General features: G+C 64.4%; 49 protein-coding genes (1 of these 49 running past the window's edge). 21 read left to right on the forward strand and 28 right to left on the reverse strand.

What is annotated here, in order from left to right:
- The 3 genes from BDD18_RS08195 to BDD18_RS08205 all read right to left on the reverse strand — a co-directional run.
- Positions 1 to 1,311: diguanylate cyclase domain-containing protein (locus BDD18_RS08195; protein ID WP_142082605.1), on the reverse strand; the 1,311-nt coding region annotated here is incomplete at its 3' end.
- Positions 1,308 to 1,850 carry a YfiR family protein gene (locus tag BDD18_RS08200; RefSeq protein ID WP_142082608.1) on the reverse strand — a complete coding sequence of 181 codons (543 nt, stop codon included), beginning with the start codon at positions 1,848 to 1,850 and terminating at the stop codon, positions 1,308 to 1,310. The genes BDD18_RS08200 and BDD18_RS08195, both read right to left, overlap by 4 nt.
- 3 nt (positions 1,851 to 1,853) lie before the next feature.
- Positions 1,854 to 3,866 (reverse strand): TonB-dependent receptor plug domain-containing protein, encoded by a 2,013-nt coding sequence (locus tag BDD18_RS08205; RefSeq protein ID WP_244939042.1) that lies wholly within the window; start codon positions 3,864 to 3,866, stop codon positions 1,854 to 1,856.
- Positions 3,867 to 4,053: 187 nt separating this feature from the next.
- Here BDD18_RS08205 and tnpA point away from each other — a divergent pair, with 187 nt between their 5' ends.
- The gene (tnpA, locus tag BDD18_RS08210) at positions 4,054 to 4,485 is read left to right on the forward strand and encodes an IS200/IS605 family transposase (RefSeq protein WP_026437438.1); all 432 of its coding nucleotides are present in this window, start codon (positions 4,054 to 4,056) and stop codon (positions 4,483 to 4,485) included.
- 360 nt (positions 4,486 to 4,845) lie between these two features.
- Here the strand turns inward: tnpA and BDD18_RS08215 are convergent, their stop codons facing one another.
- The 5 genes from BDD18_RS08215 to dinG form a co-directional block, all read right to left on the reverse strand.
- Complete coding sequence (locus BDD18_RS08215) at positions 4,846 to 8,499, reverse strand: WG repeat-containing protein (protein ID WP_142082610.1); 3,654 nt, start codon at positions 8,497 to 8,499, stop codon at positions 4,846 to 4,848.
- A gap of 180 nt (positions 8,500 to 8,679) precedes the next feature.
- Complete coding sequence (locus BDD18_RS08220; protein WP_142082613.1) at positions 8,680 to 9,366, reverse strand: 3'-5' exonuclease; 687 nt, start codon at positions 9,364 to 9,366, stop codon at positions 8,680 to 8,682.
- A 111-nt stretch (positions 9,367 to 9,477) separates the two neighbouring features.
- Positions 9,478 to 9,981 carry a pyridoxamine 5'-phosphate oxidase family protein gene (locus tag BDD18_RS08225; protein ID WP_142082616.1) on the reverse strand — a complete coding sequence of 168 codons (504 nt, stop codon included), beginning with the start codon at positions 9,979 to 9,981 and terminating at the stop codon, positions 9,478 to 9,480.
- A 164-nt stretch (positions 9,982 to 10,145) separates the two neighbouring features.
- Entirely contained in the window at positions 10,146 to 10,514 is a 369-nt protein-coding gene (locus tag BDD18_RS08230; protein WP_142082618.1) for a zinc ribbon domain-containing protein YjdM, read from the reverse strand.
- A gap of 50 nt (positions 10,515 to 10,564) precedes the next feature.
- A complete protein-coding gene (gene dinG, locus BDD18_RS08235; protein WP_142082620.1) occupies positions 10,565 to 12,904 on the reverse strand; it encodes an ATP-dependent DNA helicase DinG in 2,340 nt (779 codons plus the stop codon).
- A 102-nt stretch (positions 12,905 to 13,006) separates the two neighbouring features.
- Between dinG and BDD18_RS08240 the strand changes: the two genes are divergently transcribed.
- The 4 genes from BDD18_RS08240 to BDD18_RS08255 all read left to right on the forward strand — a co-directional run bounded on the left by BDD18_RS08240 (position 13,007) and on the right by BDD18_RS08255 (position 16,592).
- Positions 13,007 to 14,008 carry an IS1595-like element ISCsp2 family transposase gene (locus tag BDD18_RS08240; RefSeq protein WP_142081377.1) on the forward strand — a complete coding sequence of 334 codons (1,002 nt, stop codon included), beginning with the start codon at positions 13,007 to 13,009 and terminating at the stop codon, positions 14,006 to 14,008.
- 269 nt (positions 14,009 to 14,277) lie between these two features.
- Entirely contained in the window at positions 14,278 to 14,562 is a 285-nt protein-coding gene (locus BDD18_RS08245) for a hypothetical protein (protein WP_142082622.1), read from the forward strand.
- Positions 14,563 to 14,709: 147 nt separating this feature from the next.
- Positions 14,710 to 16,029 (forward strand): sensor domain-containing diguanylate cyclase, encoded by a 1,320-nt coding sequence (locus BDD18_RS08250; RefSeq protein WP_142082626.1) that lies wholly within the window; start codon positions 14,710 to 14,712, stop codon positions 16,027 to 16,029.
- 212 nt (positions 16,030 to 16,241) lie between these two features.
- The gene (locus BDD18_RS08255) at positions 16,242 to 16,592 is read left to right on the forward strand and encodes a hypothetical protein (protein ID WP_244939043.1); all 351 of its coding nucleotides are present in this window, start codon (positions 16,242 to 16,244) and stop codon (positions 16,590 to 16,592) included.
- 136 nt (positions 16,593 to 16,728) lie between these two features.
- On the opposite strand, the gene BDD18_RS08260 is transcribed toward BDD18_RS08255, so the two are convergent.
- Both BDD18_RS08260 and BDD18_RS08265 read right to left on the reverse strand, forming a co-directional pair.
- On the reverse strand, positions 16,729 to 18,654 hold the full coding sequence (locus tag BDD18_RS08260) for a B12-binding domain-containing radical SAM protein (protein WP_211360725.1): 1,926 nt from the start codon (positions 18,652 to 18,654) through the stop codon (positions 16,729 to 16,731).
- 55 nt (positions 18,655 to 18,709) lie between these two features.
- Positions 18,710 to 19,297, reverse strand: a complete 588-nt coding sequence (locus BDD18_RS08265) for a gamma carbonic anhydrase family protein (RefSeq protein ID WP_142082630.1) — start codon at positions 19,295 to 19,297, stop codon at positions 18,710 to 18,712.
- Positions 19,298 to 19,418: 121 nt separating this feature from the next.
- Between BDD18_RS08265 and BDD18_RS08270 the strand changes: the two genes are divergently transcribed.
- Positions 19,419 to 20,276, forward strand: coding sequence for an SIR2 family NAD-dependent protein deacylase (locus BDD18_RS08270; RefSeq protein ID WP_142082633.1), 858 nt, complete (start codon positions 19,419 to 19,421; stop codon positions 20,274 to 20,276).
- 11 nt (positions 20,277 to 20,287) lie between these two features.
- Here BDD18_RS08270 and pdxR read toward each other — a convergent pair whose 3' ends face one another.
- Complete coding sequence (gene pdxR / locus BDD18_RS08275; protein WP_142082636.1) at positions 20,288 to 21,760, reverse strand: MocR-like pyridoxine biosynthesis transcription factor PdxR; 1,473 nt, start codon at positions 21,758 to 21,760, stop codon at positions 20,288 to 20,290.
- A 76-nt stretch (positions 21,761 to 21,836) separates the two neighbouring features.
- On the opposite strand from pdxR, the gene BDD18_RS08280 reads away from it, so the two are divergent.
- Both BDD18_RS08280 and BDD18_RS08285 read left to right on the forward strand, forming a co-directional pair.
- Entirely contained in the window at positions 21,837 to 22,319 is a 483-nt protein-coding gene (locus BDD18_RS08280) for an OsmC family protein (protein ID WP_142082638.1), read from the forward strand.
- Between the two features lies 1 nt (position 22,320).
- Positions 22,321 to 22,956, forward strand: coding sequence for an FMN-binding negative transcriptional regulator (locus tag BDD18_RS08285; protein ID WP_142082640.1), 636 nt, complete (start codon positions 22,321 to 22,323; stop codon positions 22,954 to 22,956).
- 114 nt (positions 22,957 to 23,070) lie between these two features.
- Here BDD18_RS08285 and BDD18_RS08290 read toward each other — a convergent pair whose 3' ends face one another.
- A complete protein-coding gene (locus BDD18_RS08290; protein ID WP_142082643.1) occupies positions 23,071 to 24,474 on the reverse strand; it encodes a homoserine dehydrogenase in 1,404 nt (467 codons plus the stop codon).
- 213 nt (positions 24,475 to 24,687) lie between these two features.
- Positions 24,688 to 24,816, reverse strand: coding sequence for a hypothetical protein (locus tag BDD18_RS22745; protein WP_276490502.1), 129 nt, complete (start codon positions 24,814 to 24,816; stop codon positions 24,688 to 24,690).
- A 170-nt stretch (positions 24,817 to 24,986) separates the two neighbouring features.
- On the opposite strand from BDD18_RS22745, the gene BDD18_RS08295 reads away from it, so the two are divergent.
- Entirely contained in the window at positions 24,987 to 26,066 is a 1,080-nt protein-coding gene (locus BDD18_RS08295) for an IS630 family transposase (RefSeq protein WP_142082646.1), read from the forward strand.
- 89 nt (positions 26,067 to 26,155) lie between these two features.
- Here BDD18_RS08295 and BDD18_RS08300 read toward each other — a convergent pair whose 3' ends face one another.
- The 7 genes from BDD18_RS08300 to BDD18_RS08330 form a co-directional block, all read right to left on the reverse strand.
- Positions 26,156 to 26,593, reverse strand: coding sequence for an OsmC family protein (locus BDD18_RS08300; protein ID WP_142082648.1), 438 nt, complete (start codon positions 26,591 to 26,593; stop codon positions 26,156 to 26,158).
- Between the two features lie 52 nt (positions 26,594 to 26,645).
- Positions 26,646 to 26,888, reverse strand: a complete 243-nt coding sequence (locus tag BDD18_RS08305; RefSeq protein WP_066693893.1) for an ATP-binding protein — start codon at positions 26,886 to 26,888, stop codon at positions 26,646 to 26,648.
- Positions 26,889 to 26,915: 27 nt separating this feature from the next.
- The gene (locus BDD18_RS08310; protein WP_142082650.1) at positions 26,916 to 27,317 is read right to left on the reverse strand and encodes a YkgJ family cysteine cluster protein; all 402 of its coding nucleotides are present in this window, start codon (positions 27,315 to 27,317) and stop codon (positions 26,916 to 26,918) included.
- Between the two features lie 93 nt (positions 27,318 to 27,410).
- A complete protein-coding gene (locus tag BDD18_RS08315; protein WP_066693905.1) occupies positions 27,411 to 28,604 on the reverse strand; it encodes a Wadjet anti-phage system protein JetD domain-containing protein in 1,194 nt (397 codons plus the stop codon).
- Positions 28,601 to 31,918 carry an ATP-binding protein gene (locus BDD18_RS08320; RefSeq protein WP_066693909.1) on the reverse strand — a complete coding sequence of 1,106 codons (3,318 nt, stop codon included), beginning with the start codon at positions 31,916 to 31,918 and terminating at the stop codon, positions 28,601 to 28,603. Before BDD18_RS08320 ends, BDD18_RS08315 begins: the two co-directional genes overlap by 4 nt.
- Positions 31,915 to 32,673 carry a DUF4194 domain-containing protein gene (locus tag BDD18_RS08325; RefSeq protein WP_211360727.1) on the reverse strand — a complete coding sequence of 253 codons (759 nt, stop codon included), beginning with the start codon at positions 32,671 to 32,673 and terminating at the stop codon, positions 31,915 to 31,917. Before BDD18_RS08325 ends, BDD18_RS08320 begins: the two co-directional genes overlap by 4 nt.
- Entirely contained in the window at positions 32,673 to 34,169 is a 1,497-nt protein-coding gene (locus BDD18_RS08330) for a DUF3375 domain-containing protein (protein ID WP_142082652.1), read from the reverse strand. Before BDD18_RS08330 ends, BDD18_RS08325 begins: the two co-directional genes overlap by 1 nt.
- Positions 34,170 to 34,240: 71 nt before the next feature.
- Here BDD18_RS08330 and BDD18_RS08335 point away from each other — a divergent pair, with 71 nt between their 5' ends.
- On the forward strand, positions 34,241 to 35,002 hold the full coding sequence (locus tag BDD18_RS08335; protein WP_142082655.1) for an NYN domain-containing protein: 762 nt from the start codon (positions 34,241 to 34,243) through the stop codon (positions 35,000 to 35,002).
- A gap of 62 nt (positions 35,003 to 35,064) precedes the next feature.
- Here the strand turns inward: BDD18_RS08335 and gyrB are convergent, their stop codons facing one another.
- The 3 genes from gyrB to dnaA form a co-directional block, all read right to left on the reverse strand.
- Entirely contained in the window at positions 35,065 to 37,680 is a 2,616-nt protein-coding gene (gene gyrB / locus BDD18_RS08340) for a DNA topoisomerase (ATP-hydrolyzing) subunit B (RefSeq protein WP_142082657.1), read from the reverse strand.
- Positions 37,681 to 37,856: 176 nt separating this feature from the next.
- Positions 37,857 to 38,975: a DNA polymerase III subunit beta gene (gene dnaN / locus BDD18_RS08345; RefSeq protein WP_142082659.1), complete on the reverse strand. Its 1,119-nt coding sequence runs from the start codon at positions 38,973 to 38,975 to the stop codon at positions 37,857 to 37,859.
- Positions 38,976 to 39,117: 142 nt separating this feature from the next.
- On the reverse strand, positions 39,118 to 40,593 hold the full coding sequence (gene dnaA / locus BDD18_RS08350; RefSeq protein WP_142082661.1) for a chromosomal replication initiator protein DnaA: 1,476 nt from the start codon (positions 40,591 to 40,593) through the stop codon (positions 39,118 to 39,120).
- Between the two features lie 420 nt (positions 40,594 to 41,013).
- Here dnaA and rpmH point away from each other — a divergent pair, with 420 nt between their 5' ends.
- From rpmH to BDD18_RS08390, 8 genes are all read left to right on the forward strand, one after another.
- Positions 41,014 to 41,148 carry a 50S ribosomal protein L34 gene (gene rpmH, locus BDD18_RS08355; RefSeq protein ID WP_005798102.1) on the forward strand — a complete coding sequence of 45 codons (135 nt, stop codon included), beginning with the start codon at positions 41,014 to 41,016 and terminating at the stop codon, positions 41,146 to 41,148.
- A gap of 63 nt (positions 41,149 to 41,211) precedes the next feature.
- The gene (locus BDD18_RS08360) at positions 41,212 to 41,700 is read left to right on the forward strand and encodes a ribonuclease P protein component (RefSeq protein ID WP_142082662.1); all 489 of its coding nucleotides are present in this window, start codon (positions 41,212 to 41,214) and stop codon (positions 41,698 to 41,700) included.
- Complete coding sequence (gene yidD / locus BDD18_RS08365; RefSeq protein WP_084601360.1) at positions 41,697 to 41,990, forward strand: membrane protein insertion efficiency factor YidD; 294 nt, start codon at positions 41,697 to 41,699, stop codon at positions 41,988 to 41,990. Before BDD18_RS08360 ends, yidD begins: the two co-directional genes overlap by 4 nt.
- Positions 41,987 to 43,690: a membrane protein insertase YidC gene (gene yidC, locus BDD18_RS08370; protein ID WP_142082664.1), complete on the forward strand. Its 1,704-nt coding sequence runs from the start codon at positions 41,987 to 41,989 to the stop codon at positions 43,688 to 43,690. Before yidD ends, yidC begins: the two co-directional genes overlap by 4 nt.
- A 122-nt stretch (positions 43,691 to 43,812) precedes the next feature.
- Entirely contained in the window at positions 43,813 to 45,240 is a 1,428-nt protein-coding gene (gene mnmE, locus BDD18_RS08375) for a tRNA uridine-5-carboxymethylaminomethyl(34) synthesis GTPase MnmE (RefSeq protein WP_142082665.1), read from the forward strand.
- 84 nt (positions 45,241 to 45,324) lie between these two features.
- Positions 45,325 to 45,816: a Crp/Fnr family transcriptional regulator gene (locus BDD18_RS08380; RefSeq protein ID WP_044399540.1), complete on the forward strand. Its 492-nt coding sequence runs from the start codon at positions 45,325 to 45,327 to the stop codon at positions 45,814 to 45,816.
- Between the two features lie 111 nt (positions 45,817 to 45,927).
- Positions 45,928 to 46,884 (forward strand): hypothetical protein, encoded by a 957-nt coding sequence (locus BDD18_RS08385; protein ID WP_142082667.1) that lies wholly within the window; start codon positions 45,928 to 45,930, stop codon positions 46,882 to 46,884.
- A 152-nt stretch (positions 46,885 to 47,036) separates the two neighbouring features.
- On the forward strand, positions 47,037 to 48,368 hold the full coding sequence (locus BDD18_RS08390) for an IS4 family transposase (protein WP_125958944.1): 1,332 nt from the start codon (positions 47,037 to 47,039) through the stop codon (positions 48,366 to 48,368).
- A gap of 54 nt (positions 48,369 to 48,422) precedes the next feature.
- On the opposite strand, the gene hpf is transcribed toward BDD18_RS08390, so the two are convergent.
- Complete coding sequence (gene hpf, locus BDD18_RS08395) at positions 48,423 to 48,758, reverse strand: ribosome hibernation-promoting factor, HPF/YfiA family (RefSeq protein ID WP_044399058.1); 336 nt, start codon at positions 48,756 to 48,758, stop codon at positions 48,423 to 48,425.
- Between the two features lie 412 nt (positions 48,759 to 49,170).
- Here hpf and BDD18_RS08400 point away from each other — a divergent pair, with 412 nt between their 5' ends.
- On the forward strand, positions 49,171 to 50,091 hold the full coding sequence (locus BDD18_RS08400; protein WP_044399082.1) for a phosphoribosylaminoimidazolesuccinocarboxamide synthase: 921 nt from the start codon (positions 49,171 to 49,173) through the stop codon (positions 50,089 to 50,091).
- A gap of 186 nt (positions 50,092 to 50,277) precedes the next feature.
- Here BDD18_RS08400 and trxA read toward each other — a convergent pair whose 3' ends face one another.
- From trxA to BDD18_RS08420, 4 genes are all read right to left on the reverse strand, one after another.
- Positions 50,278 to 51,234: a thioredoxin gene (trxA, locus tag BDD18_RS08405; protein ID WP_142080794.1), complete on the reverse strand. Its 957-nt coding sequence runs from the start codon at positions 51,232 to 51,234 to the stop codon at positions 50,278 to 50,280.
- Between the two features lie 32 nt (positions 51,235 to 51,266).
- Positions 51,267 to 52,598 (reverse strand): IS4 family transposase, encoded by a 1,332-nt coding sequence (locus BDD18_RS08410; RefSeq protein ID WP_125958944.1) that lies wholly within the window; start codon positions 52,596 to 52,598, stop codon positions 51,267 to 51,269.
- A 153-nt stretch (positions 52,599 to 52,751) separates the two neighbouring features.
- A complete protein-coding gene (locus BDD18_RS08415) occupies positions 52,752 to 53,054 on the reverse strand; it encodes a flagellar basal body protein (protein ID WP_044399549.1) in 303 nt (100 codons plus the stop codon).
- Positions 53,055 to 53,127: 73 nt separating this feature from the next.
- Positions 53,128 to 54,096, reverse strand: coding sequence for a LysR family transcriptional regulator (locus BDD18_RS08420; protein WP_211360729.1), 969 nt, complete (start codon positions 54,094 to 54,096; stop codon positions 53,128 to 53,130).
- Positions 54,097 to 54,217: 121 nt separating this feature from the next.
- Between BDD18_RS08420 and aptA the strand changes: the two genes are divergently transcribed.
- Positions 54,218 to 55,573, forward strand: a complete 1,356-nt coding sequence (aptA, locus tag BDD18_RS08425) for an omega-aminotransferase AptA (RefSeq protein ID WP_142082669.1) — start codon at positions 54,218 to 54,220, stop codon at positions 55,571 to 55,573.
- 68 nt (positions 55,574 to 55,641) lie between these two features.
- A protein-coding gene (locus BDD18_RS08430; RefSeq protein ID WP_066695376.1) for a CoA-acylating methylmalonate-semialdehyde dehydrogenase crosses the window boundary here: on the forward strand, positions 55,642 to 56,771 show its 5' portion. 388 nt of this gene lie beyond the right edge of the window; 1,130 of the gene's 1,518 nt are visible here — the first part of the coding sequence; it begins with the start codon at positions 55,642 to 55,644; its stop codon lies beyond the right edge, outside the window.

Consider the following 56,771-nt stretch of genomic DNA (forward strand, 5'->3'; position numbering starts at 1 on the left):
TGAAATCGCCTCCAGCGGGGGCACGTTGCCCAGGTCGGCGTGCGTCCACCGCAGCAGCGCTTCAGCGCCCACCAGCGCGTTGTCGCGCGCGCTAAACAGCGGCTGGTAATGCAGCGCCAGGCCGTGGCCGCCTTCCAGCTCGGCGCGCAGCGCTTGCTCGATCGCCTGGCGGCGCACCATGGCCTGGTTCATCGACGCGTCAAAGCGCACGCAGCGGTTCTTGCCCAGCTCCTTGGCGCGGTACATCGCCGTGTCTGCGTTGCTGACCAGGGCATCCATGTCCGGAGCGTCGTCGGGAAAGGACGCAATGCCGGCGCTGCACGTCACGTTCACCTGCTGACCGGCTTCGGTATAGGGGAGCTCAAAGACGCTGATGATCCGCTCGCCGTACTGACTCAGGGCCTCGTCATCCATGTTCTGGCGCAGGATCACGGCGAATTCATCGCCACCCATGCGCGAGATGCTGTCGCTGCGGCGCATCACCGACTGCAGGCGGCTGGCCACCTGGCGCAGCAGCCCGTCGCCCGCTGCGTGGCCGAAGGTGTCGTTGAGCGTCTTGAAGTTGTCCAGGTCGATGTAAATCAGGGCCACCTGCTGGCCTGTGCTGCGTGCCAGTTCCAGCTCGGCCGCCAGGCGTTCGTTGAAGGCGTGGCGGTTGCTCACATCGGTGACGGCATCGGTGTGCGCCAGCACTTGCAGGCGGTTTTCGGCCTCGCGCACCACTGCGCGGCTGCGCAGCACAATGGCCGTGGCCAATGCCATCACACAGGCGGCGATGAGCGAAGCGCTCAGAAAGCGAAAGCCCAGGCGCTTGTACACAGCCTCCATCGACTTGCGCACGTACAGGGTGCCCACTTCGGCATCCGCGCCGTGGATGGGGTGCGTGATCTCCAGCATGGTCCACCCGGCGCGCTCGGCAATGCGGTCCATGCCCGTGGCGCGCAAGGTGGTGGGGAATTGGGGGTCGCGCGAGCGGGCGTAGTGCGCAAACAGCACGCCGTCGCGGTCATACACACCGGCACTGAGCACCATGGACGATGAGCGCAGGGCCGACAGCATCTCGGTGGCGGTTTCGGTGTCGCGGAACACCACGGCGGCCGAGACGTTGTCGGCCACGATGGCGGCCTCCACGGCGCTGTCTTGCAGCATGGAGGCGCGTGCGCTCCAGTAATCCACCGCCGTGAGCGCCAGCACCACCGTGAGCAGTGCCAGCCCAGCCGTCCAGATGCCCGTGACGACCAGCTTGGACGACAGCAGCAGCGGCTGCAACTGCAGGGCCACGGTGGATGTGGGGGATGCCTTGCTTTTCATCGGGTGCCTTTGGCCAGGCGCAGCAGCCGGGAACTGATGGTGAGGCCGGCCTTGGTGGCCGCTTCGGCGTGGATGTGGAACACCACGCGCCCATCGGATTGCGCCAGCGCGATCACGATGTCGGGGTCCACGAAAGTCATGTCGTCGGCAATCGTCAATACGCCGTGGCCCTGCGGCGCGGCCCGCAGAGCGCGCAAGACATGTTCGGCATCAGGGTTGTGCACGATCAGGGCTTCGCACTCCCGCAGGGTGGCGACTTCCAGGTGCCGGATCTTGATGGTCTGGCCCCGGGTGGTCTGCTTGTTTTCCAGCGCCGTGAGCGAGCGCTTCAACGGGCTGAAGGGCGATACACAGACGGTGAATTCGTTGCCGCTTCCCTGCCTTTCGGGCCATTCGATGAACTGGATGAAGTTGAAGATGTAGGCGGCCTTCAGGTCCTGCTCTGCCACAGGCTCTGCGCTGTGCGCCGCAGTCCAGGCGCCGCACAGCAGGGCCAGCCACCACAGTGGCTTGCCGCAGGAGCGCAAGAAGCTGTGCATGGCTCAGAACGCGTAAGTGAGCTTCACGCGGAAGGTGCGCCCGTCCTGCCGCAGGGCGTCGTCCCGTATTTCCAGCGATGTGGCGCTGTAATGCCGCTGGTTGAACAGGTTGTAGATGCCCAGCGACACATCCACCTGCGAGATGCGCATGGAATAGTTCACATTGGTGAGGAGGTGCCCCGGCAGGTTGGTTCCGCGGGAGGTGCTGCGTGGCCCCACGCCAATGGCTTCGATGGCATAACGGCCCCGGCCCCAGGCGCTGGCGGGGGCTGCGCTCACCGTGTCAGACCACTGCACTTTGAGCAAATGGCGCGGCGAGTTGCTCAGCGTGCCATCCACGGACGAGTCGCGCGCTTTTTGCCAGCCATACACCAGGCGCAGGCGCTGCCCGGCTTGCCAGCGCTGCTCCAGCTCGGCCTCCACGCCGTGCACCTTGACCGAGCGCGTGTTGTCCAGCAGGAAGCGGTCGATGCTGGCTGCAGCGCTCATCGAAATGAGGTCTTTCACTTCAGAGCGGAAGGCCGTCAGCAGGTAGCGTGTGCCGCCGGAGGGGGCGTGCTCCAGCGCCAGTTCGGTGGTGCGCACACGCTCCGAGCGGACATGGTGCCTGTCCACAATGCCGCCGGGCAGGTCCACGCGGTAGTCGTGCTCGTATGCGTTGGGTGGTCGGTATGCGGTGCCGTGCAGCAGCTTGATGGCGGTGGCCGGGTTCCACCAGTACACCAGCCCCAGCCGCGGGTTCAGCGTGCCGGAGCTGCCCGTCTGCTTGCCCCAGCGCAGGCCGGTGTGCAGCGTCAGGTTGGGTTGCAGGGCGAACTCGTCCTGCACATACACGCCTGCCACGTCGCCTGTGCGCCGGGCGTTCAGGTACTCGGCGGGTGGGTCCAGGTCGGCGTTGGTCTGGGTGATGCGCGTGTCGCGCCGGTAGTCCAGGCCCCACACCAGCTTGTGGCGTGCCAGGGCTGTGCTCACCCACTGCAATTCGCCGCCCCACCATTGCCCGGTACCCACGTCGCGGTTGACGGTGAGCGGTGGGTAGTCGTACACATAGTCGCCCACGTACTGGTAGCGCGCTGCGTGGGCACGGCCGGTGAAGGCCAGCGTGGGCGAGACTTGCGCGGTGTACTCGGCCGCCAGGCGGGTGCTCTGGTCGGTGAACTGGGAGCGCGGGTCGTTGAACACCTGCGAGAACGCCGCCGTGGGCACGCCCTTGTGGCGCTCGGCATGCGCCAGGGTCAGCGCCAGGCCATCACGGCGCATGCGGGCAAACAGCTGGGTGCTGCGGTCAAAGTCCAGCCCCTGGGCCACGCCGTGGTTGCTGTTGGGGGCGTCGTAGCTTGGGAAGTAAAGGTCTGCCCCCCGGCGCGTGGCCCGGGTGGCTGCCACCAGCCAGTCGCCGCCGTAGGCATCCACGGTGCCCACCGACAGGCGCGCCTTGGCACTGCCCTGGCTGCCCGCTTCCACAGCCACCTGGGGCCCGGGCAATTGGCGCCCGTCGCGCGTGATGACGTTGACCACGCCAAAGAAGGCGTTGGCCCCGTACACGGCCGAGCCCGGGCCGGAGACAAACTCCACCCGCTCGATCAGGTCCAGATCAATCGGGAAGTCGGTGCCAATGCTGGCCTGGTCGTAGAGGTTGTCATTGAGCCGCACTCCGTTGACCAGCAACAGCACGCGCGTGTTGTAGTCGCCCGGCGTGGCAAAGCCCCGGGTGCCGAGGTAGTGGTAGGCGCGGTCGTAAGACACATACAGCCCGCGCATGCTGGCCAGCACCTCTGCCAGCGAGCGGTAGCCAAAAAGGCGGATGTCCTCGGCAGTGACCACGCTGACGGCCGCCGGAGCTTCCAGCGCGGTTTGCGCGTAGCGGCTGGCGGTGGTCACCTGCATCTGCATCAACTGTTCCAGTGGCAGATCGACCATGTCTGCCTGCGCATAGGCGCTGGTGATGCCCGCGAGCAGCCAGGAAATGACCAGGGGCCGCAGCGTGCGCTGGCGAGGGGGTGAGCCTCGTTTCATGGGCGTTGCACAGTCAGTGGCTGGCCGGTGGTCTGTCAAACAGGGTTAAACAGGGCGGCTGGCTAGCTACCAAAAGGAGGCCCCCCGGCTCTGCCGGGGAGGCAGTAGAAGTTTGACTTTTCAGGAGGTTGTCCACCGTAGAGACTTTCAATCGTGAGCCGCCAAGCAAACGAAAGGAAGAAACACGATGGACAAGTATGAAAGTTTGAGTCACACGGCCTGGGATTGCAAATATCACGTGGTCTTCATCCCCAAGTGTCGAAGGCGAACGCTGTACAAGCAGCTACGCGAACACCTGGGTGAGGTATTCAGAAAGTTGGCCGCGCAAAAGGAATGCAGGGTTGAAGAGGGGCATCTGATGCCCGATCACGTGCACATGATGCTGTCGATCCCACCGAAGTACTCGGTGTCGCAGGTGGTGGGCTTTATCAAAGGCAAGAGCGCAATCCACCTTGCGCGGGTGTACGGAGAGCGAAAGCGCAACTTCGTGGGTCAGCACTTCTGGGCGCGAGGGTACTTCGTCTCGACGGTGGGACGCGACGAAGCGGTGATACGGGAGTACATCCGAAACCAGGAGAAGGAAGACGAGAGGTTGGACCAACTCGGTCTATGGAGGTGAGTAGCCACCGATAGGTGGCCCCAAGAATGAGGGGCCGCGTTAGCGACCCCTTACAGCCGCTTTGAGCGGCTCACATCCCGAATGCCCCCGGCTTTGCCGGGGGATGGTTACTAGAAAAACATTTTTATCAGAATTGTCAATATTGTAGCAAATGACCTGTGCGTGCCTTGCTGCATACCCGTGTTGTAACGGAATGTGGGAGGTTTGCCGCGAATGCAGGCCTGAGCAGCCACACCGTATGGATGGCTGAGAGGAATGTGTTTTTAAGCCAAAAGTGGGTTTAGCGCCCGTGGATAAAGCGCCAGCAGCTATCAAAATGATACTGATTTGTGCCACCGGCCGCCGCAAAGCGGGGCGCAGTCAGCTGCTGGTTTGCCGGGGGTGGCCGAGCGCGCGCCCGGCCTTGCGGTACAGCGGGCACCACACCACCAGGTACAGCACCACGGCGCTGGCGGCCAGGGTCAGGCTGGGGCGGCTGGCCTCCCAGGCGAATTGCCAGGCCCAGTAGGCGTCGGCAAAGCCCACCAGCACAAAGGTGCCCAGCCCGGCTTCGGGCCCTTCGGCCAGCCACACGGCCACCGACACGGTGGTATGCAGCGCCACGGCCAGCAGGCTCAGCAGGGCATGCAGCGCAGACGCGGCCAGCGGCCGTTGTTCCAGCCAGTGCACCAGGCCCCGCGCGCTGGCGGGGTGGCCCACGGCGCTGCGCAGCACGGTGCCCAGCAGCCACCAGGCCCATGGCGTGGCCACGCGCGGGGTACCTGGGTATGGGTGGCGCGGGGCCTCTGCAGGGGGCTGCGCACGGCGCTCTGCTTGCAACGGGCGTGGTGCAGGCATGGCCGGTGCGCTGGCAGCGGGCTGTGCCTGGGTAGCCTGGTCCACGGCCATGACCATGGCGGGTGGAATGTCCTCACGCCGCTTCACGCCCACACGCAGCGCCACGGCGTAGTGGGTGGGCGTCATCAGCCGCTTGGGCACCCAGCGCACCGTGGCGGGGTCGGCTGCCAGGGCTGCGTCCACCATGGCGGGGGTGATGCGCGCACGCGGCATATCGGCCAGGGTTTGCGGGTGCAGCGCCAGCTGGCGGATGAGGCTGGCTTCGTCGGCATGGCCCAGGTGCCAGCGCGCCAGGGCGGTGAGCCAGCCCGTGTCTTCTGTGGGGGCCCATGCCGGCTGGTAGGGCGACTGCAGCGACAGCACGCTGCACGCGGCCAGCGCCGCCTGCGCGGTGTGGCCCAGCGCCTGGTAGGCGCGGGCCAGCACGTAGTGGGCGTGCTGGGGCGCTGGCACATGGGGCAGGCCGCGCAGGGCGTCGTCCACAGCCGCCTGGGGTTGGTTCACGGCCAGCTGCGCCCAGGCCCGCGCCACATGCCAGGCGCTGCCCTCGCGCGGTGCGCCCTGTTCGCGGGCGCGGCCCAGGTCGTTGTCGATCAGCGCGGTGGTCACTGCCACGGCCAGTTCGGTAGGCACCTGGGGGAACAGGTCGGGCTGGTCTTCCAGCGCGGCCACGCACACTTCCAGGCTGCGCAGTGGCGGTGGGATGTCTTGCAGCGTCCGCCCGTTGGCCTGGGCCGAGGCCAGGCACAACGCTGGCGTGAGCAGCTCTGCGGGCATATGCCGGATGAGGCGGCCGTTGGCGTGCAGCACGGCGCGCTGGGCCAGCGCGGGCGTGATCTGGCCCGGGGCCAGGTGCGCCAGGTTGGCGATATCAGCGTCCAGCGCCGCCTGCTCCAGGGCATTGGTGCGCAGCCAGTGGGGCACATCGCGCAAAGGCACACCGGCCCACACCGCTTGCAGGGCCTGTTCTGGCGTGAGCAGGCAGCCCCACACGGGCGCCGTTGGCTGTGCCGGGGGCTGGCTGCAGCGCTCGTCCCGCGCGTCCCAGGTGGGGTCGCCCGCGTACAGCTCGCGGGCCAGCAGCAGGGCGTCGCGGGTCATGCAGTGGGGCGGGATCTGCACCGCCACGTCCACACCCCGGCGCAGCAGGGCCTCCAGCCGCGCAGGGGTTTGCAAGGCAGCAGGCACCTGGGCCAGTGCGGCGGGGTGGGCTTGCAGGGCAGCATTGACCATGGCGTCGTCCAGCCACACGGCGGGCACCTGGCCCAGGGCTTGCGGCTGGTTCAGCACAGCGGCCAGCCACGCTGCGCGGGTGGTGGGCGCCTCGGTGTTTTCTGCCTCCTCGGCGGTGTTCAGCAAGGGGGCGGCGGTGTGCGCCAGCACCGCATCGCGCGCGTGCTGTGCGGCCAGCAGGGCGTCCACGCTGGGGGCGGCCATCAACCACAGCGACCACCAGGCGCCGTTTTCGTCGGCACCGGTCTGCGGGTAGAGGCTGATCCACAGCGCATTCGCTTCCGGCAGGTTCGCCCACTCGCCGCTCATGGGGCTGGGGGCCAAGGGGGTTTGCAAAGGCCGCCGCCATGCGGCCAGGGGCGTGCCCAGGCTCTGCGCGGGCGCTGCGTGTTCGGGGTCGGGGTCGGCCACGCCCCACTGCGCTTGCAGGTGCTGCACCAATGCCTGCCGGGCGTGGGCCAGTGCTTCGTGCAAGCTTGCTTCCATGAACGGGTAGGCCCTGCGCTGCGCCGGGCCCAGGTGGGTGTGCACCACGCGTTGCTGGGCCAGGGGCTGTGCTGCGTGTGGCTCCTGCGCCTGGGCCCATGCGTGCAGGCGGCTTTCGGCTTCGTGTGCCAGGGCCGTGGCTGCGGGGACGATGTGGTCCAGGCCTTCCAGGTGTTCCAGCCAGTCTGCCGCGTGGGGCCGGAAGAACGCGCGTAGCGCGCGGTGGCTGGCAGCGACCGCGCTGCGCCACAGAATCTGATCTTGCGCGTTGCAAAAAAGGACTTGTCCGCCCACGTAACGGGCGCGCCAAACCACCTGCCCTTCCCTGTCGATCCACACCACCTGCCCATCGCTGGCCAGAAAGGGCACCAGCGCGGTGTCGGGCTGGGTGGGCGGGATGGAGCCATCGCTCTCCGTGAGAGGCTCCCGCAGGCCTTGCGGTGCGGGCACCAACCGGCCGTCGGTGTGCAGCAAGCCCCAGGGGTTGGCATCGGGTGATGTTGTACTGGCAAGCCTTGCCACAGCGCATTCCAGCTCGGGCTGAAAGTCGGTGGCGTAGCTCAGCGCCGGGCCTGGCAGCGGGGTGCCGTGCAGGTCAAAAAAACGTGTTTCGTGGGTACGGTCTGCCACCAGCCCGCACGCCATCTGGTGCGACAGGCCCTGCCCGCCCCGCACCGCCACCTTGCCCCGCGTGTTCAGGTAGCCGCAGGGGCCTTCACCCGTGGCGGCGTCGGCGTAGTAGGCCAGCGCTTCGCTGTTGAAGGCATCCATGCGTGCGTGGCAGGGCTGCAGCACCCATTGCCCCTGCGCGTTGATGAGGCCCCAGGTCTTGCCGTTGGCCGACACCGCTGCCACGGCCTGTTCGTCGAAGCTGTGCGCCTGCGCAAAGCGCGGCGCCACCACCCACTGGCCCCGGTGGTCCACATAGCCCCACAGCGGCAGGTCGCGGTCGGGGTCCCAGGGCTGGGCCGGGGCCAGCCCCACCGCGCCAAAGTTGCCCAGGTCGGCAAACGTGGCGTTGCAGGTGAACTGGCCTTGCAGGTCGATGATGCGCCAGGCATGCGGCCCAATCTTGACGGCTGCCAGGCCGTTGCGTAGGGGGCGTGCGTCGTCAAACTGTGGCGCGATCACCTCCTGCCCCAGCAGGTTGAGGTAGCCCCAGCGGCCGGCCCTGCAAAAGCGGGCCACGCCGTCTTCGGTGAAGCCACGCGCGTTGTCCAGCGTGGGCGCCACCCGCCACTGGCCCTGTTCGTTGATGTAGCCCCAACCCCCATCGTGCGCCTGCGCCGCGCTGATGAAGCCGCCGTGCGGCGTGCTTTCAAACTCCACCACCTGGCGCAGCGCAGGCTGGGGCGCGATGGCGCGGTCGGCATGCACGATGAGCAGCGCGTACGCCTGGCAGTCCGCGTCCAGCGGGACCTTGGCCAGGCAGGGCGTTGCCGGGGCGGTCTGGGTCATCGGGTTGGGGTCCTCCGGGCGGCATCGTAGCCAGCGCCCGCCGCCGCCGTGGTAACCATTTGCACCCGTAGGCAAGAACCCGACACCTGGGAACCTCACCCCCAGTGCACCCCACGCTTCAGCCCCAGTGATTCCAATGAAAAAGGCCTCCAGCGCTTATGGGGTAAGCGCCAGCAGCTATCAATCAAATAGCAGCGACATTTGCGGTATGGCTGCCGTTGCACGGGGGCTTGCCTTCGCCGCGCTGGCGGCGTGGGCGTTGTGGGCCTGCCGGGCCAGCCATTGCGCCAGGGTTTTGCGCGTGCAGCGCTGCACGGCTTGCAGCTGCGCAAAGTCGGCGCTGGGCAGCTGCCACTGGGTGGTCAGGTCGTGCTGCATGCGGGCCAGCAGCGCGGCAGCCATCTCGGCATCGGCCAGCGCCCGGTGGGCGCGCTCGGCCCGCGGCAGGCCCAGGTGCTGCACCAGCGGCCCCAGCTTGTGCGTGGGAGCATCGGGGTACAGGCGACGCGACAGCAGCACCGTGCAGGCAAAAGGCTGCGGCGCCGGCACATCGGCGAGTTGCAGCTCGGCCTGCCAGAACTTGCTGTCAAACGATGCGTTGTGCGCCACCATGGGCGCCTTGCCCACAAAGCGCGCCGCATCGCGCATCACGGCGTCAGCACTGGGCGCATCCTGAAGCATGGCGTTGCTGATGCCCGTCAGCTCGGTGATGAAGGGCGGAATCCACGCCCCGGTTTTCATCAGGCTTTGAAAACGGTCCACCACCTGGCCGCCCTCCAGCAGCACGATGGCCACCTCGGTCGCCCGCGCACCCTGGCTGGGCGACATGCCGGTGGTTTCAAAGTCGATGACAGCAATGGGGGGCATGGGGGAAGGCAGGCAAACGCAAGGGGCTGGCCCCAAGGGTACAACGGCCGACCTTCCGCCCGGCGGGTGGGGTGCGCAGGGGCGCTGTCCGCCCCCTGTGGGCTCGTCGCCTCAGGGCATCGCCAGTTCCTTGTGCTCACCCAGGCTGCGCGGTGGCTCGCCGCTGACCACGGCCTTGGCCATCTTGAACAGCTGGGTGATCTTGGCTTCGTCCACATCCCAGTACTCGGCGTGGCGCACGCGCACCACCAGCAGGGCCAGGTCCGGGTCCGACACGCCGCCTGGGAACCAGGCCTGCGCAGCGGGCGACCACAGCGCTTCTTTCAGCGCCATGTCGTCTGAAAAACGTGCCTGGCCTGACAGCGAAACATAGCTGTCTGCGCTGGGGTCGGCATACGAGACATTGACCTCCCCGTCGGTGAGCAGGCGCTCGTACAGCTCGCCAGATTGGGGGATGAAGAAATACAGCTCGCCCTTCTCATCCACCTTGCGGTTCTGCGTGGTCAGCGGGTGCGCGTGCAGCATGCCCGATGACGTGCGGTGGGTGAGCATGGCGAAACGAATGTCTTTGATGAGCTTCCAGAGCGTTTCGTGGGCGGGGGAATCGTGTGTCATGGGCAGGTGCCTCCAGCGGTGTCAAAGGGATGGTGCGTGGCGATGGCCAGGCACTCCAATGCACTGTAGGAGGCAGCGCGGCGCGGCGGCGTCGGCAGCCCGCGCGCCTGCCTGTGGGGCGTTGTATGACACCTGCGCACACCCCGTGGCAGTGGCCTGCGCCGTCAGGCCTTCTTCAAAAAATCAGACTTCAGCAGCATGCTGCCCAGGTCCGTCTTGCAGTCCACGTTGTGGCCGTCGGCGCCATCGACCAGGCGGATGCTCTTGATCTTGGTGCCCTTCTTGAGCGTGGACGACGAGCCCTTGACCTTGAGGTCTTTCACCAGGATCACCGCGTCGCCATCGGCCAGCGGGTTGCCATTCGCATCACGTACGGCATCGCGCACGATGCCGTCGCCTGCGTCGGCGTCGGTGTCTGCCGTCTCGGCCACCTGGGGCCATTCAAAGGCGCAGTCGGGGCACACGTAGTTGCTGCCATCGGGGTAGGTGTTTTCCAGGCCGCATTGGGGGCAGGCAGGCACGGTATGGGGCATGGGGTTCTTTCTGGTTGTAGTGGTGAAACGGGGTGGCGACTTTACAGCGCTCACAGCGGCGCGCGTTGCTCCAGCGCAAACGGCGGCAGCCCTTTGAGCAGGCGCTGGCCGTAGCTGGTGCGCGTCAGGCGCTTGTCGTAGCAGTACACATGCGCCATGTCTTCTTCGGTGCGAATCGCGCGGCCCACCCATTGCGCCAGGCGGATGGCGGTGGCGGGCACCACGAGTTCGCTGAAGGGGTCGCGCCCCACGGCGCGCAGCCATTCGGCGCGGGCCTCGCCCACCGGGTCGTCGGGCGGGGCAAAGGGCAGCTTGGTGATGAACACCGATTCGCACAGCCGCCCCGGCAAATCCAGCCCCTCGCCAAACGACTGCATGCCAAAGATGACCGAGGGCTCGCCGTTGTCCACCCGCTCGCGGTGGCGGCGCAGCAGCTGCGTGCGCGGCAGCGCGTTCTGCACCAGCACCACGCTGCGCATGGCGGTGGGCAGCGCGTCCACGGCCTGGCGCATCTGCTCGCGCGAGGTGAACAGCACCAGCGCGCCGTATTCCACGCAGGCAATGTCGTGCAGCAGCGCTTCGACCATCTCGGTCGTGAACTGGGCTGCGTTCTTGGGGTCGGCGCGCGTCTCGGCGGCAATCAGCGTGCCCTGTGCGGCGTAGTTGAAGGGGCTGGGCACTTCGAGCGTAGTGGTGGCCTCGTCGCCATGCAGGCCCGCCTCGCGCAAGAAGAAATCAAAGTGCCCACAGCTGGTGAGCGTGGCCGATGTCAGCACCGCACCGCGCACCGCGCTCCACAGGTGGCTGCGCAGCGTGGTGCCGGGCAGGATGGGGCTGGCGTGCGCCTTGACCACGATGAAGTCGCCATCCACTTCCAGCGTGAACCATTTGGCGGCGGGAACAAACGTGTGATCAGCGCCCTCGGGCGCGTCCTGCAGCAGCAACTGGGCCGTGGCGTGCAGCTCTTCGAGGCGCGGGGCCAGCATGCCGATTTGCGCATACAGCGTGGACAGCCGCTTGGCCTCGTCGGGCTTGTCGCGCATCTCGGCGCGCAGGGCTTTGCTGATGGCGCGCAGCGCGTCGAGGAATCCCTCGGCACTCGCGGCCAGCAGGCCCAGCGGTGCGATGAGTTGCTCGGGCAATTCGCCGCGTGGCACACGCACGCGCGCCGGTCCCCAGGCGCTGGGCTGGCGCAGGGGATTCTCTGCACGAATCCTCGCGCCGTGGGCATCTGCGGGCTCGGGCGGTCTGCCGCGTTGCAAATGCTCGCCATAGCGCCCGCTATGGCTGTGCTTTGCGCCTTGCAGCCCATCCCGATCCGCAGCGCCCACTTGCCGCTCGATTCGCCCAGAGAATCCCTTGAGCTGCTCGCCGTACACATCCATCACGATGCGCGCCAGGTCCTGCAGCGTCTGCCGCAGCTGGGCCGAGTGCTTGGGGATGTCGGCAATCTCCTCCACCTCCAGCAGTGCCCCAATGCGCAGGCCCCGGCTGGCAAGGCGCTCGACCCAGGTGATGCGCGACAGGTCCATGCTGCACGCGAATTGATCCAAAGCGGTCGATGGGAGGTGGTGCGCCTCGTCCAGCACCAGGAGGCAGTTGTCCAACTCGGGCAGCACGCGCGCGCCCAGCGACGACAGCAGCAAATCATGGTTGGCCACGATCACTTGCGCACCCACCAGCTCCTTGCGTTTGTCGTAGTAGGTGCACTGGCTGAAGGCCGGGCAATGCTTGCCGGTGCACGACGCGCCCTCGGCCGCCACGGGGCTCCACACCTCGGGCTCGGGCGGCGTGTCCAGGCTGTCGCGGTCGCCATCCCACGCGCCTTTGGCCAGCGTCTGTGCCATCGTCGAATAGAACTGGATGCGCGCCTCGGTTTCATGCCGGGGGCGCTTGGCGCGGGCCGCGGCTTCTTCCTCGGCAAACAGGTCGTCTTCGCCCTCCTCCTCCGCCTCGCCATGGCCTGCGAGGCGGTCCAGCTTGAGCTTGCACACATAGCGCCCGCGCCCTTTGGCCAGCGCAAACTTGAAGGGCTGCGGCATCAGCGCGGCCAATGCAGGCAGGTCCTTGTTGACCAGTTGCTCCTGCAGCGCCACCGTGGCGGTAGAGATCAACACCCGCGTGCCCCGCGCCAGCGCCAGTGCAATGGCGGGTGCGCAATACGCCAGCGACTTGCCCACGCCCGTGCCCGCCTGGATGACGGCGATGGAGCGCGTGGGCGCGGGCTCGCCACTTTCTTCGTCCACCTTGCCCAGCGTGGCGCTGCTGAAGGTGCGCGCCACCTGCTCGGCCATCAGCCTCTGCCCGGCGCGGCTGCGGAAACCTTCGGTGGCGCTGACCACCGCATCAAACGACTGCAGGGCCGCCTGGGCCCATTCTGTAGAAGACATAACCACCTGCTTTGAGGGGTGAGAGTGTGGCACGGCCGGGGAATTTTTACTGTATGCATGCAAGGGGTATCTATTTAGCTCCAGTGGCATCAGAATAGCTGGATGGAAACCCAGATGCTAACGCCAACTCCTGGACGGGACTACCCCCGCACCTGGAACGAATTTCTTGACTGGTTTGCCACCGAAGAGGCTTGCCAGGCGTTCCTGGAGAAGCTTCGGTGGCCCCAAGGCTTCGTCTGCCCGCGTTGCGGCAACGCTGGCGATGTGTACCGCGCCAGCCGCACCCGCCTGATGTGCCGCTCATGCCAGTACCAAGGCACAGTGACATCTGGAACCATCTTTGACAAGACGCGCACACCGCTGCGTGTCTGGCTGGCTGCAGCTTGGTACCTGACCAATCAGAAACAAGGCGTGAGCGCCCTGGGGCTGCAGCGCGTATTGGGTTTGGGGAGCTACCAGACCGCCTGGACCATGCTGCACCGGTTTCGACGTGCCATGGTCCGCCCGGGTCGGGACAAGCTCAAGGGGCTTGTGGAGGTGGATGAAACGTACCTGTCCATCACGGATCGCAAGAATCCCGCCACCCCTGCAGGGCGCAAGAGCAGTACCACCAAAGTGTTGATGGTCATGGCGGTGGAGATCGTGGAGCCCAAGGGGTTTGGGCGCATCCGGTTACGCCGCATTGACCGAGACGCCGCCACCCACGTAATCCCCTTTGTGCAGGAGGTGGTCGAGCCTGGAGCCCAGGTACGCACGGATGGTTCGGCGGCATACCGCGCTCTGGGAGAACTGGGTTACACCCACCAGCGCACCGTCATGCTCGGCTCAGGCGTACCTGCCCATGTCTCCATGGCGGGAGTGCACCGGGTCGCCTCACTGGTACAGCGCTGGGTGCTGGGAACACATCATGGCTCTGTACAGCCAGACCACCTGGACGCCTATCTCGATGAATTCGTGTTCCGTTTCAACCGGCGCACATCCAACTCACGCGGGATGCTGTTTTACCGCTTGCTGCAGCAAGCGGTGGTTACGCCGCCAGTGACGTATGGGGATGTCGTGAGCAAGAACACCGGGGAGAGCCAATCGGATACCATTGCTGGATGAAATCACAGTATCAACGGGGCTGCTGGAGCTAAATAGATACCCCTTATGCATGCCCAGGTTTTTTGGCGGACGGGGTTGCCTGTGCCGGGCAAGCCCCCTGTTTCGCGGCGATTTCGCGTTTTTTCGTGTTGCTGCGCGAACAGCCGCCCTCCTTTTTCGGTTTGCTGGGGTGCGAACTTTTCCCAAGAGCCTGGGCGATCAGCCCCTTCCTGCCGGCGACCCCCCTCTTTTGGCCCCTTTCCCCTACTTTTGGACCCCTGTTTTGATTAATGAAAATTATTAAAACGAGGTTTCTGGATTTTTCTGAAGGCAATCCGAGATTTTTTGAAAAATCTCATTTCAAATTTTTATTTTCATTCCATGGAAAATATGAAAATTTTTCTGAATTTTATAATTTGCGCCAGATGAGTGTTAATGAAAATCATGAAATATCCAGAGAAAATTCAGATCCTGCGCATGATTTTTGTGAAGCTATCCGTAAAAAATGGATGCAAACAGATATTGCAGCCCACCTCAGAAAATCGGAAGTCCATAAAAACACCTTAGTGAAATAAACCTTGAACGACAATATCAGAGAAGCATTCCGGTGTCTTTCTGACCACTCGGAAAAAATGATCAAATTGCACTGTATTGATCGTGAACTTATCGTTTGTGCCATTTGTAGGCTATAAACAGTGTTACATGCGACTATCCCGGGCCCCATGTCGAACTACACGTTCACCGCTTCACTGCTGGATTCCCTGACGATAGGTATGTGCGATTTTGACGAGCAGGACCGGACGGTGCTGTGGAACGAGCATTTCCTGCGCTTCTTTCCAGAACACGCAGACCACATCCATTCCGGGGAGCCCTACCAAGAGAACCTGCGGCGTTTTTACCGTGTGCGCCTGCCAGCAGAACCTCAGGCCTCGATAGAACGCTATGTTCAGGACCGCATCAAAAGGCATAGATCACAAGTAGGTGCTTACATGTTCACACACCGGGGCCGCCAGCTGCGCGTGGCCTGCGTGGGCCAGCCCAATGGCGCCAGGGTGCGCGTGTGGCAAGACCTCTCGGCGATGGAGTCCGTTTTGCTGAACCTGGCGGGCCAGCAGGACTCAGCCCTACCGCAGGGGGTAGGCCCGACGGGCCAGCAGGCGCTGCGGATGTTTGACCAGCTCAGCGATGGCATCGCCGTCCACGACGAGCAAGGTCGTATCATTTTTGCCAATGATCGTTTTCTGGCGATCTACGGTTTGCGCACGCAGGAAGACGCCTGGGGCAAGACGCTGGAAGAGATTGTTCGGCTCCAGTGGGCGCGTGCGGGCGAGGAGGTCAGCCAGCAACATCTGTTCGACATGCAAGCTGCCTTGCAGGACGGCATCCACTTTTTGGGCATTCCGTTCGAAATGCCCTTGGCCGGCCAACGGTGGGTGCGCGCTACCTTGAGCGCGGGCCCGGGCAAGCAGTCGTGCACCTCGCATGCGGACGTCACGCAGGAAAAGCGGGCGATTTCCGAGATGGTGCAGCTCAACAAAAAGCTCTTGCTGGAGAGCCACTGCGACTCCCTCACCGGCCTGTTGAACCGCCGCGGGCTGTTGCCTTTGCTGCAGCAGGTCACCGACACGCCGGGCAAGCACGCCTTGCTGTTCATCGACCTGGATGGCTTCAAACAGGTCAATGACACGGCCGGCCATGCCCAGGGCGATGTCGTCTTGTGCCAGATGGCTGCGGCGTTGCAGGGCTGTGTGCGCAGCGGCGATGCCCTGGCGCGCATCGGAGGCGACGAGTTCGTTCTGCTGCTCACATGCTGCACCCCCCAGCAGGCCCTGGCGGTGGCTGAAAAGATGGTCCAAGTGGTGCGCTCCACCCCCGTGGTGATCGATGGCCAGGTGTTTGAGGTGGGAGCGAGCGTGGGCGCACGCAGCTTCAGCGACCGGGCCGATGGGGCAAATGTGTTGTTGAACGACGCGGATGCCGCCTGCTACGAAGCCAAGCGCCAGGGCAGAGGCCGTGTGTCGCTTTTCAATGCAATTGCTTGATCCGGTATTCGGAAAATAATGCTCCGGCGAGGTAGTATATTTTTCTGAGGGGGCGAAATGTGGCTCCCATAAAATAATCACTGAAAATCGTTGGATTCGACGAGGATATATGCGCATCCCCGTATTTTTAGATTCTCCGAAGTGATTTTCCTGCGCACGGAATGCGCCCCCACCTACAGGGCTGAAGTCAATCGGCTTTTAGCGTGGAGGCCATGAAAAACCCTCCACACCCCACCCCTTCGCCCGCCAACCTCCCCGGCCCCGCGCCAGATGCCCTGCCCGACGAGCGCAAGGAGCCTGCCTCGCCCGTGCCGGTGCGCTCCGAGCGGCGGGTGGACACCACCCAGCGCCCCGAAGCGCAGGCGCAAACGCCCAAGAGCCACCCGGAAGCCTTGCAAGAGCCCGAAGCCCGCTTGCCGCACGAACGCGATGAAGCGACGGACATGACGGGCGGTATTCCGTCGCGCGAAGTGCGCCAGGCCTACGAGGATGTGACCCGGGGCCTGACCGACACCGACAAAGGCCCGCCCATGCACCGCGCCTACCAGCAGCAAAAGAAGTGACGGGGTGGATCAGGGCCTGCACGGCGCAGGCCTCAGCCTCAAGGCCAGATGATCTTAGATGCTATTGTTTTAATAGCTACTGGCGCTTGTTGGACGGGCGCTATAGGCCAAAAAGGCTCAAAACTGCCGGGTGCGGTCAGCCGCGCTCGCGCAGCGCGCGCTCAATGCGGTCGCGCCGCACCGTGGTCTTGGGTACCTTGAACGGGAACCACATGCGCACGTCCTCTTCCAGGCCGATGCCGTGCATGTAGTTGTAGATGGCTTTCTTGAGCCCCGCGCCCAGCGCGTCGTGGTCCACGCCCGTGGGGTCGATGAAGGCCACGTCGTTCTTGGCAAAGTCGCCCGGGGGCAGCGGGGCCAGCGTCACGCCGTATTCCTCGGGGTTCTTCCCCACCGGTGAATGCACGGTGCAGGCAAAGCGGTGAAAGAACCCGCTCTGGATGCAGCCGTTGGCAAACAACTGGCGCACGTATTCGAGCGCGTCCACCGTGTCCTGCACCGTCTGCGTCGGAAAACCGTACATCAGGTATGCATGCACCAGGATGCCTGCGTCGCTGAAGGCCTTGGTCACGCGCGCCACCTGGTCTACCGACACGCCTTTTTTCATGAGGCTCAGCAGCCGGTCTGATGCCACTTCCAGCCCGCCGGAGATGGCGATGCAGCCACTGTCGGCCAGCAGCTCGGCCAGTTCGGGGGTGAAGGTTTTCTCAAACCGCACATTGCCCCACCAGCTGATGCCGGTGCCGCGCGCAATCAGTTCGGTGGCCAGCGCCTTGAGCGCCTTGGGGGGTGCGGCTTCGTCCACAAAGTGAAAGCCGGTCTGCCCCGTCTCGCGCACGATCTGCTCGATGCGGTCGGCCAGCACGCCCGCGCTCGCGCCTTCGTAGCGGCTGATGTAGTCCAGGCTTACGTCGCAAAAGCTGCATTTCTTCCAGTAGCAGCCGTGCGCCACCGTGAGCTTGTTCCAGCGCCCGTCGCTCCACAGCCGGTGCATGGGGTTGAGCATGTCCAAGAGCGACAGGTAGCGGTCCAGCGGCAGGCCGTCCCAGGTGGGGGTGCCCACCTCGGCAAAGGCAATGTCGGCTTCCATCATGTTGATGTACTGCACCGCGCCATCGTCACCGCGCACAAAGGTGCGCACCAGCCGCTGGCGGCCGCGCTCGCCGCGCAGGTGCTCCAGCAGCGCCAGCAGCGGGCGCTCGCCAGAGTCGAGCGTCACGTAATCAAAGTGGTCGAACACGCGCGGGTCGGCCAGCTCGCGCAGCTCGGTGTTCACAAAGCCGCCACCCAGCACGGTGGTGATGTGCGGGTGCCGCGCCTTGATGGCCTGCGCAATGCGAAAGGCCGCATACACCGAGCCGGGGAAGGGCACCGAGAGCAGCACCACATCGGGCCGATGCCTGGTGATGGCCTCGTGCGTGAGCTGCTCCAGCAGCTCATCCACCAGCGTGGGCGGTGTAGCCAGTGCGTTTGCCAGCGGGTCAAACGTGGGCTGGCTGCCCGCCAGCGATTCGGCATAGCGCACAAACTCAAAGCGCTCGTCTACCGCATCGCGCAGCACATCGGCCAGGTCGTTCAAATACAGCGTGGCCAGGTGCTTGGCCTTGTCCGTCAGGCCCAGGGCGCCAAAGGCCCAGCCCAGCGGGTCGCCGCCTTCATCGTCCACGTACACATCCAGCGATGCAAAGCGGGGCCCCTCGGGCAGGTAGTGGCGGCCCACGATGCGGTGGGCGAGCGTGCTGTCGCGCCCTTGCAAAAAGGCAATAGCGGGGCCGATAGTGGCGAGGTAGCGGTCTTGCTGCTCGGCAAAGCTCTGCACAGCAGCGCTGCGCTTTTTGGGCGGCAGCGCATCCACCTTGGCGGCAATGGCGCGCAGCCCCTCAGGCGAGAGCAGGCGCAGCACCAGGGCCAGCGCCAGGTCTTCCTGCACCGCATCCACCCCGCGCGAACGCAAGAACCCTGTGAGGTAGGCGGTGGAGGGGTAGGGCGTGTTCAGCTGCGTCATCGGGGGGATGACGGACAGGACGCGTAGGGCGGGTGGCGTTGGCGTGACGGCGGACATGGTGGATACGGAAAGCAAGCGATGCCGCCGTGAAAAGGTCGGTGCAGGCCCTGGATTATCCGGGTGTACCTTGCCCGTTGCTGGCCGCGGCCTCTGGCAACGGTGCGGCGGGGCTGCCCGCCAGATAGTTGTTCTTCACCCGCACATAGTGCTCGGCCGAATACTTCAGGTACGCAATCTCTGCATCGGTGAGCGCGCGCTGGCGCACCGCAGGGCGGCCGATGTAGAGGTAGCCGCTTTCCAGCACCTTGCCGGGCGAGACCAGGCTGCCTGCGCCCAGCATCACGCGGTCTTCGATCACCGCGTCGTCCATCACGATGGAGCCCATGCCGATGAGGCATTCGTTGCCAATGCGGCAGCCGTGCAGGATGACCGAGTGGCCCACGGTCACGTAGTCGCCAATCACCAGCGGCGAGCCTTCGGGCTTGCTCGCGTTGCGGTGCGAGACATGGCCCATGGTCAGGTCCTGCACATTGCTGCAGCGGCCCACGGTGATGCGGTTCACATCGCCGCGCAGCACGGCGTTGCACCACACCGAGCTGTCATCGCCCAGTTGCACATCGCCAATCACTTGTGCGCTGGCATGCACGAAAACATGGCTGCCCAGTTGGGGCGCGGCGTCAAGGTAAGGTTCCAGGGGCATGGGCATCAGGGGGTGTTTGAACAAAAAGCCTGGCGCAAGCGGGGCCGTGGTCCACAGCGTAGTGCAAAACACCGCGCCCGTGCGGTGCCCGGCTTTATCCTTGGCGCCCCAGGAGACCCCCATGCACACCCACCCCACCGACCCCGCCACACGCGCTGCTGCCGAGCACGCGGCCGCTTTGCTGGAGCAGGCCGACGCCCTCATCGTGGCCGCTGGTGCCGGCATGGGGGTGGATTCCGGCCTGCCCGACTTCCGGGGCAATGAAGGGTTCTGGCGTGCCTACCCTGCGCTGGCGCAGGCGCGGCTGGACTTTGCCTCCATCGCTTCGCCCGCAGCGTTTCGTGAGGCGCCCGAGCTGGCCTGGGGCTTCTACGGCCACCGGCTGGCGCTGTACCGCCGCACGGTGCCCCACGCGGGCTTTGGGCAACTGCAGCGCTGGGGCGCGCGCATGCACCAGGGCCTGAGCGTGTTCACCAGCAATGTGGACGGTCAGTTCCAGATGGCAGGCTACTTTGCCGACGCGGTGCATGAATGCCACGGCTCCATCCACCATCTGCAGTGCCTGGAAGGCTGCAGCGACGCCATCTGGCCTGCCGACGACTTTGTGCCTGATGTAGATGAAAGCACCTGCCGCCTGCGCAATGCACCCCCGCGCTGTCCCCACTGCGGTGGCCTGGCGCGGCCCAACATCCTCATGTTCAACGACTGGGACTGGCTGGAGGCGCGCACCGCCGCCCAGCACGCACACCAGCAGCGCTGGCTGCAGGGCGTGCGCCGCCCGGTGGTGATCGAGCTGGGGGCGGGCACGGCCATTCCGTCCGTGCGCCACTTCAGCCACCGCATTCTTCACGCGCACGGTGGCCGCCTCATTCGCATCAACCCCCGTGAATGCGAGGTGCCTACGCGCAGCGACGTGGGGCTGCGCCTGGGCGCGGCGCAAGGGCTGGCGCTGGTGGAGCAGGCCCTGGGCGTTGCGTGATCGGTGAGTCTTCAGGCCTTGCTAGCGCGCTGCGCCAGCGCCCCCACCACCCGCGCTGCAGCGCGAATGTCTTCATCGCCATAACCCGCGTAGCCAAACAGCCAGCCACGGCGGTCTGATTGCACGGCATAGCGCGACAGCGGGGCCAGCATCACGCCCGCCGCTTGCGCGCTGCGGGCCAGGGGCTCGTCGTCAATGCCTACCGGCACTTCGTGCAGCAGGTGCATGCCCCGGTCGCTGGGCTGCAATTGCAGTGCGCCGTCGCTTGCATCGGCCAGGGTGTCGATCAGCCATTGCTGGCGGTGCAGGTACAGCTCGCGCATGCGGCGCAAGTGGCGCAGCAGGTGGCCTTCTGCAATGAAGCGGGCCAGCACCGCCTGCGTGTCGCCGGGCGCATGCCGGTCGGTGATGGCGCGGGCCATGGCAAAGGCTTCGACCAGCGCAGGCGGCACCACCACAAAGCCCAGGCGCAGGCCGGGGTGCAGCGTTTTGCTGAAGGTGCCCACGTACAGCACGCGCTCCGACCCCGGTAGGCTGCACAGCGCAGGCACGCGCTGGGCGGCACTGCCGTATTGAAATTCGCCGTCGTAGTCGTCTTCCACCACCCAGGCATCGTGCGCGCGCGCCCATTGCAGCAGGGCCTGGCGGCGTGGCAAATCCATGCGCACGCCGGTGGGGAACTGGTGCGTGGGCGTCACCACGGCCATGCGCGCGGCAGGCCACTGCGCCGCGCCCTGCGCAATGCACAGGCCGCTGGCGTCCAGCGGCACAGGCCTTGCCAGTGCGCCGTGCCCCAGCAGGCTGGCGCGGATGCCGGGGTAGCCAGGGTCTTCCACCAGCACCTCGTCGCCCACATCCAGCAGCAGGCGCGCAATCAGGTCAATGCCCTGCTGCGAGCCCGAGCACACCACCACCTGCGCCGCATCGCACCGAATGCCGCGCGACGCCCACAGCCACTGCGCCACGGCCTGGCGCAGGTCAGGGTCGCCCGCCGGGTCCAGGTAGTGGGCGCGGGCGGTGCGCTGGGCCTGGCTGGCCTGGCGCGCCAGGCGGTCCCACACGGCAAACGGAAAACTGGCCACCTCGGGCGCGCCAATGCGAAAGGCCCGCGCCGGCACCAGCGGCGGGCGCCAGCGTGCGGCCGTGTCGGCCACCAGCTGCCCGCGCTGCGACAGGCCCCGGGGCGGCATTGCCAGCGCGGGGGCGCTGGCACGCGGGCGCTGGGCCAGGGCCTGCGCCACATAGGTGCCATCGCCCACGCGGGCCTCGACATAGCCCTCGGCCAGCAGGCGCTGCACGGCCCACAGCACCGTGTTGCGCGATACGCCCAGCAGCCCCGCATGGGTGCGAGAAGGCGGCAACCGCGTGCCCGCAGGCCAGCGGCCCTGCTCGATGGCGCTGCGCAATTGCGCATACACCTGCTGGCGCAAGGTGGCCGATGAAGGCGCGGCGCTGGGTGTGGAATTGGCTCTGGCAATGGGCATCAATTGGCTCCCTATGGATGCGCTATGGCTCCTAAACTGAAGAACCATTGTAAAAACCCCCGTTGGAACTTCACCCATGGCCGCACCGCACTCCGCCACCGTCGTCTGGACCCGTGGCACCGATGACTTTCTGGACCAGCGCTACCACCGCAGCCACCAGTGGCGGTTTGATGGCGGTGCCACCGTGGCGGCGTCCTCGTCGCCCCATTTGGTGCCCCTGCCCTACTCGGATGCCGCGGCGGTGGACCCTGAAGAGGCCTACATCGCCGCCCTGGCCAGTTGCCACATGCTGTGGTTTTTGGACATTGCCAGCCGCGCGGGCTGGCGCGTGAACCGCTACACCGACGCGGCCACGGGCACCATGGCCAAGGATGCCGAAGGCCGCCTGGTGGTAAGCCACGTGCAACTGCACCCCGTCACGGTGTTTGATGCAGCCCACGCGCCCACCGCGGCGGTGCTGGCCGACCTGCACCACCAGGCGCACGCGGCGTGCTTTCTGGCGAACTCGGTCAAGACGCAGATCGACTGCGTGCCCGTCTTGCAAACGGAAGGCGCCTGACATGGCCAACGCCAACCGCCAGTTTCAGGTGACGGACCCTGCCACCCTGCAGGCGCTGGTGCGCACGCAGCCGCTGGCCACGCTGGTCATTGCGCACGAGGGGGCGCTGCACGCCAACCACATCCCCCTGTTCCTCGACCCGCACCAGGGCCCGCACGGCACGCTGCTGGGCCATGTGGCGCGGGCCAATGGCGTGTGGCCCCTGCTGCCGCAGCAGGCCGTGGCCGTCTTCCATGGGCCGCAGGCGTACATCTCGCCATCGTGGTACCCGTCCAAGGCGGTGGACGGCAAACAGGTGCCCACCTGGAACTACGCCGCCGTGCACGCCCACGGCACCCTGCGCGTGCTGGACGGCGAAGGCCCCTTGCGTGACATGCTGCACCGCCTGAGCGATGCGCAAGAAGCCCACCGCCCGCATCCCTGGCGGGTGGACGATGCCCCGCCCGATTACCTGGAAAAAATGCAGCGCGCCATCGTGGGCGTGGCGCTGGAGGTGCAGCGCTGGGAAGGCGTATGGAAGGTCAGCCAGAACCGCACCGACGAAGACCGCGCGGGCGTGGTGCAGGGCCTGCAGGCCGAAGGCACCCCCGCCGCCGAAGACATGGCTGCCCTAGTGCTGGGGCTGTCGATGGGCTGAGATGTGTGGTGAAGTTGCTATTGAATCAATAGCTGATAGCGCTTGATAGTAAAGCGCTGGAGCCTGTTTTGGCTTCAAGGTGGTGCAGGGCGGCGGCACCCCGCCGCCACGCCCTCACCCCTCTAGCCATTCCACCCGCAGCGTCACCACCGGCGCGGCCACCGCCGGGTGGTCGGCCAGCGCGTGCACGGCGCTGTCCACCGTGGCCTGGGCCACGGCGTCGGTCAGCATCAGCACCTGCGCTTGTGCCTCGGGGCCGCTGCCAGCGGGCAGCGCCTGGTCGCGAGCCAGTTCCACGCGCTGCACTGGCACCTGCTGCGCTGCCAGCCATGCACTCACCTCTTCCATGTGCTGCGCAGTGTGCACGGGCACGCGCAGGTAGTGGCGGGTGTGCACGGCTGCGCGTGGCAGCACGGCCAGTTGCTCATTCACCGCGTGGGCGTGAAAGCCCTGGTGCGGCACGCGCTGTGCGGGCGTGGTGCCCTGCAGCCGGGCCACGTCCACCAGGTCGGCAATCACGGCCGATGCGGTTTGCTCTGACCCTGCGCCCGCGCCGTAGAACATCGTCACGCCAGCGGCATCGCCCTTCACCATCACCGCGTTCATCGAGCCATTCACCTGCGCCAGCAAATGCGTGGCGGGCACCAGCGCGGGCTGCACGCGCAGTTCCACGCCATCGGCATCGCCCTCCTTGCGCCGGCGCGCCACGCCCAGCAGCTTGATGCGAAAGCCCAGTTGCTCAGCACAGGCCACGTCCAGCCCCTGCAGGCGGGTGATGCCCTCCACCTGCGCATCGGCAAAACGCACCGGCATGCCAAACGCATTGGCTGCCAGCAGCGTGATCTTGTGCGCCGCGTCGATGCCTTCGATGTCGAAGGTCGGATCTGCTTCGGCATAGCCCAGCGCCTGCGCTTGCGCCAATGCTTCGGCAAAGCCCAGCCCCTCTTCGCGCATCTTGCTCAGGATGAAATTCGTGGTGCCGTTGATGATGCCCGCCACCCACTCGATGCGGTTGGCCGTGAGGCCCTCGCGCAGCGCCTTGATGATGGGAATGCTCACGGCCACCGCGCCCTCATACGCCACCGCCACACCGTGCTGTCGCGCAGCGGCAAAGATTTCATTGCCGTGCGTGGCCAGCAGTGCCTTGTTGGCCGTGACCACGTGCTTGCCCGCGCGGATGGCGGCCAGCACCCATTCGCGTGCGGGGCTGGTGCCGCCCGCCACTTCCACCACCACATCCACATCGGGGTGCGTGGCCACCAGCATCGGGTCGTTGGTCAGCGCGGCATCTCTGCCCACCACGCGCATCGCACGGGCCAGGCTGCGGGCGCACACCATCACCAGCTTGATACCCCGCCCCGCGCGCCCCGCAATCTCCGCCTGGTTGCGTGCCAGCACGCGGAACGTGCCCGAGCCCACGGTGCCAATGCCAATCATGCCCACGCGCAGCGGGCGGGGTGCCAACGCGGCGGCGTGGCTGGACTGGGGCTCAAGACTCTCGACAGGATCGCGGTACATCGGCTTCTCCAAACATCAAACGAACGAACAAACACGACTTGCGCAAATCGGGTGCAACAGCCGGATTGCCCTGGGGCAAACCGCCTGCCTCAGCCCTGTTTTGCGCAAGGCATAAAAAAACCCAGCTGCCAGAGCTGGGTTTCGTGCATTCGTCTTGTGGGGGAAGAGAGAGCGATCACCAGGTGGCTGCCGAAACGGCCACCTGCGCTGCGCTCAGGTGGCCGCGGTGGTAATGGTGATCATCATTCGTGCACCCATCGCCCGCGTGAACGCAGGCAGCATCATGCCCATGCACGCAAAGGCTGCGGCAGGTGCGATGACGGTAGATGGAGTGAACGACATGAGGCGGTCAGTGTAGCGCACCGCCCCAGCCCCGTCACCTGCGCACGGCGCGAGGGCGCTTGCAGGCAATCGTCGCTATTGTTTTAAGAGCTAGTGTGGTGTCTCAAAAATAGATAGAACTATTTTGACCGGTGTTGGTCGAATCAGCTTCCTTATAGGAGACTACGCTGATGGCCCACCCTGGACGCCCCGCCACGAAGCTGCAGATCACCGATGCCGAGCGCGCAGAGCTGCATGCGCGACTGCGCGTACGCAAAGCGCCCGAGGACGAGAAGCTGCGCATGCGAATCGTGCTGGGCTGCGCAGATGGGGAGTCGGGCACCATGATTGCCCAACGCTTGGGCACGACGGTGCAAACTGTCTCCAAGTGGCGGCGGCGCTACCGGGCGTATCGTCTGGCGGGTTTGACCGATGCCCCGCGCGCTGGCCGCCCGCGCAGTGTGGGCGACGAGCAGGTTCAGCTCATTGTGGACAAGGTTCGCCAGAGCAAGCCTGACAACGCCACGCACTGGAGCGTGCGCCAGATGAGTCGGCACGCTGGCGTATCGCCCGCGACGGTGCAGCGCATCTGGCATGCCTTTGGGCTGAAGCCGCACCTGCAAGAAACCTTCAAGCTATCGACGGATCCCCATTTCGTGGACAAGGTACGGGATGTGGTGGGGCTGTATATGGCACCACCCGATCGCGCCTTGGTGCTGTGCGTGGACGAGAAGAGCCAGATCCAGGCTCTGGATCGCACCCAACCAGGGTTACCACTGACGTTTGGCAAACCCAGCATGCGCACGCACGATTACAAGCGCCATGGCACAACGTCGCTGTTTGCAGCGCTGGATGTGGCCACTGGCAAAGTCATAGGACAGCTCAAGCGCCGTCACCGCAGTGTGGAATTCCTGCAGTTCCTCAAAGCCATCGATGCAGCGGTGCCTGGCGAACAAGACATCCACCTGATCATGGACAACTACGGCACGCACAAGACGCAGGCAGTGCGGGCCTGGCTAGCAGCCCATCCTCGCTACCACGTTCACTTCACGCCCACCTCAGCGTCCTGGCTCAATCTGGTCGAGCGTTTCTTTAGCCAGATCAGCGAGCAGTGGATCAAGCGCAGCGCCCACACCAGCGTTGCTCAGCTGGAGCAATCCATACGGGAATACATTGATCGTCACAACGAGGATCCCAAGCCGTTCGTGTGGCATAAAAGTGCGGACACCATCTTGGCATCTGTGGCGCGGGCAGCTAGCTCTATTATTTGATGCTTACTTTTGAGACACCACACTAGCGGCGCTTGCTGTACGGGCCCCAGTGCCTGTTTTTGCTTGAAGCCGCTGTGGCCCGGGCCCGTTCAGGGCACCCGTTGTGCTTCCAGCGTGATCTCTGGCACCGCGGCCAGCGCTTTCGACAAAGGGCAATGGGCCTTGGTATCGGCCGCCAGTTTTTGAAAGGCCGCGTCGTCCAGGCCCGGCACCTTGGCCTTCAGCGTGAGCGCAATGCGGTCAATCACAAACCCGTCGCCGTCCTTGCTCAAGCGCACGCTGGCGGTGGTGTCCACAGATTCGGTGGCCACGCCCGCCTTCTCGGCCGCGAATGAAAACGCCATCGTGAAACAGGCCGCATGGGCCGCGCCCAGAATCTCTTCGGGGTTGGTGCCCTTGCGGTCGTCGCCAAACCGGCTGGCAAAGCCGTAGGGGTAGCGGTCCAGCGCGCCCGTCTCGGTGCTGATCTGGCCCTGGCCTGCCTTGCCGGCCCCTTCCCAGTGAACGCTGGCTTTCTTCTCAGACATGGTGAACTCCTTGGTGTGCTCGAGCCCTGGGGCTCCCAAAGGCCCCATCTCATCACGGCTGCGCTGGCTTGGCTGTGGGACAACGCCGCATCGCAATCGCATCAAAAGGGCAGCGCACCGCACACAGCGCACAGCCCGTGCAGCCCTGCGCATCGTCCAGCACCGACCGCTTTGGCCCCCAGCGGCTGTCCCCCAGCACCTGCAGCGACAGCACATGCGGCGGGCACACCGCCACGCACCAGCCGCAGCCCGTGCACCGGGCCGGGTCAATCACCGGCAGGGCGACTGCCTTCATGGCCGTGGCGGTGTGCCGAGGATTACCTCAGCCCCCGCGCCGCCCATACGCGCAGTAACCCGGCTTGGGGCTCTTCTTCTGCGGATGCAGGCGGCAAGTCTCCGGCCGCTGGTCATACACCGTGCACAGCCGCGTTTTGGGGTCGAGAAAGTTGCAATCCCCACTGCCCCGCCGCGCCATGGTGAAGATCACGTTCTTGTGGTTGAAGTGGTCAATCAGCCGCGCCTTTTGCAGCCGCTTGGCAATGTGTCGGGGCTCCTCGTGCTCGGCCTCAAACGCATCCACCAGCCCCAGCCGTACCAGGTCTGACAGCTGCACCTCCAGCGGCATCGTGCAGCAGTTGGCCGCGCAGGTCTCGCACAGCCCCGCGCGGTAGCGGGACCAGGTGTCCAGGCGGTCAACGTCAACGATGGCGATGGGGGAGCGCATAGGGGTGATGGGGCTATCTGTTGGGTCTCTTGGAACTCAAATATCCGTTCGGGCTGAGCTTGTCGAAGCCTTGCGCAGCACTTGAACAGGTCCTCAGGCCTGCCCATCATTGTCATTCACCCAGGTTCGCACAGCGCGGTGTACGGTGTCTGTGGGCAAGAACTCCTGCTCCAGCCGTCCTCTGGCTTGCGCGCGCAGGTGCGCTTGCAGTGCGGCTTCTTCGGGCGTCTGTGCGCCTGAAATGGGCTCGGGGGCGTGCACCGGTTCGGCCACTGCCAGGTGTTGGTGGGCGCTAAAGGTGGCGCGATCCATCAGCAGCGCGTGCAGGTGTGGCAGGTGGTGGCGGGCCGTGGCCAGCATGCGCAAACCCCAGGTGTCCAAGTCGCCCCAATAAGCCACGCTGCGCTCTTGCAGCCAGGGTGCGGCCAGCCAGCCCAGGTTCAGGCCCGCGCCCAACACGGCGATCGTGTCCTGCACTGGCGCGGGCAGTTGGTGCAGGCAGCGTTCGTTTTCTACCAGCAGGATGCGGCTGCCGGGCAGTGGCGTGGTGAGCAGCTCGCTGGCGCGCACGCGCATTTGCGCAAAGGGCAGCAGGCCGGGGGCCAGCGGGGCGATGAGCAGCCAGTGGTCGTCTTCGGGCAGCGCGCCCAAAAAGCCCACCAGCCCCTGGCGGCTGGCTTCGCCGTCAAAGCGCTCGTCCAGCAGGGCGGTGAGCAGGCTGGCGTGGCGTTCAAAAAACTTGGTGTCATTGCCCTGCACCGCCAGTGCGCGCAGGGGTTTGCCTTGGGCGCAGCCGGGCTCCAGTTGCAGGGCCATGTGCGCTGCGGCCATGACCGCATCGACGGGCACATCGCGCCACTGCACCAGGCGGCGCACCAGCAGGCGCTGAAAGCCGGGGCGCTCTACCCCGGCGATGAGGGTGCTGAGCCGGGCGTAGTCGCTGTGGACTTGCGCATGCCCCAGCACCTTGAAGTGGCGGATGGCGGCGATGCACTGCGAGGGTTTGGCCAGTTGCCAGTGGGTGGGCACGGCAATGGCGTCGCTGCTGCCCCGGTAGCGCCGCTCTTGCCATTGCACATGGCCCAGGCCGTCCTGCTCTACCGCCCGCCACTGCTGCAAATGGCTGCGCAGCGCGGCGGCGTCGTTCAAAAAAACGGCCGTGTCGGGCTGGCCGATGGGCAGGGTCAGCGGCCATGCCGTGCCACCGCCCAATAGCTGGCGCTCACGCCAGTCGGCGCTGTGCCATTGCTGGGCCAGTTTGGCGGCCAGGACTTGTGGCGACTTCATGCCGCATTGCCAGAGGAAGTGCTTTGCGCGCTGCGGCGAAAGGCGTCAATCTCCTCCCAGCGCAGCGATGCCAGCGTGGCCTGTGCGCCGCGCCGGTGCACCACCACGGCGCTGCGCGTGTGGTTGCGCAGCAGGCGCACTTCTTTGTTGGGGGTGACGAACAGCGCGTGCAGGCCAAACTCGCGCAGCGCCTGGATGATGCGCGCTGCCACGGCCTGCGAGCTTTTGGAAAACGCTTCGTCCAGCACGATGGTGCCAAACACCGGGCGGCTGGCGCCGCTGGGGCACAGCGCGTAGCTCAGCGAGGCGGTGAGCACGTAGCTGGCGATGATTTCTTTCTCGCCCCCGCTGCCGCCTTGCGATCCGGTGCGCCGCTCCAGCATCTGGCCGCTGGCCCGGTCGAGCACCAGCACGGCAAATTGCAGGCGGTAGCGGGCGTCCAGCAGCGCTTGCGCGGCCTTGCTGCGGCGGTTGCTGGCGTGGGTTTGCAGCATCTCCACGATGGCGCGCAGCGCCCGGTAGTGGCTTTGGCCGCCATCGTCGCGCAGGCTTTCGGTGCGCAGCTGGGCCTGGGCACGGTTGAGCTCTTGCAGGCTTTGGTGGACGACGGCGCGGGGCTCTAGCTGCAAATACCGGCCGGGCTGAAAGTCCACGCGCTGCAGCGTTTCGTTGAGCTGGGCAATGCGCTCTTCAATGTCGGTCACCTGCGCGGCGATGCCGTTGAGCAGGGTGTCCACGCCCTGCTGCGAGGTGTTGTTGAGGTATTCCTGAAACCGCTGGCGCTTGTGCGGCAGGGCTTCTTCTTCCAGCGCTTGCAGGCGCTGCAGGTAGTGGGGCAGCGCCTCCACCTCTGGCCCATGGTCGGCCAGTGCGCCCCGGTCTTCGTGCTTGGCTTTGCCCATTTGGCGCACGATGTCGGTGTGCAGGGTGTTCAGCTTTTTGCTGGCCTCGGCGGCTTTGGCTTGCACGGTGGCGCTGGCGTCGCGCTCCTGGGTTTCGAGGTTGTCGCCATCCAGCGCGGGCAGGCGGTGCCCGGCGCGGGCCAGATTCGCCGCAAAGTCTGCGGCCAAGTCCGCCGCCACCACGGCCCCGCCAGCGCTGCGTGCCTGGTAGGCGCTGTGCTTCTTTTGCGCGGCGGCCCGCAAGGTGTCGTCTTGCGTTTGGGCTGTTTGCAGTTCGCGCAGTTGCTCCTCTGCCGCGCGGGTGTGCGCTTGCGCTGCGTCCCAGCGGTGTTTGGCCTGCGCGGTGTCTGAGCCGGGGTGCAGCAGCGCCTGCAGTTGCTGCGCTTTGTGCTGCCACTGTGCCTCGGCCGCCGCCGTGTCCAGGTCGTCGTGCTGCAGCGCTTGCAGGGCGGCCCACAGTTGGCGTTGTTCGTGCGCCTGGCGCTGGGCGTTCAGGGTTTGGGTCTTTTGGGCCTCTAGCGCTTGATATTCCAGCGCAAGCTGCTCTCTTTGTTGTAGCAAATGCGCGAGCCGGTCGCGGTTGTCAAACCCCGTCATCCAGTCCTGGTCCAGCCGCTTTTGGTCCTGCTTGTCGAAGTGGCCCGATTGGCTGGACATCAGGCCCTGCGCCGTCATGGCGTGGGGTGTGCGCTCCAGCGTTTGCACATCGGGCACGCAGTGGCGGTCCAGGCCGTGCAGCAGGTGGCGCAGCGTGTTCAGGTGCGCGGCGGGGGTAGCGGGCTTGAGGTTGAGCTTGCGCGCAAAGCCGTCGGGCATGAACGCTGCGGGCGTGGCATCGCGCACTTCCAGCAGGCGCACATGCAAGCGGTTGTGCCGCTGGTTCACCCATTGCAGCGCGGTGTGCATTGCCGCCTGCGGCACCAAAATGCGCAGGCGGTGGCTGCCCAGTGCGCGCTCGATGGCGCCGCGCCACGCTTGTTCGGCCTGGCGCACTTCCACCAGCTCGGCAGCAAAGGGCAGGTCGGTTTCGGGCAAGCCCAGGTGCTCGGCCAGCTCGGCGCGAAAGCGCTGGAACTCCATCGGCAAGTTGGAGCCAGGGCGCTGGCGCACGGCCTCGTATTCGGCCTGGGTCTCGCGCAGGCGGGTGTGGGCGTTGTGGGCCTGGGCGATGGCGTGTTCGGCGCTGGCCTGCAGCTCGGCCTGGCGTGCGTCGATGTGCGCCATCGCCGCCTGGGCTTGGGCCTGGTGGTGGGCGAGGTCGTTGGCACTGGCGTTGTCACCCAGCCCGAGGTTGCGCACCAGCGCTTGGTACTGGGCCAGATGGCCTTCGATGCGGGCCAGCGCTTGGCGGGCGTGGTCCATGTTCTCGCGCAGCACATCGATGTTGGCGCCACCGGCTTGCAGGTAGAGGCCATGCAAGTCCTGCTCGTGCTTGCGTGCGGTATCCACATGCTGCTGCGCGGCTTGCAACAGTGCATCGCGCTGCGCCATCTGTGCCTGCAACTGTGCCACGCGCTGGCCCCACCATTGCACGCCCTGCGCTGCAAACCAGTGCGGTAGCTGCTGCTGCAGCGCCTGCAGGTGCGCCAGGTGCTGGGCCTGCTGCTGCTCGCGCGTGGCCAGATCGCGCAGCGGCAGCAGCGACACATACTGCGCATTGGCCAGTTCCAGGTCGGCGTGGATGGAGGCCAGCTCGGCAAAGCCATCGACCACCTTCTGCGCATCGTCAAAGGCCGAGTGGTCGTCCAGCACCAGCTCGCGAAAAATTTCGTCGATGCTGTTGAGCTGCTTGAGGCCCGCCGCCCGGTTGAGCAGCGTGAAGGCGTTGGGGCCCACTTCAAAAAAGCTGTGCAGCTTGGCCAGGTAGGGTGCCTTGCTGCTGAACATCTGCAGGCCGTCGCTGTCTTTGGCCAGCCGCGTCAGGGCCTTGGCACCGCCGCTGTGCTGCTCTTCCAGCCACAGGTCCAGGCTGTGCTGCGCGCCTTGCGCAAAGAACCAGCGCTTTTGCATGTCGCTGGCCGACTGGCTGCTGCCGTCAAACCACAGCAGCGCGCCCAGCCACACCGTCTCTTGGCCCGCCGCACCCTGGCGCACCAGCCTGGCGGCCACGCCTGTGGTGCAGCGCCCGGCGCGTGCAATGTGGTCGCCGCTGTCGTTGCCCTGGCCGCTGGCACCGCGCACATAGCTCACCAGATCGCGGTCGCTCTCGTGCCCGCCGGTCGAAGCCAGGTTGTAGCGCGGGCTGGCGCACAGCAGCGTCATCAGCGCATCGACCAGCGTGGTCTTGCCGCTGCCCGTGGGGCCGATGATGGCGCTGTTGCCGGGGTCAATGGCCACCTGGTGGCGGCCTGCAAACGCGCCCCAGTGGTACAGGTGCAGCTCTTGCAGTATGAAGGAGGCGTTGGCGCTCATGGTGTGCCTTCTGCGTTGCCTGCGCTGCCCTGGGCACCGCCCTGTTCGGCCAGCGCACGCAGGCGCAGCAGCAGCGTTTGCAGGTTCTCGGGGTTGAGCAGGTGCACGATCATCGGGCGGATGGTGATGCAGTCTTGCGCATCCACCTCGCTCACCATGCCGTGTGTGCGCAGGTTCTCCAGCAGCTGGGTCAGGCGCTTGCGCTCTTGCATGTCGCTGCCCGTGCTACCCAGGTAGGTTTCGAGCTGCGGCAGCAGGCTATCCACCGTGACGCGCACCACCGCGCCGGTGCCGCTTTCTTGCTCGCGCTGCAAAAACTCGCGCCGCAACAGGGCCAGCAGCAGCGATTGCTCCAGCGTCAGCCGCTGGCGCTTCATCAGCGGGTGCGTCCAGTCGTCCTGCTCGCTCTCGTCGGTGTCGTCGCCCGCGTAGTCGGGCACCACGGCCAGAAAGGCCAGGCCGCGCACATCGTCCACCACTACGCGCAGGTCCAGCGGCTCCAGCAGCGCATCGAGCAGTGTGGTTTGCGCCGCAATCAGGTTAAACAGCTTCGGCTTGGTCGCAGATTCGAGCCAGCCGTGCGCTAGCAAAAACTGTAGCGCCTGGCGCGCGTTGGGCGGTGTTCTTGAAATGCTATGTGCTGCAATGCGGCTTTCAACAAGCGCAGGCAGCTCTTCTTTTGATAGCGATTGTTCTGCTTGCGCACCCGCACCCTGTGCGGCCATGCGGTCAAAAATATCCGGCTCCTGCTGCATCACAGCTCCCACTCTCTTTGCGCCAGTTGCGCGCCATCCAGCGCCACGCGCGGCACGGTAAAGCGCCAGTGCTGGCTGCCGTCTTCTGTGTCGATGTGCTCCTCGCCCGGTTGCAGCTCCACCCCGGCCTCCCGTGCCATGGCCAGCCACAGCGCAAAGGTCTCCAGGTCGTGCTCGCCCGGTGGCAGTGCGGCGGCCAGCTCCGCCAGCGACATGGGCTGGCCACGGTCTGCCAGCGTTTGCAAGGTGCGTTGCACCAGCGCGTCGCGGTCCAGTCCTTCAAAGGCCTGCCAAAACTCGTTGTCCATCTGGCCCAGGTCGGCGTAGGCCGTGGTCAGCAGCAGTTCTGCCTGCTCGCCGCCGTCGAGTGATTTGATACGCAGCCGTTCCACCAGCGGCACGCTGCCCATTGCCACGCCCAGCGGCGGCAGCGGCGCGCTTTGGCGGCGCACGGCCTGGCGCTGCCAGTCGATGCGCAGGGCCTGCTCCAGCACGTCGTTGAGCAACTGGCCCACGCGCTGGTTCTCGGCCGCCTGGCCGGTTTTCATGAACTGGCTGACTTCGCGCTCGCTGCGCGCCCGCACGGCCTGCACCACCTTGGCTTCTTTGATGAGCTGCTGCACCAGCAGGCGCAGCGTACTGTGCTGCAGGCCATCGAGCGCCTTGCCCGCAGCCGGGTGCGCCAAAATTTGGCGAATGCGTTGGCGCATCTCGGTCAGCTCGGTTTGCTGGGACAGTTGCTGGTGAAAGCTGTCGAACACGCGGCCCTCTTGCGTGTTGAGCAAGTTGGCGTGGCCGTCGAGCAGCTGGTCCATCACCGCGCCCCGGTGGTGGCGGGCGCTGATGATGGCCTCGCGCAGCGCACGGTCGGCCTCGCGCCATGAATCCTCCACCCGGCGAAAGTCGGCGCGAAGGCTGACGGAGAGTGCATACACCTCGCGAATGCCTTCCACGGCCTGCTCGGGTGTCAGCTCTGCGATGCGCCCCGCCTGCACATCATCGAGCTGCTGCTGCAAATCGGCCATGCGGCGCTGCAGATGCTCGGTGCGGCTTTGCGGGTCGGGGTTGAGCGCGGCGGCCAGGTTGTCGATTTCGCGCTGCACCACGGCCAGGCGCGATGCGGTGGAGGTCATCATCCGCCCATCGAGCTGCGCAATGAAGCGCAGAGCGGTTTTCAGCGCATCGGTCTCAAACACCCGCCCCTCACGCTCTACCACCAGCCCGCGCCGTATCCACTCGCGCACCTCGCGCCGGGCCTGGCTCAGGGTGTCGTCGCTGTCGATTTCAAAGTCCACCTCATTGGCATGCATCGCCAACATCTCCGCCAATGCCTGCACGGCAGCATCGAACGGTACGCCATCGCGCTGGTGCTCAAACAGCGCGTCCAGGCAACTGAGCACCAGCGGCGCCCGCCGCGAGGCCAGCAGCAGCCACGCCGGGTGCTGCTGGCGGGCGGCGATGTATTGGTGGGTGCGCTGCTGGTTGAGGGTTGGCATATGCGAAGCCGGAGATGTTCCAATGGTTTGCGCCAAGTATTCAACACTTTTCACACGGGAGGACACACACGATGGCAAATCACATGGGCGATGCGGAGTCGCGTGTCGCAGTGCTGGTGGACTGCGACAACACCAGCCCTGAGATTTTGGAGTACGCGCTGCGCGTTGTGGCGCAGTTTGGTCGTGTAGTTCTGCGCAGGGGCTATGGCAACCATAGTACGTTGGCCAACAAGTGGCAGGAAGCGCTGGTGCGCCTGGCGTTCACTCCATGCCTGCAGTACCAGTACGCGGCGGGAAAAAACACGTCCGACCTTGCTTTGGCGCTGGATGCCATGGAAGCGCTGTTCGACGGCCGCGCGACGACGTTCTGCATCGTCACCAGCGACTCTGATTTTGCCTATCTGTGCCGCAAGTTGCGAGAACGGGGCGCGACGGTGCATATCGTGGGTGAGGCCAAGTCGCCCGATGCGCTGCGCAACGCGAGCGACCAGTTCTTTGAATGGGTGAAACCTGCGCCGGAATCCGAGCTTACGGCAGCAGAGTCTGTCGCGCTCAAGCAACCCAGCAAGGCTGAGCTAGTCAAGCCAGCCCCCAAGCTGCGCCCCAAGTTCATTGTGGAAGCAGTCACGCTCTTGGCAGCAGACACCCCCGAAGGCAACGTGAGCGTAGGAGGGTTGGGTTCCTACCTCAAGCGCGCGGATCCGTCGTTTTCTCCCAAGAGCTATGGTCACTCAGGACTGCTCGACATGCTCAAGACCTACGACTTGTTGAAGGTCCAACAAGAGACAGGAGGGCACTGGACTGCCCGACTAACGGAGAAGCCAACGGTGTAAAAGCCACGCGAACCATGAAAATCGAAAATGGCGTTTTCGATTTTCATGGTGAATCGTTTTCGTCAAACGTCGATGTTTCCAGCGCGCAAGGCGTTGGTTTCAATGAAGTCCCGGCGCGGTTCCACCTCATCGCCCATCAGCATCGTGAACACGCGGTCGGCCTCGATCGCATCGTCGATCTGCACGCGCAGCAGGCGGCGCACGTTGGGGTCCATTGTCGTTTCCCACAACTGCTCGGGGTTCATTTCGCCCAGGCCCTTGTAGCGCTGGCGGCTGGTGGTGCGTTCTGCTTCGCTGATCAGCCACTTCATGGCCTGGCGGAAGTCGCTGACCTTTTCTTCCTTCTGCTTGTCGCCTTCGCCACGCATTACCTTGGCGCCTTCGGCCAGCAGGCCGCGGAAGGTTTCGGCGGCTTCGGCCAGGGCGGCGTAGTCGGCGCCGTGCACGAAGTCTTGCGTGATGACGCTGCTCTTGATGTTGCCGTGGTGGCGGCGGCTGATGCGCAGCAGGGGCTTGTCGGTGCGGGCGTCGAATTCACCGGCCACTTCGGCGGGCGCGCCGGTGGTGTTCAACTCGCGCAGCTTGGCTTGCAGGGCCACGGCGCTGGCTTCGGCGTCTTGCACGGTGTCGAGCTTGAGGCTCACGCCGTCGGCAATCGCACGCAGGGCTTCGGCGTCCATGAAGTTGCCCAGGCGGGCGATGACACTTTCAGCGATCTGGTGTTTGCGCGCCAGCTCGGCCAGGGTCTCGCCGGTCAGCGTTTGTGGGTTGGCGCCGCCGGTGGTCACGCTGGCGTGGTTCAGCGCAATGCGCAGCAGGAAGCTGTCGAGCGCAGGGCCGTCCTTGAGGTACAGCTCTTCCTTGCCTGCCTTGACCTTGTACAGCGGTGGCTGGGCAATGTAGATGTGGCCGCGCTCGACCAGTTCGGGCATCTGGCGGTAGAAGAAGGTGAGCAGCAGGGTGCGGATGTGGGCGCCGTCCACGTCGGCGTCGGTCATGATGATGATGCGGTGGTAGCGCAGCTTGGCCACATCAAAGTCGTCGCCGCCCGTCGTGCCACCGGCCTTGCCGATGCCGGTGCCGAGAGCCGTGATCAGAGTCAGGATTTCGTTGCTGGTGAGCAGCTTTTCGTAGCGGGCTTTTTCCACGTTCAGGATCTTGCCGCGCAGGGGCAGGATGGCCTGGAATTTGCGGTCGCGGCCCTGCTTGGCAGAGCCACCGGCGGAGTCACCCTCGACGATGTAGATCTCGCACATCGCCGGGTCTTTTTCCTGGCAGTCGGCCAGTTTGCCGGGCAGGCCCATGCCGTCGAGCACGCCCTTGCGGCGGGTCATTTCGCGGGCCTTGCGGGCGGCTTCGCGGGCCTTGGCGGCTTCGACGATCTTGCCGCAGATGATCTTGGCGTCGTTGGGCTTTTCCTGCAGGTAGTCGGTGAGCAGCTTGCCCACGATGTCTTCGACCGGCGCGCGCACTTCGCTCGACACCAGCTTGTCTTTGGTCTGGCTGCTGAACTTGGGTTCGGGCACCTTCACGCTGAGCACGCAGCACAGGCCTTCGCGCATGTCGTCGCCGGTGACTTCGACCTTGGCCTTCTTGGCCAGCTCGTTTTCTTCGATGTACTTGTTGATGACGCGGGTCATCGCGGCGCGCAGGCCTGTCAGGTGGGTGCCGCCGTCACGCTGGGGGATGTTGTTGGTGAAGCACAGCACCTGCTCGGTGTAGGCGCTGTTCCACTGCATGGCCACTTCCACGCCGATGTGCGTGCCGGGGATGCCGCCGTAGCTCTCGGCCGGGCGTTCGCCTGCGGCGTAGAACGAGGTGGGGTGCAGAACGGTCTTGCCCTTGTTGATGAATTCGACAAAGCCGCGCACGCCACCGGCGCCCGAGAAGTCGTCTTCCTTGCCGCTGCGCTCGTCCTTGAGGCGAATGCGCACGCCGTTGTTCAAAAACGAGAGTTCGCGCAGGCGCTTGGCCAGGATCTCGTAGTGGAAGTCGTTGTTCTCTTTGAAGATTTCCGTGTCGGGCAGGAAGTGCACTTCGGTGCCGCGCTTGTCGGTCTCGCCAGTCACCTTCATGGGGCTGACTTCAAAGCCGTCCACGGTGTCGAGCAGGCGGTTTTGCACAACGCCGCGCGCAAATTCGAGCTGGTGCACCTTGCCTTCACGGCGCACCGTCAGGCGCAGCCATTTGGAAAGGGCGTTCACGCAGCTCACGCCCACGCCGTGCAAGCCGCCCGACACCTTGTAGCTGTTCTGGTTGAACTTGCCGCCCGCGTGCAGTTCGGTCAGGGCGATTTCTGCCGCCGAGCGTTTGGGCTCGTGCTTGTCGTCCATCTTCACGCCGGTGGGGATGCCACGGCCGTTGTCGGTCACGCTAATGGAGTTGTCGGTGTGGATGGTGACGACGATGTCGTCGCAGTGGCCGGCCAGGGCTTCGTCGATGGAGTTGTCGACCACCTCGAACACCAGGTGGTGCAGGCCGGTGCCGTCGCTCGTGTCGCCGATGTACATGCCGGGGCGCTTGCGCACGGCCTCCAGGCCCTCAAGGATGGTGATGGCGCCTTCGCCATAGCTCTCGCTGGCCCCTGCCTGGTTGGTGTCGATCTTGGTGAGTGTGGGCTCAACATGGCCGGAGACGCCGGTGGCTTCGGGCTCGGAAGGAATGTTGTCAACGGTCATGGTGGGCCTTGGAATCCGTGGAGACTTTGGGGGTCTCGCAATTGGTCAATAAGAGTCAAATCAGCTTCTAGGGCAGGTGGGATAAGCGCTAGCAGCTACAAATTAAATAGCAATTTCGGTGGCTTGCAAAAGGGGATACGGCACCCGAAGGTGCCGCATCACGCATGGCGCGCCGGTCAAATGCGCATGGGCATCACCACGTATTTGAAGGTGTCGTTGTCGGGGATGGTCATCAGCGCCGAGCTGTTGCCGTCTTGCAGGTCGATCTTGACCATGTCCTGGCCCATGTTGGCCAGGGCGTCGATGAGATAGGTCACGTTGAAACCGATCTCGATGGTGTCGCCGCCGTAGTCGATGTCGAGCTCGTCCACCGCTTCTTCCTGCTCGGCGTTGTTGGACGCCACGCGCAGGGTGCCGGGCTCGATGTTCAAGCGCACGCCCTTGAACTTGTCGCTGGTCATGATGGCGGTGCGCTGCAGGCTGGCCAGCAGCGGCGCGCGGCCCAGGGTCACGCTGTTTTGGTGGTTCTTGGGGATGACGCGGTTGTAGTCGGGGAACTTGCCTTCGACCAGCTTGGTCACGAACTCCATGCCGCCAAAGGTGAACTTGGCCTGGTTGTTGGCAAACTGCATCTCGATGTGCGGCTGATTCTCGCCACCCGCATCACTCAGCAGGCGCTGCAATTCGATCACGGTTTTGCGCGGCAGGATGACTTCCTGCTTGGGCACTTCCACATCCAGCGTGGCGCTGGCAAAGGCCAGGCGGTGGCCGTCGGTGGCGACCAGGCTCAGGGTCTTGCCCTCGGCCACAAACAGAATGCCGTTGAGGTAGTAGCGAATGTCCTGCACCGCCATGGCAAACGACACCTGGCCCAGCAGGTCCTTCAGCGTCTTTTGTGGCACGGCAAACACGGGGCCGAAGGCGGCAGATTCCTGCACCAGCGGGAAGTCTTCGGCGGGCAGGCTTTGCAAGGTGAAGCGGCTCTTGCCGCCCTTCAGGATCAGTTTGGACTGCTGCGACTCCAGGCTGACGGTCTGGTCACCGGGCATGGTCTTCAAGATGTCGATGAGCTTGCGTGCGCCCACGGTGGTGGTGAAGTCGCCCGTGTCGCCACCCAGTTCGGCCGTGGTGCGGATCTGGATTTCGAGGTCGCTGGTGGTCAGCTGCAGCGCATTGCCGGTTTTGCGGATCAGCACGTTGGCCAGGATGGGCAGCGTGTGCCGACGCTCCACGATGCCCGCCACGGACTGGAGTACCGCGAGAACCTTATCTTGTGTTGCCTTCAGGACGATCATGTCATCAACCTCTTGTGGTTTTTAGGACGGTGCTTGGACAGCAGCGGCGCCGGTCGCGCCTCCCCGTGCTGCACAGCACGCCATTTTGCCCTTGAACAGGGGCAGCAAAGTGTTTGTAGTGGGCGTGGTTTGCACGGAGGCGTCAGCCTTTGAGCGTCTGCTCCAGCACATGCAGCTGCTGGTTCAGCTCTGTCAGCTGCTGGCGCTCCGCAGAAATCTTGCGAACCGCATGCAACACGGTGGTGTGGTCGCGCCCGCCGAACAATTCTCCAATTTCTGGAAGGCTTTTTTGCGTCAGCTCCTTGGCCAGGTACATCGCAATCTGGCGTGGCCGCGCAATGCTGGCCGGGCGCTTCTTGCTGTACATGTCGGCGACCTTGATCTTGTAGTAGTCGGCCACCGTTTTTTGAATGTTTTCCACAGAAATTTGCCGGTTCTGAATGGACAGCAGATCTCTGAGCGCTTCGCGCGCCAGCTGGATCGAAATTTCCTTCTGGTTGAAGCGCGAATACGCCAGGATTTTGCGCAGCGCACCTTCCAGTTCGCGCACGTTGGAGCGCACGTTCTTGGCCACGAAGAAGGCGACTTCCTCGGGCATCTCCGTGCCTTCAACGCGCGCCTTGTTGATCAGGATGGCCACGCGCATTTCCAGCTCGGGCGGCTCAATCGCCACCGTCAGGCCCGAATCAAAGCGCGACACCAGCCGCTCGTGAATGTTGGCCAAGCCCTTCGGATACGTATCCGAAGTCATCACGATGTGGCTCTTTTTGGCCAGCAGGGCTTCAAAGGCGTTGAAGAACTCTTCCTGCGTGCGATCCTTGTTGGCAAAGAACTGCACGTCGTCGATCAGCAGCAGATCGAGCGAGTGGTAACGCTCTTTGAACTCGTCAAAGGTGCGGCGCTGGTAGGCCTTGACCACGTCGGACACGAACTGTTCGGCGTGGATGTAGAGGATCTTGGCGTCGGGCTTGTCTTGCAGCAGGCGGTTGCCCACAGCGTGCACCAAGTGGGTCTTGCCCAGGCCCACACCGCCGTAGATGAACAGGGGGTTGTACAGGTGCCCAGGCATGCCTGCGACGTGCATTGCTGCAGAGCGCGCCATGCGGTTGGCCGTGCCTTCCACCAGGGTTTCAAACGTGAGTGCGGGGTTCAGCCGGTTGCGGAAAGCGCCTGCGCTGCTGTCATCGCCGCCTCCATTGTTGGCCCCGGGCGTGCTTTGCCCGCCTTGTCCGTGGGTGGTGTCAGAGGCTTGGCTGGAGGATGGTGCTGCGCGCTGGTCTTGGGGCTGCGATGCCGGGCGCACGTAGGTGCGGGTGACGGCTTCGCGCTGGGCAATGGCCAGCTCCAGCGTGACTGGCTGGCCATACAAGCCTTCGAGCAATGCGGCGATGCGGCCTGCGTACTGGGCACGGATCCAGTCGAGTTTGAAACGGTTGGCCACCAGCAAGGTGACCTTGGAAAAATCTTCCGCCACCTGGGCCACCAGCGGCTTGATCCAGGTGTTGAATTGCTGCTCAGGAAGGTCTTGGGCCAGCTGTTCCACGCACGCCTGCCACAGGCCTTGTCCGGCATCTGAGCCTGAGGGTGCGTTGGGATTGCGGTGAGGTTCCTCGGTCATTGCAAGAAGTGTTTTTATTGTGGATAGGAGGAACGGGAAGAGGGGTGCGATTGTAGCTTGTCAAGGAGTTATCCACAATTTGCCGGGCGGTGACTTGGGGGCTGCGCTACGGGGCTTTGTGGGCCATGTTGAGTCCGCGAAGGGCCTTCATGCGACGGCCAGCAAGTGCGGGAATCGAATGGAAATTCCACTGACCCCCTATGGCTGGAGGGAAGGAAAATTGCCAGGGGCATTGCCAGAACCCAAAGAGGCTGCGATAATTTTGGGTTTCCCTGAATGTGTTCAGGGTGATTTGACCCGGCGCGCCGTTATTTCTGCCCCAGAGGTCTGTGCACACCGCACTGCAATCGCAGCTGCCGGGCACGGGTTTGAGGGGGTTCAAGAGCAGCAGTCCGGAACTGAACCTCAAGGAATAGCAACATGAAACGTACTTACCAGCCTTCCAAGACCCGTCGCGCCCGCACCCACGGCTTCCTCGTTCGCATGAAGACCCGCGGTGGCCGCGCTGTGATCAACGCACGCCGCGCCAAGGGCCGTAAGCGCCTGGCTGTCTAAGGCCAAACCACCCACCGGCCTGCTCCCCGGTTTGTACCGTCAGGTCCTGAACGGGGTGCTCGCATGCAACGGCTGAAAACCCGTCCGCAGTTCCAGGCAGCCATGGCGGGGGGCACTGTCTCCCGTACAGCGCATTTTGCGTTGCACCGCCTGGCACTCACTGCCAGCGACGTGCCAGTGGTTTCCGCGCCACCTTCAGGGCCCGGTTCTTTGCTTTTAGAGCAAGGACCGCAGGCCCTGTTTGGCGTTTCTGGCGTTTGGCTGGGCGCTATGGTGCCCAAGCGTTGGGCCCGCCGTGCCGTCACGCGCAACACCATCAAGCGGCAGATTTACGCGGTGGGTGCTTTGTTCGAAGCCCGTTTGCCGCAGGCCGCCCATGTGGTGCGCCTGCGCACGGCGTTTGACCGCAAGCAATTCGCCAGCGCCAGCTCGGACCAGCTCAAGCAGGCTGTGCGCGCTGAACTTTTGCAATTGTTTGGTCAGGCAGCCAAGCGTCCGCCGGTTGCTGGCAGCAGTGCACAGCGGGACACCACGGCAGAGACTGCGCCATGATGCGAGCCCTGCTGATCGGTGTGGTCAAAGGCTATCGGCTGATACTCAGTCCCTGGCTGGGATCTGCCTGCCGGTTTGAGCCCACCTGCTCAGCGTATTCTTTGCAAGCCTTGCAGCAGCATGGCGCTGCTGCTGGCAGTTACCTCACGCTGCGCAGGCTGGTACGCTGCCACCCTTGGTGTGACGGCGGCTGCGATCCCGTGCCTGCGGAATTACCGCGTGGCATGCGATTGTTTTCGCGGCTGAACCCTTCCAACACCCAACCATCTTCACCAAAGAAGTCTTCATGAACGACATTCGCCGCACCATCTTGTGGGTGATTTTTGGCTTTTCCATGGTTTTGCTGTGGGACAAATGGCAATTGCACAACGGCAACAAGGCCACATTCTTCCCGTCGCCTGCCGCGGTGGGAGCCGCAGCCCCGGCAGCCGGAGCCTCGGCGCCGCTGGCCGGTGCAGCCAGCGTGCCAGCTTCCACCGCGCCTGCAGTCGCGTCCATCGGCGCCTCGGCCGTTCCCGGAACGCCTGCGCCAGCAGCTCCTGCAGCGCGTGAAAAAATCGAAGTCACCACCGACGTCTACCGCTTGACGTTTGACGGCGAAGGCGGCTCGCTCACGCACGCTGAGTTGTTGAAGCACGCGGACATGACCGACAAGGCGAAGAACTTTGTGCTGTTTGACGAGAGCACACAGCGCGTCTACGTCGCACAAACGGGCCTGATCGGTGGCAGCTTCCCCACCCACAAAACGGTGATGACTGCCGTGCCTGGCCCCCGTGCTCTCAAGGACGGTGAAAACGAGCTGACCATTCGCTTTGAATCGCCTGAGCAAGGCGGCGTCAAGCTGGTCAAGACCTGGACGCTCAAGCGTGGCGCTTACGACATCGCCGTCAAGCATGAAGTGGTGAACGTGGGCAGCTCCGCAGTTTCGCCACAGCTGTATCTGCAACTGGTGCGCGATGGCAACAAGCCGCCAGGAGAGTCTTCGTTCTACTCCACCTTCACAGGCCCTGCGGTGTACACCGATGCCAAGAAGTACCAGAAGATCGAGTTCAAGGACATCGAAAACGGCAAGGTGGACATTCCCAAGGAGTCCCCCAACGGTTATGTAGCCATGGTGCAGCATTACTTCGCCAGCGCCTGGCTGCTGGCTGATGGCGTGCAACGTGAGCTGTTCACCCGCAAGGTGAGCGATAACCTGTACTCGGTCGGCATGATCACGCCACTGGGCAACATCGACCCCGGCACGACCAAGGCGGTGGATGCCCGCCTGTTTGCAGGCCCCCAGGTCGAAACCATGCTGGAGAAGCTCTCCACAGGCCTGGATCTGGTCAAGGACTATGGCTGGCTGGCCATTCTGTCCAAGCCGCTGTACTGGCTGCTCGACCAGCTGCACAAGCTGCTGGGCAACTGGGGCTGGTCCATCGTGGCCCTGGTGCTGTTGCTCAAGATAGCCTTCTATTGGCTCAATGCCAAGGCTTACGCCAGCATGGCCAAGATGAAGGCCATCAATCCCAAGATCATGGAGTTGCGAGAGCGCCTGAAGGACAAGCCGCAGCAGATGCAGCAAGAGATGATGCGCATCTACCGTGAGGAGAAGGTCAACCCCATGGGTGGCTGTTTCCCCATCATGATCCAGATCCCGGTGTTCATCGCCTTGTACTGGGTGCTGCTGTCCAGCGTGGAAATGCGCAATGCGCCCTGGATTGGCTGGATCCACGACCTGTCGGCTCCCGATCCATTTTTCATCCTGCCGCTGCTGATGACGCTGTCGTCGCTGCTGCAGACCGCCCTGAACCCTGCGCCGCCAGACCCGATGCAGGCCAAGATGATGTGGTTCATGCCACTGATCTTCAGCGTGATGTTCTTCTTCTTCCCCGCCGGCCTGGTGCTGTACTGGCTGACGAACAACATCCTGTCGATTGCCCAGCAGTGGATCATCAACACCCGCATGGGCGTGCCACCGCAGTTCAACCTGCCCAAGTTCAAGTGATCCTTTGTTGATCGCGAGAATGCGTTCTCAGAACCTCCAAGGCCGCGCAAGCGGCCTTTTTCATTCCCGAAGGGCCTGCCGTACCGCGATGGCAAGGGCCTGTCTTGTGTAAAGTGCCTGCCATGCTTGCCCGTCACGTTGATCCCATCGTCGCCATTGCCACCGCTCCCGGCCGGGGGGCTGTGGGCATTGTCCGCGTCTCTGGCAAAGGCTTGGCGCCTCTGGTGAAGGCGTTGTGCGGGCGAGCATTACGCCCGCGCGAGGCCACCTACCTGCCGTTTCGTGATGCGCAGGGCCAAGCCATAGACCAGGGGCTGGCCCTGTACTTCCCGGCACCCCACTCCTACACCGGTGAGGACGTGCTGGAGTTGCAGGCCCATGGCGGGCCGGTGGTGCTTCAGTTGCTGCTGGCGCGCTGCCTGGAAGCAGCGCAAGGCACCGCGAGCGCAAGCCCGGTGCTGCCGGGGCTGCGCGTGGCGCAGCCAGGCGAGTTCACCGAGCGGGCATTTTTGAACGACAAGATCGACCTGGCCCAGGCCGAGGCAATTGCCGACTTGATTGACGCCAGCACCGAGGCTGCAGCGCGCAGCGCCAGCCGGTCTTTGACCGGCGCGTTTTCGCACGAGATTCACGCATTGCGCGATGCACTGATCCACCTGCGCATGCTGGTGGAGGCCACGCTGGACTTCCCGGAAGAAGACATTGACTTCCTGGAGAAAGCCGACGCCCGAGGCCAGCTAGAGCGCCTGCAGGCCACATTGGCTCAAGTGCGCCAGCGTGCGCAGCAGGGCGCTTTGCTGCGCGAAGGAATCAAGGTGGTCATTGCCGGCCAGCCAAACGCGGGCAAGAGTTCGCTGCTGAACGCGCTGGCGGGGGCTGAGCTCGCCATCGTCACCCCCATCGCGGGCACGACCCGCGACAAGGTGCAGCAGACCATCCAGATCGAAGGCGTTCCGCTGCATGTGATTGACACCGCAGGCCTGCGCGACAGCGATGACGAGGTGGAGCGCATCGGCATCGCCCGTGCATGGTCAGAGATTGAGGGGGCGGACGCCGTTCTCTTCTTGCATGACTTGTCGCGCATGGACCAGCCTGACTATTTGGCTGCAGATGCGGCCGTGGCGGCTTCCATGCAGCAAAAGATTCCGGCTTCCGTCCCGGTGATCGATGTGTGGAACAAGACCGATTGCACCAGTACCGCCGTGGCGGATGCGGCTGGCTCTGGGGCTGTGAATCGACGTTCGGTTCGAATTTCTGCGCGCACGGGCGATGGCCTGGAAGCCCTGCGGCGCATACTGCTAGAAGTCGCTGGCTGGCAGTCGGCGCCTGAGGGGGTCTACATCGCGCGCGCGCGCCACGTGCAGGCGCTGGCGCAGGTGGACGCCCATCTGGCGCAAGCGTCAGCCCAGTTGCTCATTTCCTCGCCTGCCCTGGATTTGCTGGCAGAAGAGTTGCGGCTGGCCCAGAACGCCTTGGGGGCGATCACCGGAGAGTTCTCCTCCGACGATCTGCTGGGCGTGATCTTCTCCAGCTTTTGCATTGGCAAGTAGCGCTCTCCACCGGGCAGCTTCTTTGTAAAGGGACGTAAGCGGTGCTTGTGTCTACTCTGTAACGCAGGTACTTTCAGACCCACTATGAATGCCCTAATGTCTACATCCCCTCGCGTTGATCTGCGCGGCCTGATTGATGCCATCGCCCAAGCCAGCGCAGACGATGCCATGACCAACCCTTTGTCGCCTGCGCAGTGGGAGGTGGTTGCACCTTACCTGCAGCCCACGGTGTTCCCGGCGAGCCACACCGTGTTCAGCCAGGGAGCGCAAGACCGCACCCTGTATCTGGTGGAAAGCGGCACCCTGAGCGTGCACTACCAGGACGAAAAAGAACGTTTGCGCCTGGCCGTGGTGGGCCCTGGCTCGGTGGTGGGCGAAGGTGCATTCTTCTCGCACCGCCCACGCTCTGCCACCGTGCAGACCAGCGCGCCGAGCAAGCTGTGGGCACTGCACGCCTTGCGCTTCACCGAGCTGGCCAATCGCCAGCCAGCCGTTGCTTTGGCGTTGACGATGGCGGTGGGGTCTGTTTTGGCCAAACGCCTGGGCAACCGCAAGCGCCGCGTTGCCGCCACCTGACATTACCGACGCTGATGGCGTTGCTGCCGAGGCAAAGTAACCAAGCTGTTTGTACCCCCAATTACACTCGCACCGGATTGATCACGAGCGCCCCTTCGAAGAAAGCAAGCCATGTCTCTGTTCAGTTGGTTCAGTCGCAAACCTGCACCACCCAAGGCCAAACCTCGCAGTGCGGGGGCTGAACCATCCGGTTTGTTGAATGCCGATGCCACCGTACCTCTGGCTCCGGGGCGGCCAGGGCAGCCTCTGCTTCAGCCCGTCCCACCAGAACACGCGGCCAACCGCAAGAACGAGCGCATGGAGCGCCGTGAATTGCTCTACACCGTGGTGCGCGATGCCATGGTGCGTGCGGGCGTGCTGTCGGCCAGCTATAAGTTCAAGGTCTTGTCGCTGGATCAGCGGGGTCGCCAGTTTCTGGTGATGATGGATTTGGCCCGCGAGTACGGCGGTGAGACCGCCCGTTTGAGCGAGATCGAGGCGCTGATTGCCCAGACAGCCAAGACCCGTTATGACATTCTGGTCACTGCGGTCTATTGGCGCATCAATGACCATGTGGCCGTGGGCCTGCCGCAAAAGGGCATCACCCCCACGCCGGTGCCGTCTGCTGCCGCGCCACAAGTCGTCGCGCGCAATCCGGTGCCAGCGCCCGTCCCAGCAGCACCCGCACCGGTGGCCGCGCCAGCATCGTCGCTGCTGTTCCCTGCCGAGCCCGCTGCCCGTTTCCCCACCACGCCCACGGCGCTTGGCCGTACGCCCTCGGGTACCACTGCGCCCGCCCCGCTGCTGCCCGCGTCCAACACCGGTCCCGCTCCTTTGGCGCCCGCCAGTGGGCCAGCGCAGTTTGAGCCGATCGAGGCTGACGAGGTGGCCGCCTTCAAGCGAGCACTGGCCGACGCTGCGGGCCGTGCGCCGGTAGCGCCTGCGGCCGCTGCGCGCCCCGGTGTGGCCGTGCGCTCAGGCCCCTTGCTGCCTCCGTCCCATTCCACTGATTTTGCAGACACGGAAATGCCGGGATCGGATGGGCAGAGTACCGCGCTGAGCACCACCCAGTACGGTGAGTTGAACTGAACGACTGCGTTCCTTGCCCGCTGTGCTGGTAAAAAAGGGAGCCCGTGGGCTCAATGCCAGTAAGTTAAGCAAAGGCCCTTCGGGGTCTTTGTTGTTTGTACAGTGCAGGCTTGATCAATTGAGCTTTGGCCATAGAGGTCAAGCGATAGCCAATGCTGCTGCAAGAGTACCTGAACGATACCCATGAGTTTGCGAGCCCCGAACAATGGGGTGTCGTTCAAAGCAACATACCCCAGCAGTGGATTGAACAGGCCTTGCAGATGACGGGTGTAGCCACGCTGCGCAAGCGGCGACTGCCCATGGAGCAGGCACTTTGGCTGGTATTGGGTGTGGCCTTGCTTAGAGACCGCTCCATCGTGAACGTGGCCGAGGTACTGGAGCTGGCACTGCCTGGGCAGCACAATGAACCCATCAGCTCCAGCGCGCTGAGCCAGGCGCGCCAACGGCTGGGCAGTGAGCCCCTGCAATGGCTGTTTCGCCACACTGCTGCCCATTGGGCGCACCAGCAGGCCGCTCGCCACCGCTGGCAAGGCTTGGCGCTGTACGCATTGGATGGCGTGGTCTGGCGTACCCCCGACACACAAGACAACCGCCAGCACTTTGGTTGCCAGCGCAACCACGCAGACCACCAAAGTCCCTTCCCCCTGGTGCGCATGGCCTGCTTGCTCGATGCCAGAGCTCGTTTATTGGTAGATGCCAGCCTGGATGCCTACGACACCAGTGAGTACGCATTGGCTGAACGCTTGTGGCCGAAGTTGCCGCCTGACTCGCTGGTGATTGTGGACAAAGGGTTTTACTCGGCAAGTCTGCTGTGGCCGCTGCAACACCGCCAGGGACGTCACTGGCTGATCCCTGCGCGTGCCGGACTCAGGGGCGAGGTGGTGCAAACGCATGGCCCTGGCGATGTGAGCTTGCGCATGAAGGTCTCGCCCCAAGCTCGCAAGAAAGACCCCGGCTTGCCGCTCACGTGGGAGGTGCGCGCCATCACCCGTGAACTCGATGGCAAACCCAGAACCTTGTTCACGTCCCTGATGGATCCGGCACGCTACAAGGCCGAGGAGGTGTTCGCGCTGTACCACGAACGCTGGGAGATTGAGCTGGCCTATGGAGAGATGAAGACGGACATGCTGGGCCAGGCGATGACGTTGCGCAGCCAGCAACCCGATGGGGTCAAGCAAGAGCTGTGGGCAACCTTGTTGATGTACAACCTGATCCGCTTGGAGATCACGCGCATCGCAGACGAGGCCAAAGTGCAGCCCTGTCGCATCAGCTTCATCACGGCGCTGCGCTACATCGTGGATGAGTGGCTGTGGAGTTCAGGATCACACACCCCTGGGGCCATCCCGGCCAAGCTTGCGGCCATGAGAAAGAACATCCGCCGCTTCGTGCTGCCGCCTCGCAGATCCCACAGGCGGTATCCGCGTGAGGTTCGTATGACCAAGACCCAGTATCCCGTCAAAAAAATGCCGCTCAGACTTAACTGAGCGGCATTGGCCCCAGGGGGCGGTTGCTGTGCGAATGCCAATCAGGCAGTGGCGTCAGACTTGCAACTCACGCTTTACAGCTTCGTGGTGGTGGTCTTGCAGGCGATCCTTGTGGCGCACCACTTGGCGGTCCAGCTTGTCTACGAGTTCATCCACAGCAGCGTACAGGTCTGAATGGGCGCTTTCTGCAAACAAATCGTTGCCTTTGACATGGATGTTGCATTCAGCACGTTGGCGCTTTTCCTTCTCCTTCTGTTTCTCTACTGTCAGCAGTACCTTGACGTCCACCACCTGGTCAAAGTGGCGAGTGATCCGATCGAGCTTGGTGGTGACGTAATTGCGCAAGGCAGGGGTAACTTCGAGGTGGTGCCCGCTGATCGTCAGATTCATAAATAGGTCTCCTGTGCTCTCGGTGAAACATATGCCGCACTGGATCAGAGTGGCGGCCCGGCGAACTGGATGCATCCGTTGGCGTGAGTTCACTATGCCTCTGCACCGTCTGAAATGCAATCCCATTCCGCTGTGCTGTGCCGGGTTATCAGGCCCAAGGTGCCAAACGCCAAAAAACCCCGCACAATGCTGAAGTCGGATCAAAACTGCACCGCCCACCGACCACTCGCGTCGTCACGCACCATCTCCCCCCGACACCCCACCCCGCACAGACCGCGCGCCACTGCAGCCGCTAGAGCAGGCAAGCCGCGTAAAATCTGGCCGCTTGTGATGCCAGCCCTCTGGGCGCCCGCAAGCTTGCCTTGCCTTCGTACGCCACGTTCCTGGCGCGTTGATTGCCACCATCGAAACCATGACCCAGCCCAGCAACCCCGCCCTGCACACCTCTGCCCTCACATCGCTGCCCCTGCTGGCTCGCGGCAAGGTGCGTGACAACTACGCCGTGGGCGACGACCGCATCCTCATGGTCGCCAGCGACCGCCTCTCGGCCTTTGACGTGATCATGGGCGAGCCCATCCCCGGCAAGGGCGAGCTGCTCACGCAGATGGCCCTGTTCTGGTTCGACAAGCTCGGCCACATCTGCCCCAACCACCTGACAGGCGATGCCCCGGAAAGCGTGGTCAAGCCCGAGGAAGTGGCCCAGGTGCGCGGCCGCTCGATGCTGGTGCAGCGCTTGAAGCCCATCCCGGTGGAGGCCGTGGTGCGCGGCTACCTGGCTGGCAGCGGCTGGAAGGAATACCAGGAAAGCCGCTCGGTCTGCGGCGTGCCGCTGCCCGAAGGCCTGACCAACGCGGCCAAGCTACCCGAGCCCATCTACACGCCCGCTGCCAAGGCAGCCGTGGGTGAGCACGACGAGAACATCACCTTCGAGCGCACCGTGGAGATGATTGGCCTGGACCTGGCCACCCGCATCCGCGACCTGAGCATCGCCATCTACAAGGCAGCGGCCGAGATTGCGCTGACCAAGGGCATGATCATTGCCGACACCAAGTTCGAGTTTGGCCTGGCCCCCGATGGCACGCTGGTGCTGATGGACGAGGTGCTCACGCCCGACAGCTCCCGCTACTGGCCCGTGGAAGGCTACGAAGCCGCCCTGGCCGCTGGTGCCAACCCCCCCAGCTACGACAAGCAGTTCGTGCGCGACTGGCTGGAGCAGGCCAAAGTGAACGGCAAGCCCTGGGACAAGACCGCCCCCGCGCCACGCCTGCCCCAGGAAGTGATCGCAAAAACGGCGGCCAAGTACCGCGAGGCGCTGGAGCGCCTCACCGCCTGACACTCATTAATTGATAGCATCTTGCGCTTTACTGGCGTGACTTCGTGGCCGATTTCTATTGGAATATAGCTACCAACAAGCGCCAGCCGCTTCTGATTTCATAGCACCAGCGCGCTGAAACCCGGCAACAAAAAAAGGAGGCGATGCCTCCTTTTTTTGTGAGCGCGCGGGCCAGACCGCAGGGGCTCAGTTCAGCGCCATGCTGAGCTTGCGACGGTAGGCGTTGAGCATGGCCGTGGTTTCGTCCTGCTCCACGGTGGTTTTGCCCACCAGTTCAATGCCTGCAGCCGTTTTGCCAGCCGCGGTGGGGTCAGGCTTGGGCTGGGGCGGAGTGAGCAGCTCCAGAATGGCCACATAGGTCTTGCGCGGCGCCTCGGCGTTCCAGGTCTTGTCGCGCATGATGATTTCCAGCAGCTCTTCCATGGCCGCCGCCCATTCGCCCTCGGCCATGAGCACGCGGGCCTTGGCAAAGCGGGTGTCGAAGTCGCGCTTGTTCTGGGCAATCAGGGCGTCAAATTGCTCCAGCGGCCAGTTGCCCCGGTCATCGTTCTGCACGAACTGCAGGGCATCGAGCCAGCGCCACAGCGCATCGAAGCGCAGCGGCTGGGGAATGCGCTTGAGGGGTTCCTGCAGCAGGGCGTCGGCCTCTTCGTAGCCGCCGGTGGCAATCAGCAGGCGCACGTAGTCAAAGCGGGCGTCGTCGTTGGTGGGGTCTGCGGCCAGGGCATCAGCCATCTTGGAAAGCGCCGCCTGGGTGTCGCCAGACTCCAGCAGTTCGTGGGCCTCGTCCACATCGGCCTCGGCCTCCAGCGCACCCTCGCTGGGCACATGCTTGTCGAGGAAGGCCCGCACCTGGCCCTCGGGTTGTGCGCCCATGAATCCGTCCACGGGCTGGCCGTTCTTGAGCAGCACGCAGGTGGGAATGCTGCGGATGCCGAACATGCCCGCCAGTTGCTGCTGCTGGTCCGAGTCGATCTTGGCCAGCTTGAAGCGGCCGGCGTATTCCACTTCGAGCTTTTCCAGCACCGGGCCCAGCGACTTGCAGGGGCCGCACCAAGGCGCCCAGAAGTCCACCAGCACGGGCACGGTCATCGAGGCGGCAACCACCTCGGTTTCAAAATTCTCTACGGTGATGTCGATCATGGGCAAAAAGCGGGCCGGCAGGGCAATGCCGCTCAGTTAAGTCTGAGCGGCATTTTTTTGACGGGATACTGGGTCTTGGTCATACGAACCTCACGCGGATACCGCCTGTGGGATCTGCGAGGCGGCAGCACGAAGCGGCGGATGTTCTTTCTCATGGCCGCAAGCTTGGCCGGGATGGCCCCAGGGGTGTGTGATCCTGAACTCCACAGCCACTCATCCACGATGTAGCGCAGCGCCGTGATGAAGCTGATGCGACAGGGCTGCACTTTGGCCTCGTCTGCGATGCGCGTGATCTCCAAGCGGATCAGGTTGTACATCAACAAGGTTGCCCACAGCTCTTGCTTGACCCCATCGGGTTGCTGGCTGCGCAACGTCATCGCCTGGCCCAGCATGTCCGTCTTCATCTCTCCATAGGCCAGCTCAATCTCCCAGCGTTCGTGGTACAGCGCGAACACCTCCTCGGCCTTGTAGCGTGCCGGATCCATCAGGGACGTGAACAAGGTTCTGGGTTTGCCATCGAGTTCACGGGTGATGGCGCGCACCTCCCACGTGAGCGGCAAGCCGGGGTCTTTCTTGCGAGCTTGGGGCGAGACCTTCATGCGCAAGCTCACATCGCCAGGGCCATGCGTTTGCACCACCTCGCCCCTGAGTCCGGCACGCGCAGGGATCAGCCAGTGACGTCCCTGGCGGTGTTGCAGCGGCCACAGCAGACTTGCCGAGTAAAACCCTTTGTCCACAATCACCAGCGAGTCAGGCGGCAACTTCGGCCACAAGCGTTCAGCCAATGCGTACTCACTGGTGTCGTAGGCATCCAGGCTGGCATCTACCAATAAACGAGCTCTGGCATCGAGCAAGCAGGCCATGCGCACCAGGGGGAAGGGACTTTGGTGGTCTGCGTGGTTGCGCTGGCAACCAAAGTGCTGGCGGTTGTCTTGTGTGTCGGGGGTACGCCAGACCACGCCATCCAATGCGTACAGCGCCAAGCCTTGCCAGCGGTGGCGAGCGGCCTGCTGGTGCGCCCAATGGGCAGCAGTGTGGCGAAACAGCCATTGCAGGGGCTCACTGCCCAGCCGTTGGCGCGCCTGGCTCAGCGCGCTGGAGCTGATGGGTTCATTGTGCTGCCCAGGCAGTGCCAGCTCCAGTACCTCGGCCACGTTCACGATGGAGCGGTCTCTAAGCAAGGCCACACCCAATACCAGCCAAAGTGCCTGCTCCATGGGCAGTCGCCGCTTGCGCAGCGTGGCTACACCCGTCATCTGCAAGGCCTGTTCAATCCACTGCTGGGGTATGTTGCTTTGAACGACACCCCATTGTTCGGGGCTCGCAAACTCATGGGTATCGTTCAGGTACTCTTGCAGCAGCATTGGCTATCGCTTGACCTCTATGGCCAAAGCTCAATTGATCAAGCCTGCACTGTACAAACAACAAAGACCCCGAAGGGCCTTTGCTTAACTTACTGGCATTGGCCCGTGGGCTCCCTTTTTTATTAGTCGTGCTTCAGTGATGTGGCGAGGTGCTCAAGCCTTGGTGTCGAGCAACGCGCCCATCATCCGGTCATTGGTCTTGAGCACTTGCACATTGGCCTTGAAGGCATAAGTAGCGGCCATCTGCTCAACCGCGTCCTGTTCAAGGGCCGAGCCTTCCTGCGGCGACCGCTGCACGCTGGCTTGCACGCCAGCGCCGCCAGGGCTTTCGGTCTGCTCAACCACCTGGCGGCGAAAGCCGGGCGTGTTCAGGTTAGCGACGTTGTGTGCCGACGCATCCAGCCGCAACTGCGCTGCCTGCAGGCCGGAATTGCCAATCGATGAAAGACTTGCCACGGTGTGACTCGCAAAGGGTGGATTGAACCCGGATTGTCTGCCCCCTCACGGGCGCTGGCAAGCGGCTGCTGCACTAGCGCTGAGCGGCATGGGCACGGGCCAGGCAGTCCTGAAATGCTTGCGTGGCCCGCGAGGGGGTGGGAGAGCGCCGCACCATGCTCACGAACTTGCACTCGTAATGGAACTGGTCGGGCTGCACGGCCTGCATGCGGCCGGTGCGCTCAAAAGCTTCTGCGTAATGGTCTGGCAGAAAGCCGAGAAAACGGCCCGACAGGATCAGCGTGGCAATCGACTCCTGGTCAAACCCGGTGGCGGTGCGGGTCAGTTCTGCGCGGTGGCTCAGCTCCATGTTGGGCGAGTGGTAGCCCAGCCCGGCAAACGGATAGCTGCGCAGGCTGTCCCAATCCAGGGCCGGATGTTGCGCGCCATACAGGGGGTGGCCCGCACCGCAATACAGCAGCATGGTTTCGGTGAACAGGTCGGTGTAGATCAGGCTTTGGGAGCTGCGGTGGGCCGGGATGATGCCCACGTGGTAGCTGCCGTCCATCACGCCCCGCTCAATCGTGTTGATGGAGCCCACATGCAATTGCAGGTTGACCCCCGGTGCCTGCTCGGCAAAGGCCGCAATCGCTTCACTGATGCGCGCGGCCGGGTTGCTGGCGGTTTTGTCAAACACTGCCACCGCCAGTTGCCCCCCCATGCGCGAATGGATGTCGTCGATGCTGCTGCGAAACGCATCCACCGCGCTGAGCAGGCGCAGGGTCTCGTCATACACCCGCTGGCCCTCGGCCGTCAGGGCAAACCCCGCGCGCCCGCGCCGGCACAGCGTCAGGCCCAGCCGCGTTTCCAGGTCTTTCATGTGGCGGCTTACGGTGCTGGTGCCAATGTTCAATTCCAGCTCGGCCGCAGCCATGCCGCCGCACTCGGCCACGCTTTTGAAGACCTGCAGCAGGCGCAGGTCCATGTCGCTGAGCTGACCCAGCACGGCGCGGTGCTTGGCGGGGGCTGCCATGGGCAGTGCGGCGGGGGCTTTTACTTGCATAAATCCTCAAGTAAACATGGATATTGCTTCATTTGAGAGATTAACACCGCCCCCAACAATGGCGCTTCGTGACCACCGTGTCCGACCGTTTCTATTGCCAGGATATTGCCAGGAGAGAGCCATGAGCTTCGCCGTCACCGACCCTACCCCCACAGCCCCCGTGCGCACCGACGCCGCCTGGCTAGACGCCCACTGGATGCCCTACACCGGCAACCGCCAGTTCAAGGCCAACCCGCGCATGATCGTGGAGGGCAGCGGTGCCTACTACACCGACTCCGAAGGCCGCAAAATTTTCGACGGTCTCTCGGGCCTGTGGTGCGCGGGCCTGGGCCATGGCCGCCGCGAGATCGCCGAGGCCATCGGCAAGCAGGCGATGAAGCTCGATTACGCCCCCGCCTTCCAGTTTGGCCACCCGCTGTCGTTCGAGCTGGCCAACCGCGTGAAGGAACTGACACCCGCAGGGCTGGACTATGTGTTCTTCACCGGCTCAGGCTCCGAGTCGGCCGACACGTCCCTCAAAATGGCCCGCGCCTACTGGCGCGCCAAGGGCCAGGGCACCAAGACGCGCCTGATCGGCCGCGAAAAGGGCTATCACGGCGTGAACTTTGGCGGCATCTCGGTAGGCGGCATCGTGGCCAACCGCAAGCTGTTTGGCCAAGGCGTGGAGGCCGACCACCTGCCCCACACCCAGCCGCCCGCAGGTTCGTTCCACAAGGGCATGCCGCCCACGGGCAAGGAGCTGGCCGACCGCTTGCTGGAAGTGATCGGGCTGCACGACGCCAGCAACATCGCTGCCGTGATCGTCGAGCCCTTCTCGGGCTCCGCCGGCGTGGTGATCCCGCCCGTGGGCTACCTGCAGCGCCTGCGCGAAATCTGCACGCAAAACAACATCTTGCTGATTTTTGATGAGGTGATCAGTGGTTTTGGCCGCTCTGGTGCGTTCACGGGGGCTGAGGCTTTTGGCGTGACGCCCGACATCCTGAACTTTGCCAAGCAGGTCACCAACGGCGCACAGCCCCTGGGCGGCGTGATTGCCAGCAAGGAGATCTACGACACCTTCATGGCCGCAGGCGGCCCGGAGTACATGCTCGAATTCCCTCACGGCTATACCTACTCGGCCCACCCTGTGGCGTGCGCAGCGGGCATTGCGGCACTCGACATCCTGCAAAAGGAAGACATGATTGGCCGCGTGAAGGCGCTGGCTCCGTACTTCGAGAACGCCGTGCACAGCTTGAAGGGCGCCAAGCATGTGGCCGACATCCGCAACTTTGGCCTGGCTGCTGGCTTCACCATTGCCGCCGTGCCCGGCGAACCTGCCAAGCGCCCTTACGAGATTGCGATGAAGTGCTGGGAAAAGGGCTTTTACGTGCGCTACGGTGGCGACACCATCCAGCTCGCCCCCCCGTTCATCTCTACCTCCGCCGAGATCGACCGCCTGGTCAGCGCCCTGGGCGATGCCCTGCAAGAAACCGCCTGAACTCCTGATTTGATAGCTGCTGGCGCTTGCTAGATAAGCGCTGGCGGCATTTTTCACTTGAAATCACCATGAACCACGACAAGAACGTCACCACCACCATCGGCCACCTGATCGACGGCAAGCTCGTTGCCGACACCGAGCGCACGCAGCCCGTGTTCAACCCCGCCACCGGCCAATCGACCACCAGCGTAGCGCTGGCGAGCAAGGCCACAGTGGAAGCCGCCATTGCCTCCGCCGAGGCCGCCTTCCCCGCCTGGCGCAACACGCCGCCTTTGAAGCGCGCCCGGGTGATGAGCAAGCTCAAGGTTCTGCTCGAAGAGAACGCCGACAAGATCGCCGCCTTGATCACCGCCGAGCACGGCAAGGTGCTGGCCGATGCGCACGGCGAGCTGCAGCGCGGTATTGAGAACGTGGAGTACGCGAGCTACGCGCCCGAGCTGCTCAAAGGCGAGCACAGCCGCAACGTGGGCCCCAGCATCGATAGCTGGAGCGAATTCCAGGCACTGGGCGTCACCGCAGGCATCACCCCCTTCAACTTCCCGGCCATGGTGCCGCTGTGGATGTGGCCCATGGCTGTGGCCTGTGGCAACACCTTTGTGCTCAAACCGTCCGAGCGCGACCCCTCCTCCACGCTGTTCATCGCCCAGCTCGCGCTGGAAGCTGGCCTGCCCCCCGGCGTGCTCAACGTGGTCAACGGCGACAAGCTGGCCGTGGACACGCTGCTGCAAGACCCGCGCGTGAAGGCCGTGAGCTTTGTGGGCTCTACGCCGATTGCTGAATACATCTACAGCGAAGGCTGCAAGCACGGCAAGCGCGTGCAAGCCCTGGGCGGCGCCAAGAACCACGCCGTGCTGATGCCCGACGCGGATGTGGACAACGCCGTGAGCGCGCTGATGGGCGCGGCGTATGGATCGTGCGGCGAGCGCTGCATGGCCATCCCGCTACTGGTGGCGGTGGGCGACGAAGTGGGCGACGCTGTGATTGCGGGCCTCAAGACCGAGATCGCCAAGATGAAGGTCGGCCCCGGCACCGACAACAGCAATGACATGGGCCCGCTGGTGACGAAGCAGCATTTCGAGAAGGTGAAGGCCTATGTGGACAGCGGCGTGGCCGAAGGCGCCACGCTGGTGGTGGACGGCCGCGGCGTGAAGGTGGCCGGGCACGAGGAAGGCTACTTCCTGGGCGCCTGCCTGTTCGA

Origin of the sequence: Acidovorax temperans (assembly GCF_006716905.1) — a bacterium.
Lineage (GTDB): Bacteria > Pseudomonadota > Gammaproteobacteria > Burkholderiales > Burkholderiaceae_C > Acidovorax > Acidovorax temperans.

Coding starts and splice junctions, on each gene's coding strand:
- BDD18_RS08400 (WP_044399082.1), top strand. CDS start 49,171: ATGACCCAGCCCAGCAACCCCGCCCTGCACACCTCTGCCCTCACATCG.
- BDD18_RS08325 (WP_211360727.1), bottom strand. CDS start 32,673: ATGCAGCAGGAGCCGGATATTTTTGACCGCATGGCCGCACAGGGTGCG.
- yidC (WP_142082664.1), top strand. CDS start 41,987: ATGAACGACATTCGCCGCACCATCTTGTGGGTGATTTTTGGCTTTTCC.
- dnaA (WP_142082661.1), bottom strand. CDS start 40,593: ATGACCGAGGAACCTCACCGCAATCCCAACGCACCCTCAGGCTCAGAT.
- BDD18_RS08225 (WP_142082616.1), bottom strand. CDS start 9,981: ATGACACACGATTCCCCCGCCCACGAAACGCTCTGGAAGCTCATCAAA.
- BDD18_RS08245 (WP_142082622.1), top strand. CDS start 14,278: ATGAAAATTATTAAAACGAGGTTTCTGGATTTTTCTGAAGGCAATCCG.
- BDD18_RS08310 (WP_142082650.1), bottom strand. CDS start 27,317: ATGCGCTCCCCCATCGCCATCGTTGACGTTGACCGCCTGGACACCTGG.
- dinG (WP_142082620.1), bottom strand. CDS start 12,904: ATGTCTTCTACAGAATGGGCCCAGGCGGCCCTGCAGTCGTTTGATGCG.
- BDD18_RS22745 (WP_276490502.1), bottom strand. CDS start 24,816: ATGTCGTTCACTCCATCTACCGTCATCGCACCTGCCGCAGCCTTTGCG.
- BDD18_RS08410 (WP_125958944.1), bottom strand. CDS start 52,598: ATGCTGCTGCAAGAGTACCTGAACGATACCCATGAGTTTGCGAGCCCC.
- rpmH (WP_005798102.1), top strand. CDS start 41,014: ATGAAACGTACTTACCAGCCTTCCAAGACCCGTCGCGCCCGCACCCAC.
- BDD18_RS08300 (WP_142082648.1), bottom strand. CDS start 26,593: ATGTCTGAGAAGAAAGCCAGCGTTCACTGGGAAGGGGCCGGCAAGGCA.
- BDD18_RS08290 (WP_142082643.1), bottom strand. CDS start 24,474: ATGTACCGCGATCCTGTCGAGAGTCTTGAGCCCCAGTCCAGCCACGCC.
- yidD (WP_084601360.1), top strand. CDS start 41,697: ATGATGCGAGCCCTGCTGATCGGTGTGGTCAAAGGCTATCGGCTGATA.
- BDD18_RS08260 (WP_211360725.1), bottom strand. CDS start 18,654: ATGTCCGCCGTCACGCCAACGCCACCCGCCCTACGCGTCCTGTCCGTC.
- BDD18_RS08240 (WP_142081377.1), top strand. CDS start 13,007: ATGGAAACCCAGATGCTAACGCCAACTCCTGGACGGGACTACCCCCGC.
- BDD18_RS08335 (WP_142082655.1), top strand. CDS start 34,241: ATGGCAAATCACATGGGCGATGCGGAGTCGCGTGTCGCAGTGCTGGTG.
- BDD18_RS08200 (WP_142082608.1), bottom strand. CDS start 1,850: ATGCACAGCTTCTTGCGCTCCTGCGGCAAGCCACTGTGGTGGCTGGCC.
- BDD18_RS08220 (WP_142082613.1), bottom strand. CDS start 9,366: ATGCCCCCCATTGCTGTCATCGACTTTGAAACCACCGGCATGTCGCCC.
- BDD18_RS08280 (WP_142082638.1), top strand. CDS start 21,837: ATGGCCGCACCGCACTCCGCCACCGTCGTCTGGACCCGTGGCACCGAT.
- aptA (WP_142082669.1), top strand. CDS start 54,218: ATGAGCTTCGCCGTCACCGACCCTACCCCCACAGCCCCCGTGCGCACC.
- BDD18_RS08230 (WP_142082618.1), bottom strand. CDS start 10,514: ATGCCCCATACCGTGCCTGCCTGCCCCCAATGCGGCCTGGAAAACACC.
- BDD18_RS08380 (WP_044399540.1), top strand. CDS start 45,325: ATGAATGCCCTAATGTCTACATCCCCTCGCGTTGATCTGCGCGGCCTG.
- pdxR (WP_142082636.1), bottom strand. CDS start 21,760: ATGCCCATTGCCAGAGCCAATTCCACACCCAGCGCCGCGCCTTCATCG.
- BDD18_RS08255 (WP_244939043.1), top strand. CDS start 16,242: ATGAAAAACCCTCCACACCCCACCCCTTCGCCCGCCAACCTCCCCGGC.
- BDD18_RS08390 (WP_125958944.1), top strand. CDS start 47,037: ATGCTGCTGCAAGAGTACCTGAACGATACCCATGAGTTTGCGAGCCCC.
- BDD18_RS08215 (WP_142082610.1), bottom strand. CDS start 8,499: ATGACCCAGACCGCCCCGGCAACGCCCTGCCTGGCCAAGGTCCCGCTG.
- tnpA (WP_026437438.1), top strand. CDS start 4,054: ATGGACAAGTATGAAAGTTTGAGTCACACGGCCTGGGATTGCAAATAT.
- BDD18_RS08250 (WP_142082626.1), top strand. CDS start 14,710: ATGTCGAACTACACGTTCACCGCTTCACTGCTGGATTCCCTGACGATA.
- BDD18_RS08315 (WP_066693905.1), bottom strand. CDS start 28,604: ATGAAGTCGCCACAAGTCCTGGCCGCCAAACTGGCCCAGCAATGGCAC.
- BDD18_RS08360 (WP_142082662.1), top strand. CDS start 41,212: ATGCAACGGCTGAAAACCCGTCCGCAGTTCCAGGCAGCCATGGCGGGG.
- gyrB (WP_142082657.1), bottom strand. CDS start 37,680: ATGACCGTTGACAACATTCCTTCCGAGCCCGAAGCCACCGGCGTCTCC.
- hpf (WP_044399058.1), bottom strand. CDS start 48,758: ATGAATCTGACGATCAGCGGGCACCACCTCGAAGTTACCCCTGCCTTG.
- BDD18_RS08265 (WP_142082630.1), bottom strand. CDS start 19,297: ATGCCCCTGGAACCTTACCTTGACGCCGCGCCCCAACTGGGCAGCCAT.
- BDD18_RS08320 (WP_066693909.1), bottom strand. CDS start 31,918: ATGAGCGCCAACGCCTCCTTCATACTGCAAGAGCTGCACCTGTACCAC.
- dnaN (WP_142082659.1), bottom strand. CDS start 38,975: ATGATCGTCCTGAAGGCAACACAAGATAAGGTTCTCGCGGTACTCCAG.
- BDD18_RS08270 (WP_142082633.1), top strand. CDS start 19,419: ATGCACACCCACCCCACCGACCCCGCCACACGCGCTGCTGCCGAGCAC.
- BDD18_RS08305 (WP_066693893.1), bottom strand. CDS start 26,888: ATGAAGGCAGTCGCCCTGCCGGTGATTGACCCGGCCCGGTGCACGGGC.
- BDD18_RS08420 (WP_211360729.1), bottom strand. CDS start 54,096: ATGCAAGTAAAAGCCCCCGCCGCACTGCCCATGGCAGCCCCCGCCAAG.
- BDD18_RS08330 (WP_142082652.1), bottom strand. CDS start 34,169: ATGCCAACCCTCAACCAGCAGCGCACCCACCAATACATCGCCGCCCGC.
- BDD18_RS08285 (WP_142082640.1), top strand. CDS start 22,321: ATGGCCAACGCCAACCGCCAGTTTCAGGTGACGGACCCTGCCACCCTG.
- BDD18_RS08385 (WP_142082667.1), top strand. CDS start 45,928: ATGTCTCTGTTCAGTTGGTTCAGTCGCAAACCTGCACCACCCAAGGCC.
- BDD18_RS08205 (WP_244939042.1), bottom strand. CDS start 3,866: ATGAAACGAGGCTCACCCCCTCGCCAGCGCACGCTGCGGCCCCTGGTC.
- mnmE (WP_142082665.1), top strand. CDS start 43,813: ATGCTTGCCCGTCACGTTGATCCCATCGTCGCCATTGCCACCGCTCCC.
- trxA (WP_142080794.1), bottom strand. CDS start 51,234: ATGATCGACATCACCGTAGAGAATTTTGAAACCGAGGTGGTTGCCGCC.
- BDD18_RS08295 (WP_142082646.1), top strand. CDS start 24,987: ATGGCCCACCCTGGACGCCCCGCCACGAAGCTGCAGATCACCGATGCC.